39 protein-coding genes and 3 pseudogenes are annotated in these 48342 nt (G+C 71.6%); 22 read left to right on the plus strand and 20 right to left on the minus strand.

What is annotated here, in order from left to right; all coding sequences use genetic code 11:
• Nucleotides 1–14: 14 nt before the first annotated feature.
• The 5 genes from disA to FL583_RS36650 form a co-directional block, all read right to left on the minus strand.
• A complete protein-coding gene (disA, locus tag FL583_RS36630) occupies nucleotides 15–1127 on the minus strand; it encodes a DNA integrity scanning diadenylate cyclase DisA (protein WP_205752781.1) in 1113 nt (370 codons plus the stop codon).
• A gap of 102 nt (nucleotides 1128–1229) precedes the next feature.
• Complete coding sequence (gene radA, locus FL583_RS36635; RefSeq protein ID WP_142709507.1) at nucleotides 1230–2624, minus strand: DNA repair protein RadA; 1395 nt, start codon at nucleotides 2622–2624, stop codon at nucleotides 1230–1232.
• A gap of 71 nt (nucleotides 2625–2695) precedes the next feature.
• A complete protein-coding gene (locus FL583_RS36640; protein ID WP_142709508.1) occupies nucleotides 2696–3508 on the minus strand; it encodes a hypothetical protein in 813 nt (270 codons plus the stop codon).
• 127 nt (nucleotides 3509–3635) lie between these two features.
• Nucleotides 3636–4460 (minus strand): UbiA family prenyltransferase, encoded by an 825-nt coding sequence (locus FL583_RS36645; protein WP_142709509.1) that lies wholly within the window; start codon nucleotides 4458–4460, stop codon nucleotides 3636–3638.
• On the minus strand, nucleotides 4461–5198 hold the full coding sequence (locus FL583_RS36650; protein WP_142709510.1) for a hypothetical protein: 738 nt from the start codon (nucleotides 5196–5198) through the stop codon (nucleotides 4461–4463).
• A 463-nt stretch (nucleotides 5199–5661) separates the two neighbouring features.
• Between FL583_RS36650 and FL583_RS36655 the strand changes: the two genes are divergently transcribed.
• The 4 genes from FL583_RS36655 to FL583_RS36670 all read left to right on the plus strand — a co-directional run bounded on the left by FL583_RS36655 (nucleotide 5662) and on the right by FL583_RS36670 (nucleotide 8848).
• The gene (locus FL583_RS36655) at nucleotides 5662–6144 is read left to right on the plus strand and encodes a CarD family transcriptional regulator (protein WP_142709511.1); all 483 of its coding nucleotides are present in this window, start codon (nucleotides 5662–5664) and stop codon (nucleotides 6142–6144) included.
• A complete protein-coding gene (gene ispD, locus FL583_RS36660) occupies nucleotides 6134–6847 on the plus strand; it encodes a 2-C-methyl-D-erythritol 4-phosphate cytidylyltransferase (protein ID WP_142709512.1) in 714 nt (237 codons plus the stop codon). Before FL583_RS36655 ends, ispD begins: the two co-directional genes overlap by 11 nt.
• A 98-nt stretch (nucleotides 6848–6945) precedes the next feature.
• Nucleotides 6946–7452 (plus strand): 2-C-methyl-D-erythritol 2,4-cyclodiphosphate synthase, encoded by a 507-nt coding sequence (gene ispF / locus FL583_RS36665; RefSeq protein ID WP_170324065.1) that lies wholly within the window; start codon nucleotides 6946–6948, stop codon nucleotides 7450–7452.
• 112 nt (nucleotides 7453–7564) lie between these two features.
• The gene (locus FL583_RS36670; protein WP_142709513.1) at nucleotides 7565–8848 is read left to right on the plus strand and encodes an ATP-binding protein; all 1284 of its coding nucleotides are present in this window, start codon (nucleotides 7565–7567) and stop codon (nucleotides 8846–8848) included.
• Here FL583_RS36670 and FL583_RS36675 read toward each other — a convergent pair.
• Nucleotides 8823–10166 (minus strand): GH1 family beta-glucosidase, encoded by a 1344-nt coding sequence (locus FL583_RS36675; protein ID WP_142709514.1) that lies wholly within the window; start codon nucleotides 10164–10166, stop codon nucleotides 8823–8825. The genes FL583_RS36670 and FL583_RS36675 overlap by 26 nt on opposite strands.
• A gap of 155 nt (nucleotides 10167–10321) precedes the next feature.
• Here FL583_RS36675 and FL583_RS36680 point away from each other — a divergent pair, with 155 nt between their 5' ends.
• Nucleotides 10322–10537: a hypothetical protein gene (locus tag FL583_RS36680; RefSeq protein ID WP_142709515.1), complete on the plus strand. Its 216-nt coding sequence runs from the start codon at nucleotides 10322–10324 to the stop codon at nucleotides 10535–10537.
• 39 nt (nucleotides 10538–10576) lie between these two features.
• Here FL583_RS36680 and FL583_RS36685 read toward each other — a convergent pair whose 3' ends face one another.
• From FL583_RS36685 to FL583_RS36700, 4 genes are read right to left on the minus strand one after another with little or no spacing between them, the layout of a single operon-like run.
• Entirely contained in the window at nucleotides 10577–11860 is a 1284-nt protein-coding gene (locus tag FL583_RS36685; RefSeq protein WP_142709516.1) for an ABC transporter substrate-binding protein, read from the minus strand.
• Nucleotides 11860–14505, minus strand: coding sequence for an alpha-L-rhamnosidase (locus tag FL583_RS36690; RefSeq protein ID WP_205752778.1), 2646 nt, complete (start codon nucleotides 14503–14505; stop codon nucleotides 11860–11862). Before FL583_RS36690 ends, FL583_RS36685 begins: the two co-directional genes overlap by 1 nt.
• Before the next feature lie 2 nt (nucleotides 14506–14507).
• On the minus strand, nucleotides 14508–15329 hold the full coding sequence (locus FL583_RS36695; RefSeq protein WP_142709518.1) for a carbohydrate ABC transporter permease: 822 nt from the start codon (nucleotides 15327–15329) through the stop codon (nucleotides 14508–14510).
• The gene (locus FL583_RS36700; protein ID WP_142709519.1) at nucleotides 15326–16276 is read right to left on the minus strand and encodes a carbohydrate ABC transporter permease; all 951 of its coding nucleotides are present in this window, start codon (nucleotides 16274–16276) and stop codon (nucleotides 15326–15328) included. Before FL583_RS36700 ends, FL583_RS36695 begins: the two co-directional genes overlap by 4 nt.
• A 170-nt stretch (nucleotides 16277–16446) precedes the next feature.
• On the opposite strand from FL583_RS36700, the gene FL583_RS36705 reads away from it, so the two are divergent.
• The gene (locus FL583_RS36705) at nucleotides 16447–17379 is read left to right on the plus strand and encodes a helix-turn-helix domain-containing protein (RefSeq protein ID WP_142709520.1); all 933 of its coding nucleotides are present in this window, start codon (nucleotides 16447–16449) and stop codon (nucleotides 17377–17379) included.
• A 429-nt stretch (nucleotides 17380–17808) separates the two neighbouring features.
• Here FL583_RS36705 and FL583_RS42145 read toward each other — a convergent pair.
• Nucleotides 17809–18268 (minus strand): annotated as a pseudogene (locus FL583_RS42145) (IS3 family transposase); the annotation flags it as partial.
• 788 nt (nucleotides 18269–19056) lie between these two features.
• On the opposite strand from FL583_RS42145, the gene FL583_RS36715 reads away from it, so the two are divergent.
• Both FL583_RS36715 and FL583_RS36720 read left to right on the plus strand, forming a co-directional pair.
• A complete protein-coding gene (locus FL583_RS36715) occupies nucleotides 19057–22806 on the plus strand; it encodes an ABC transporter ATP-binding protein (RefSeq protein ID WP_142709522.1) in 3750 nt (1249 codons plus the stop codon).
• Between the two features lie 83 nt (nucleotides 22807–22889).
• A complete protein-coding gene (locus tag FL583_RS36720; protein ID WP_170324063.1) occupies nucleotides 22890–23987 on the plus strand; it encodes a M20 family metallopeptidase in 1098 nt (365 codons plus the stop codon).
• On the opposite strand, the gene hisC is transcribed toward FL583_RS36720, so the two are convergent.
• The 6 genes and pseudogenes from hisC to FL583_RS36745 all read right to left on the minus strand — a co-directional run bounded on the left by hisC (nucleotide 23955) and on the right by FL583_RS36745 (nucleotide 30130).
• A complete protein-coding gene (gene hisC / locus FL583_RS36725) occupies nucleotides 23955–25028 on the minus strand; it encodes a histidinol-phosphate transaminase (protein ID WP_142709524.1) in 1074 nt (357 codons plus the stop codon). The two genes, FL583_RS36720 and hisC, sit on opposite strands and share 33 nt — an antisense overlap.
• 3 nt (nucleotides 25029–25031) lie before the next feature.
• Nucleotides 25032–25619, minus strand: a complete 588-nt coding sequence (locus FL583_RS42150; RefSeq protein WP_240746939.1) for an RDD family protein — start codon at nucleotides 25617–25619, stop codon at nucleotides 25032–25034.
• Between the two features lie 444 nt (nucleotides 25620–26063).
• Nucleotides 26064–26162, minus strand: a pseudogene (locus FL583_RS43260) (DUF2510 domain-containing protein); the annotation flags it as partial.
• Between the two features lie 335 nt (nucleotides 26163–26497).
• Complete coding sequence (locus FL583_RS36735; protein ID WP_142709526.1) at nucleotides 26498–27910, minus strand: YlbE family protein; 1413 nt, start codon at nucleotides 27908–27910, stop codon at nucleotides 26498–26500.
• Nucleotides 27907–29412: an FdrA family protein gene (locus FL583_RS36740; protein ID WP_142709527.1), complete on the minus strand. Its 1506-nt coding sequence runs from the start codon at nucleotides 29410–29412 to the stop codon at nucleotides 27907–27909. Before FL583_RS36740 ends, FL583_RS36735 begins: the two co-directional genes overlap by 4 nt.
• Entirely contained in the window at nucleotides 29399–30130 is a 732-nt protein-coding gene (locus tag FL583_RS36745) for an oxamate carbamoyltransferase subunit AllH family protein (RefSeq protein WP_142709528.1), read from the minus strand. The genes FL583_RS36740 and FL583_RS36745 overlap by 14 nt, the downstream gene beginning before the upstream one ends.
• 120 nt (nucleotides 30131–30250) lie before the next feature.
• Between FL583_RS36745 and FL583_RS36750 the strand changes: the two genes are divergently transcribed.
• The 3 genes and pseudogenes from FL583_RS36750 (at nucleotide 30251) to FL583_RS42155 (ending at nucleotide 33736) form a co-directional block, all read left to right on the plus strand.
• Entirely contained in the window at nucleotides 30251–31852 is a 1602-nt protein-coding gene (locus FL583_RS36750) for a PucR family transcriptional regulator (RefSeq protein WP_205752779.1), read from the plus strand.
• 303 nt (nucleotides 31853–32155) lie between these two features.
• Nucleotides 32156–32356, plus strand: a pseudogene (locus tag FL583_RS43265) (helix-turn-helix domain-containing protein); the annotation flags it as partial.
• Between the two features lie 714 nt (nucleotides 32357–33070).
• Entirely contained in the window at nucleotides 33071–33736 is a 666-nt protein-coding gene (locus FL583_RS42155; protein ID WP_240746940.1) for a peptidoglycan-binding protein, read from the plus strand.
• Here the strand turns inward: FL583_RS42155 and FL583_RS36760 are convergent.
• Both FL583_RS36760 and FL583_RS36765 read right to left on the minus strand, forming a co-directional pair.
• On the minus strand, nucleotides 33733–34206 hold the full coding sequence (locus FL583_RS36760) for an OsmC family protein (protein WP_142709531.1): 474 nt from the start codon (nucleotides 34204–34206) through the stop codon (nucleotides 33733–33735). The two genes, FL583_RS42155 and FL583_RS36760, sit on opposite strands and share 4 nt — an antisense overlap.
• Nucleotides 34207–34229: 23 nt before the next feature.
• On the minus strand, nucleotides 34230–35153 hold the full coding sequence (locus tag FL583_RS36765; RefSeq protein WP_170324064.1) for a DMT family transporter: 924 nt from the start codon (nucleotides 35151–35153) through the stop codon (nucleotides 34230–34232).
• 286 nt (nucleotides 35154–35439) lie between these two features.
• On the opposite strand from FL583_RS36765, the gene FL583_RS36770 reads away from it, so the two are divergent.
• The 8 genes from FL583_RS36770 (at nucleotide 35440) to FL583_RS36805 (ending at nucleotide 44597) form a co-directional block, all read left to right on the plus strand.
• On the plus strand, nucleotides 35440–36906 hold the full coding sequence (locus FL583_RS36770) for a uracil-xanthine permease family protein (RefSeq protein WP_142709533.1): 1467 nt from the start codon (nucleotides 35440–35442) through the stop codon (nucleotides 36904–36906).
• Between the two features lie 74 nt (nucleotides 36907–36980).
• Nucleotides 36981–37865 carry an FAD binding domain-containing protein gene (locus FL583_RS36775; RefSeq protein WP_142709534.1) on the plus strand — a complete coding sequence of 295 codons (885 nt, stop codon included), beginning with the start codon at nucleotides 36981–36983 and terminating at the stop codon, nucleotides 37863–37865.
• On the plus strand, nucleotides 37862–38335 hold the full coding sequence (locus tag FL583_RS36780; RefSeq protein ID WP_142709535.1) for a (2Fe-2S)-binding protein: 474 nt from the start codon (nucleotides 37862–37864) through the stop codon (nucleotides 38333–38335). Before FL583_RS36775 ends, FL583_RS36780 begins: the two co-directional genes overlap by 4 nt.
• On the plus strand, nucleotides 38335–40728 hold the full coding sequence (gene cutA / locus FL583_RS36785) for an aerobic carbon-monoxide dehydrogenase large subunit (protein ID WP_142709536.1): 2394 nt from the start codon (nucleotides 38335–38337) through the stop codon (nucleotides 40726–40728). Before FL583_RS36780 ends, cutA begins: the two co-directional genes overlap by 1 nt.
• Nucleotides 40725–41537 carry an SRPBCC family protein gene (locus tag FL583_RS36790; RefSeq protein ID WP_142709537.1) on the plus strand — a complete coding sequence of 271 codons (813 nt, stop codon included), beginning with the start codon at nucleotides 40725–40727 and terminating at the stop codon, nucleotides 41535–41537. Before cutA ends, FL583_RS36790 begins: the two co-directional genes overlap by 4 nt.
• 69 nt (nucleotides 41538–41606) lie before the next feature.
• Entirely contained in the window at nucleotides 41607–42848 is a 1242-nt protein-coding gene (locus FL583_RS36795; protein ID WP_142709538.1) for an amidohydrolase family protein, read from the plus strand.
• A 280-nt stretch (nucleotides 42849–43128) separates the two neighbouring features.
• Nucleotides 43129–43959, plus strand: coding sequence for an NAD(P)H-binding protein (locus tag FL583_RS36800; RefSeq protein ID WP_205752780.1), 831 nt, complete (start codon nucleotides 43129–43131; stop codon nucleotides 43957–43959).
• The gene (locus FL583_RS36805) at nucleotides 43956–44597 is read left to right on the plus strand and encodes a TetR family transcriptional regulator (protein ID WP_142709539.1); all 642 of its coding nucleotides are present in this window, start codon (nucleotides 43956–43958) and stop codon (nucleotides 44595–44597) included. Before FL583_RS36800 ends, FL583_RS36805 begins: the two co-directional genes overlap by 4 nt.
• Before the next feature lie 5 nt (nucleotides 44598–44602).
• Here the strand turns inward: FL583_RS36805 and FL583_RS36810 are convergent, their stop codons facing one another.
• Entirely contained in the window at nucleotides 44603–45043 is a 441-nt protein-coding gene (locus FL583_RS36810) for a nitroreductase family deazaflavin-dependent oxidoreductase (protein ID WP_142709540.1), read from the minus strand.
• Nucleotides 45044–45151: 108 nt separating this feature from the next.
• Between FL583_RS36810 and FL583_RS36815 the strand changes: the two genes are divergently transcribed.
• From FL583_RS36815 to FL583_RS36825, 3 genes are all read left to right on the plus strand, one after another.
• Complete coding sequence (locus tag FL583_RS36815) at nucleotides 45152–45646, plus strand: RNA polymerase sigma factor (protein ID WP_142709541.1); 495 nt, start codon at nucleotides 45152–45154, stop codon at nucleotides 45644–45646.
• A complete protein-coding gene (locus tag FL583_RS41300; protein ID WP_142709542.1) occupies nucleotides 45639–46355 on the plus strand; it encodes a VOC family protein in 717 nt (238 codons plus the stop codon). Before FL583_RS36815 ends, FL583_RS41300 begins: the two co-directional genes overlap by 8 nt.
• Nucleotides 46356–47434: 1079 nt before the next feature.
• Complete coding sequence (locus tag FL583_RS36825; protein ID WP_240746941.1) at nucleotides 47435–48280, plus strand: NAD-dependent protein deacetylase; 846 nt, start codon at nucleotides 47435–47437, stop codon at nucleotides 48278–48280.
• Nucleotides 48281–48342: the final 62 nt, after the last annotated feature.

A 48342-nucleotide genomic window follows, 5' to 3' on the forward strand; every position in this document is an offset into this window, starting at 1 on the left:
CCGCTCAGCCCCTCCTACACATACCTCTCAAGGATCGAGCTCTCCGCCAACCTCGAAAGCCCCTCCCGAACCGACCGCGCCCGGGCGTCCCCGACCCCCTCGACCGCCCGCAAGTCATCCACGGTCGCCCCCAACAACTTCTGCAAGCCCCCGAAATGCTCCACCAGCCGGTCGATGACCGCCCCGGGCAGCCGCGGCACCTTCGCCAACAGCCGGTACCCCCTCGGACTCACCGCCCCCTCCAGCGCATCCGCCGTCGCGGGATACCCCACCCCGCGGGCGACCAGCGTCAGATCGAGCAACTCCGTCGCCGAGAGGCGGTCGAGATCTTCGAGCACGTCCTCCACCGACCGCGACCGGCGCCCGGCCGGCAGGTAGTCACGGATGACCAGCTCGCGATCAGCGTCCACACCCGCCATCAGCTCGTCGAGCTGGAGCTTGAGCAGGCGTCCGTCGGTGCCGAGCTCGATGACGTACCCCGCGATCTCGTCGGAGATCCGGCGCACCATCTCGAGCCGCTGGGTCACCGACATCGCGTCGCGAACTGTGACCAGGTCTTCGATCTCCAGCGCCGACAGCGTGCCCGACACCTCGTCGAGCCGGAGCTTGTAGCGCTCCAGCGTGGCCAGTGCCTGGTTGGCCTTGGAGAGGATCGAGGACGTCTCGTCGAGCACGTAGCGCAGGCCGTTGACGTACAGGCCGATGATGCGCATCGACTGGCTGACCGAGATCACCGGGAACCCGGTCTGCCGGGAGACGCGCTCGGCGGTACGGTGCCGGGTACCGGACTCGACGGCCGGGATCGACGCGTCGGGCATCAGGTGCACGGCGGCCCGGACGATACGGGAGCCGTCGTTGGACAGCACCAACGCACCGTCCATTTTCGCCAGCTCACGCAGCCCGGTGGGGGTGAACTCGACGTCGAGCGGGAAGCCGCCGGTGCAGATCGCGTCGACGGTCTTGTCGTGACCGAAGACGATCAGCGCCCCGGTGTTGCCGCGAAGGATGCGATCGAGCCCGTCCCGAAGCGTGGTCCCCGGCGCGATGCGGGCGAGCGTCTGCCGGAGCTGCTCCTCGCGCTCCGTCCCGACCACGGCTGTACCTCCAGGTATCTGATTCTCCGGCAGTCTACGGCGGCCACACCGCTCTTCGTGGTGTGGGCCAGCTGGCGGCACCGTGTCGGAGTGCCGACAGAAGCCAGGATGCCCACCGGGGGCAAGGGCAATACGTCAGGACAGGCTACGCATGGTTGCGCTGAACGCGTGCCCCAAAGCGGCGCGGATGTCGTCGACTTCGGTCACCCGGATGCCGGCCGGCTTGCGCTCGACCGAACCGGATGGCACCAGCGCCTGTTTGAACCCCAGCCGCGCGGCCTCGGCGAGCCGGCGCTCGACCCCGCCCACCCGCCGGACGTCGCCGGAGAGGCCGAGCTCGCCGATCGCCACCAGATCGGGCGGCAGCGCCTGATCGCTCGCCGCCGACGCCACCGCCAGCGCGATCGCCAGATCGCAGGCCGGTTCGGTGACCTTGGCGCCGCCGACGGTCGCCGTGTAGACGTCTTTCTCGGCCAGCCGGACCCGGCCGCGCCGATCGGTGACTGCGAGGATCATCGCCACCCGGGCCGAGTCGAGCCCGCTCACCGCCCGCCGGGGCGTCGGCAGCGGCGACGGTGCCACCAGCGCCTGCACCTCGGCCAGCATCGGCCGGACGCCCTCCACCAGCACCGAGACGCAGGTACCGGGCACGGCCTCGCTGTGCCGGGTGAGGAACAGCCCGGACGGGTCGGCCAGCCCGCGGATGCCCCGGTCGTGCATCTCGAAGCAGCCCACCTCGTCGGACGGGCCGTACCGGTTCTTCACCGCGCGGACGAGTCGGAGCGTCGAGTGCCGCTCGCCCTCGAAGTGCAGCACGACGTCGACCAGGTGCTCGAGCACGCGCGGGCCGGCCACGTTGCCGTCTTTCGTTACGTGGCCGACGAGGATCGTCGCCATGTTTCGGGCCTTGGCCGACGCGATGAGCGCCGCCGTCACCGCCCGGACCTGGGTGACGCTGCCGGGCGCGCTGTCGAGCGCGGGCGACGAGATCGTCTGCACGGAGTCGACGACCAGCAGGCCGGGGGAGACCGCCTCGACGTGGCCGAGCACGGCCGAGAGATCGGTCTCGGCGGCCAGGTAGAGCGCGTCGTGCAGCCGGTCGGTGCGATCGGCCCGCAGCCGGACCTGGGCCGCGGACTCCTCACCGGTGACCACCAGCGCCGGCGGCCCACCGGCGGCCGCGTACCGGTGCGCGACCTCGAGCAGCAGCGTGGACTTACCGACGCCGGGCTCACCGGCCAGCAGCAGCACCGCCCCCGGCACCAGGCCGCCGCCGAGCACGCGGTCGAGCTCCTCGACCCCGGTGGGACGCGCCTTGGCCGCCCGGACGTCGACCTCGCCGATCGGCCGCGCGGGCGACGTGACCGGGCCCGGCCCGACCTGCTTCAGCGCTACCGGCCCGGCGCCGACCTCGTCGATCGTGCCCCAGGCCTGACACTCGGGGCACCGCCCGACCCACTTGGGCACCGTGTTCCCGCACTCCGAGCAGCGGTACGCGGGCCGTTCACGAGCAGCGGTACGGGATGGCATGCGAGGAACCCTACGGCGCCGATACGACAAAAGGCCGGGGCCCACAAGGGCCCCGGCCTCCAGATCAGGACCTACTCTTCCGAACCCTCACCCGAATGCGTCAGCGACGTCCGCGGCAGCGGCGTGCCGGGCGGCGCGAACGGCAGCGTCAGCGAGACGTCGCCGGCCTTCTCGAACTTCAGCGTCACGGTGATCATCTGGTTGGCGTCGAGTCGGCTGCCGGTCGACACCATGACCAGCTGCGGGCCCGGCGCGTCGAGCGCGACGAACTTCCCGGCCGGGATCTCCAGCGGCAGCGTCGTACCCGGGCTCGCGGTCGGCACCGCCGAGACGACGACCGGCGACGGCGTGCCCCGCGACGGTGCCGGGCTGGGCTGGCCGTTGCTGAGCGTCGGGGTCGGCGTTCCGCCTTCGACCGCACCGGACGGGGTGTTGGTGGCTCCCGCGGGGGTCGTCTCACCGGCCGACGGCGAGGCGCTCTCGGACACCGCCGCGCTCGGCTCGGCCGACGGCGTCTCCACCGACTGGCCACCCTCCGGCACGACCTGCAACTGCACCGACTGCGTCAGGTCGGCCGACGCCGAGACCAGACGGTCGGCCGACGCGCCGTTGTTGACCAGACGCATCCGCAGCGGCACGTCGCTGCCCGCGGGCCAGGTGACGCCCTCGGCCGGGAACGCGATCAGCGCGTCCCGGACCGCGATGTCGCCGACGGTCGCGTCGATGCCCTGGATGGCCGGGACCTTCATCGCCGTCTCGGCGACCTGGCCGGCACTGCACCCGGTCAGGGCGGCCGCGCCGACGAGGCCAAGCGTGATCAGGGTCGCGGCTCGGCGGCCGCGCCGCCTCGGGACTCCGGCTGACCGAGTGGTCGAGCGGCTCACGGCGGCTTCCTCTCGTGTGCACACCTCGGGTATCTACGGTGTGTAGACCGGCCTTAGCGTAGTGTCTGGTCCGTTCAGCCCTGCGCATCGGGTCGGCGCGCCGCGCGCCGCCCCCCAAAACTGCAGCTCAGCGCAGCGACGCCCCGCTCAACAGCAGGAGGCAGACGTCGACCGCGGCCACCACCAGAACGGCCCGGAACAGGGCCCGTGACCCGGGCCGACGCCCGGCCACCGCCCCGGCCGCCAGCACCAGCGCACTCAGCGCCAGCAGGATCCAGGCCAGAGCCCGGGGCGGCCCGGAAGGCCCGAACACCAGGAGCACGCCCACCAGCCCCATCAAGAACGCGGAAACCACCTCCGACGCCCGCCGGCCCAGCCGGTGCGGCAGCCCGGCGATACCGGTCGCCGCGTCGTCCTCCAGGTCGCCGAGCACGTTGGCGAAGTGCGCCCCGACGCCCAGCGCCGCACCGGCCACCCACAACCACGCCGGCGGCCAGGAAGCGCCGGACCCCCCGAGCGTCACGAACGCCGGGGCGGCCGCGAACGCCAGCGCGTACGGCACGGCGGAGAACGGCGTCGCCTTCAGCCGGGCGTTGTAGGCCAGCGCGCACCCGACCGCGGCCAGGTGCACCAGCGCCGCCCGCCAACCGGACAGGAACGAGAGCGGGACGCAGAGCACGGCGGCGATCAGCGCGGCCCGCCCGACGAGCGACCGGGACACGGCTCCGGCGGCCACCGGCTTGTCGGTCCGCCCGACGGCGGCGTCGCGCTCGGCGTCCAGCCAGTCGTTGTGCCAGCCGGTCGTCAGCTGCCCGGTCAGGACGGCCGCGGCCACCGCCACCAGACCGGGGAGGGCCCGGCCCGAGGCGGCCGCCAGCGCGGTGACGCCCGCGGTCACGGCGAGCGCCGGTTCCGGATGGCAGGACCGGAGGAGTGCCGGGAGATCCCTCACTCAGCGGATCGTCAAGGCAGCCAGCTCCGGGCGCAACGTGGCCGGGTCGGTGACGTTCGGCACGATCCGCCGGATTCGGCCGTCGGTGCGGACCAGGACCGCGGTCGGTCCGGTCGCCGAGACGCCCGCTATCGCCGTTCTCGACATCGCCGACGGATCAGCCAGCGAAACCAGCCGACCGGCCGAGAGTCCCGGAATCCGTGTAATCGCCTGACTACTCTCGGTAATCCAGACGACGGTGAGCTGGGTTTCGTCGGTGGCGGTCACCAGTTGATTCCGAACTACGGAACACGTGGTGCACCCGGCCGGCGAGATGAGCAGTACGGCCGGACGGAACTCACGCAGCGACGAGGTCATCCCGCCGTCGCCCGACAGCGACAGCGACGGCACCAGCCCGCCGGCCACGCCGACGGCGACGCTCGGGCTGGCCAGCGGCTCGCGACGGGGCGGCCGGCTCGGTTTCGGCAGCACGATCACCATCAGGCTGCCGATCGCCGCGACCAGGAACAGGATCAGCGCGAACAGTGGCCCCGACAGCCCCGGGCGCAACCACCGACGCCGACGCCGAAGACGTCTCTGGGCTGCGATTTCGGCCTGGATCGAGGCGATCTCGTCGGACAGGTCACGAAGGTCGTCGGGGACGACGATCGTGCCCCACTCCGGCGGCAGGCCCCGGATCTCACCGTCGTGACCAGGACCGTCACTGGTCGGCTCGTCACTGTCAGATCGGCGGCTCATCGGCGCCTCCACCACGCTCTCGCCCTACTGTGACCGACCGATCGACCGTGCGCCACCTCAGTCCCAAATCAGGGGAGAAATCATTCGATCCGGGCCCGGAGCGCCTGCGTCGGGGCTGCGTCGGTCGACGGGGGATGATTCACGTTCTCGGGGCCCGCCACCTACGGAATCCGTAGTCAGGGGCCTCCCGTAGGGGTCTCACCTGAGCTGCGACCAGGCAATACACCCAGGTCGAAGGCGTTGCGGCCGATCTCACATCGTGGGCCTACCGGCTCGGCCCACCGTCCTTTGTGTGGGGCTCGGCGACCGACGATGACCAGCGGACCGATCAGAAACCACGCCCGCGTGTCAAGCTTCCAAGAGTTTTGTCACGTCCCCTGACCTGCGGTTTCAGTGGCATGGACCATGCCCGAACCCGGTGACGCCGTGTTATCCTTGACACAGCGAAAGGGGTTTCCGACTCATGACTTTCACCGTCGGCGAGACCGTTGTCTACCCCCACCACGGGGCCGCTCTCATTGAGGCCATCGAAACCCGGGTCATCAAGGGTGTCGAAAAGCAGTATCTCGTCCTGAAGGTCGCCCAGGGTGACCTCACTGTGCGCGTCCCGGCTGAGAACGCTGAGATCGTCGGCGTCCGTGAGGTGGTGGGCGAGGAGGGTCTGGACAGGGTCTTCCAGGTTCTCCGCGCTCCCCACACCGAGGAGCCGACCAACTGGTCCCGTCGCTACAAGGCCAACCTCGAGAAGCTCGCCTCCGGCGATGTGAACAAGGTGGCCGAGGTCGTCCGTGACCTTTGGCGGCGCGACAAGGAGCGCGGCCTCTCCGCTGGAGAGAAGCGCATGCTCGCGAAGGCCCGTGACATCCTCGTCGGCGAACTCGCCCTCGCCGAGGGAACCGGTAAGGACGACGCCGAGCAGCTGCTCGACAAGGTCCTTGCGTCCTAACTCCACACAGGACACCGTTGCGCTCGTCCCGGCCGCTGGCCGGGGCGAGCGTCTTGGTCCCGGGGCCCCGAAATCCCTGCGCCACCTCGGGGGCGAACCGCTGGTCGTGCACGCGGTCCGGCGGCTGGCCACGGCGAGCAGCGTGGCCGCGGTCGTCGTCGCCGCTCCGCCGGGCGCGTCCGAGACGGTCCGCGAGCTGCTCGCGCCGGTCGTGATGACCGCCGAGCTGATCGTCGTCGAGGGTGGCGACACGCGGCAGGCTTCGGTCGCTGCGGCGCTCGCTGCCGCGCCCGGGCACTGCGACATCGTGCTGGTCCACGACGCGGCCCGCGCGCTCGCTCCGCCGGAGCTCGCCGACGCGGTCGCCGCCGCGGTCCGCGACGGCCACCCCGCCGTCGTCCCGGTGCTGCCGGTCGTCGACACGGTCCGGCAGGTCACCGCGTCCGGTTCGTCGACGATCGACCGCGAGGCGCTCCGGCTCGTCCAGACCCCGCAGGGGTTCTCCCGGTCGGTCCTGGCCAAGGCCCACGCCGAGTGCGACGACGCTTTGACGGACGACGCCGGGCTGGTCGAACGACTCGGCCTCCCCGTGCACACCGTGCCGGGGCATCCGAACGCGCTGAAGGTCACGCGCCCGTTCGATCTGGTCGTGGCCTCGGCGGTGCTGGCCGCCGAGGGCGGCATGGCAGGCTCGCCGGTGTGACGACGACACCAGAGCCCCTTCCCGATCTCGACATCCCGGACGCGCTCGGCGCGCAACTGCCGGCGCCCGTGAGCCCGGCACCGGTCAGCCCGGCCCCGCTGGGTGCACCGCTGCTCGTCAGCGACCCGGCTCCGCGGTTGCCGCGGGTGGGCATCGGCACCGACGTGCACGCCTACGACGAGAGCCGGGAGTGCTGGGTCGCTGGCCTCCACTGGCTCGACCAGCCCGGCCTCAGCGGCCACTCCGACGGCGACGTCGCCGCCCACGCGGCCTGCGACGCATTGCTGTCGGCGGCCGGCCTGGGCGACCTGGGCAGCAATTACGGCACCGACCGTCCGGAATGGGCGGGAGCGTCCGGTGTCGCACTCCTCACCGAGACCGCGCGCCGCGTGCGTGAGGGCGGCTTCCTGATCGGCAACGTGGCGATCCAGCTCGTCGGGGTCTCGCCGCGGATCGGCGGCCGCCGCGAAGAGGCCGAGGGCACGCTGGGCACCGCGATCGGCGCCCCGGTCTCGATCTCCGCGACGACGACCGACGGCCTCGGCTTCACCGGCCAGGGCGAAGGCCTGGCCGCCATCGCGACCGCGCTCATCCTCGCCGGCTGACACACGAAACCTCGCCGGGTGACGCACGAAACCTCAGCCCTTCGGGTGGATTGTCGGTGAGGTGCGCGGCAGCATCGCGCGCGCGTGCGGCTACCCCGATACCCTGCGGAATGTGAACCGGTCGGAGGATGACCCGCTGCTGGCTAGTTTGCTCGCCGCAGTGTCGGCCGCGTCGAACGACGTTCCGCTGCGCCTGCACGTCGCCGGTCTCCTGCTCGACCGCGGCCGCGCCGCCGAGGCCCTCGAGCACTGCTCGACCGTGCTCCGCACCGACCCGGCCAACGAGGAGGCGATCGCGCTGCTGCGCCGCGCGTCGGCCGAGCTGGGCGCGGCCCGCCCGGGCAGCCGGGTGGCGGCCGACCGCCCCAGCGCCGACCCCGCGATGGTCGGCCGCTCCGGTTTCGATTGGGACGCCGCCGAGGCCCAGGTCCAGGACTTACCGCAGGCCGACCAGGTGCCCGACGGGCTGCCCGATCCGGTCGGCCCCGGTGACGTCGACGGCGTCGTCGTCACGGACCTGACGCTGGCCGACGTGGCCGGCGCGATCGACGCCAAGCAGCGGATCGAGCGCTCGATCGCCCCGGTGCGCAACCCGGCGTTCGCCCGCGCGTTCGGCATGCGGACGACCGGCGGCGTCCTGCTCTACGGGCCGCCCGGCTGCGGCAAGGCGTTCCTGGCCCGGGCGATCGCCGGAGAACTCCGCGCCAGCTACTACCGGGTCGGGCGGGAAGACGTCCTCGACCGGCCGACGACCACCGTCGCGGCGATGGCCTCCAGCTCGGCGGCCGAGCGGCGGCTCCGGGCCGTGTTCGCCACCGCGAGGCGGTCGGCCCCGTGCGTCCTGTTCCTCGACGACGTGGACGCGATCGGCCCGAAGCGGTCGCGGCTCCAGAACCCGAGCATGCTGCGGACGGTCGTCAACCAGCTGCTGTTCGAGTTCGACTCGCTGGCCCGCGGCGACAGCGGCGTGTTCGTCGTCGCGTCGACCACCCGCCCCTGGGACCTCGACCCGGCCCTGCGCCGGGCCGGTCGGCTCGACCGGATGGTGCTGGTCGGTCCGCCCGACGCCGCGGCCCGGAGCGTGATCCTGCGCTACCAGCTGCAGAATCGCCTGGTGGCCGACTTCGACCTGGGCGTCCTCGCCGAGGCGACCGAGGGGTACTCGGCCGCCGACCTGCAGCGGGTCGTGGAGTCAGCGGCCGACTCGGCACTCTCGGACTCGCTGCGACTCGGCCAGGCCCGCCCGATCGAGGAGAAAGACCTGGCCGCCGCGGCCCGGCGGGTGCGCCCGAGCGTCGGCGTCTGGCTCGACCTGGCCCGAGCCGCCGCCGGCCCCTCCGACGGCAGCTACGAAGACCTGCACGCCTACCTCAGGATCCATCGCCGGAAGCAATGACCGCCCGGTACCAGTCGTAGGACGCCTTCGGGGTCCGGCGCAGCGTGTCGTAGTCGACGCGAACCAGCCCGAATCGCTTGTCGTAGCCCTCCGACCACTCGAAGTTGTCGAGCAGCGACCAGCAGAAGTACCCCCGGACGTCGACCCCGGCGGCCATCGCCGCGTGAACGGCCCGGAGGTGGGCGTCCAGGTACGCGATCCGGTCGTCGTCCTGCACCCGGCCGTCGGGATCGGGACGGTCGTCGTACGCGGCGCCGTTCTCGGTGACGTAGATCGGCGGCAGTGCGCAGCCGTACTGGGTCACCAGGCCGGTCAGCAGCTCGGTGAACGCCTCCGGCACCACCGGCCAGCCCATCGCGGTCGTCGGAGCGCCCGGATACTCGACGATCTCGGTGCCGAGCTGCTCCGGACCGCCCGCGCGCACCCGGTGCGGGTTGTAGAAGTTCACACCGAGGAAGTCCAGCGGAGCGGAGATCAGCGAGAGGTCGCCGTCGCGGATCACGGAGAGATCCGCGCCCCGGTAGACCGCGGCCAGCTCGTCCGGGTACCGGCCGGTCAGCAGCGGATCGTTGTAAGTGCGGTTGTGTAGCAGATCCAGTACCCCGGCGGCCAACTCGTCCTCCGGGGACGACGACGCCGGATGCACCGGCGCGAGCGCGTTCGTGACCCCGACCCGGCCGGCCACGCCCCGCAGCGCCTGCACCGCCAGCCCGTGCCCCAGCAACTGGTGGTGCGCCACCGGGAACGCCCCCGCCAGCAGCCGGTGGCCGGGCGCGTGCGTGCCGAGCGCGTACCCGAACGCGGTGACGACGAACGGCTCGTTGAGCGTGATCCAGTACCCGACCCGGTCGCCCAGCCGGTCCGCGACCAGGGCGACGTACTCCGCGAACCGCTCCGGGATCTCCCGCTGCAGCCAGCCGCCCCGGTCTTCCAGCGCCTGGGGCAGGTCCCAGTGGTAGAGCGTGGCCGCCGGAGTGATCCCGCGGGCGAGCAGGCCGTCGACGAGCCGGTCGTAGAAGTCCAGACCGCGCTGGTTCGCCGGCCCGGACCCCGTCGGCTGGATCCGCGGCCAGGCGATCGAGAACCGGTAGGCGTCGACGCCCAGCCCGGCCATCAGGTCGAGGTCCTCGTCCGAGCGGTGGTAGTGGTCGTCGGCGACGTCGCCGGTGTCGCCGTTGTCGGTCCTTCCCGGCGTGTGGCTGAACGTGTCCCAGATCGACGGGCCGCGTCCGTCCTCGGTGACCGCGCCTTCGATCTGGTATGAAGCGGTCGCCACTCCCCAGACGAAATCAGCTGGGAACTGCGGGAATCCCGTCATGGCGGCAGCCTAGTCAACTAATTGGGTGCGATCGTCACGCGAGTTAAAGCCGTTGTTTCGGCCGGATAAGGTAGTAATAGCCTGAATTGTCCACCGGTTAGCGCCAGGTGTGTCGATAGTCATACAGTTGAGGTGGAAGGAAGGACGTGATTTAGATGTCGCTAGCTGTGGCGGCCGAGGCGCTGTTCGTCAGTCCGCTGCAACCCTCCGAGCACCCCAGCCCGGAGCAGGTGGAAGCCGCGATCGACGACAGCCTGCGTAGCTACGGTGGCCCGTCGGGTTGTGCCTGCTGGCTCGCGGCGGAGTACGGGGAACATCCAGAAATTGCTGCTGACCGGATGCGGTGGGCGCTAGAGCTCACCACCAACTAAGAACGGGGCGACCCTCTTCAGGGCCGCCCCGCCGCATGCTCACCCAGCTTTGTACGCCTCGTCCATTCGCGTCAGGACCTGGTCCGGTGAAGCCTTACCCGCGAACATGTCCTGGATCGCGGCGAAGTGCACGTTCTGGACCTTGGGGTTCGGCCAGAGCTGGTCCATGAACGGCACCGTCTTGCCCGCCTTCTGGGCGTCGAGCAGCGGCTGCAGTGCCGGGTCGACCTTGAACTGGTCGTTCGGAATACCCGGCAGGTTGCCGGTCGCGGTTGCGTACGCGTTGATCGCTTCCGGGGTCCCCAGGAAGTCGATGAATTCCAGCGCCAGCTTCTTGCTCTTGGTCTTCGCGTTCACCGCGTAGGAACCGCCGGCCGCACCGGGCAGCTGGGTGTCGCTCGCGTTGTCGGTGGCCGGCACCGCGAACATTCCGAATTCGGTTCCGCTCGGCGCTTCGGCCTGCAGCTGGTTCAGGCCCGACGTCACGTAGATCATGCCGACCGACTTACCGCCGGCGACCTGCGAGATCGCGTTCTCGACCGAGGTGCCGAGCGGGTTGGCCGAGAAGCAGCCGCGTTTGTTCATCTCGAGGTACTTGTCGAGCGTGGGCTTCCAGGCCGAGGACGCGAACGTCGCCTTGCCGTCCTTCATCTGCTGGGCGAAGTCCGGCGTCTTGCCGTAGACCAGCGTCGAGGCCAGTGCGTAGTCGGCGAGCTGGGTGACCCAGTTCGTCTGGTTGCCCAGCGCGAACAGCACCTTGCCCTTGGACTTCGCGGTGTCGCAGAGCGTCAGCATCTCGCTGTAGGTCGTCGGCTCTTTGCCGCCGATGTCGGCCAGCGCCTTCTTGTTGTAGAGCGCGCCGATGCCGGCGAACGTCTCCGGCACCACGTAGGTCTTGCCGTCGACCACGGTGACCGGCTTGATCCCGCTCGGGATGTCCTTCACCCACGGCCGGTCGGACAGGTCCAGCAGGTAGCCGCTGGGCGCCAGCACCTCGATCGCGCCCGGGTTGCCGTTGCCCGGCCAGGCGAAGAACACGTCCGGAGCGGTACCGCTGGCCAGCTGCGTGCGCAGCGTCCCCTGGTACTGGTCGGTGTCGGCGTAGGAGGTCGTGAAGTTCACGTCCGGGTGGTTCTTCTTGAACGCGGCGATCAGGGCCTCGGCGCCGGCCTTGTCGCTGGCCACCGACGCGAGCTTGAGCGTGCCGCCGCTGCTGTCGCCGCCGTTGTCGTTGGCCGCGTTCGTGCCGCCCGCGCAGGCCGCCGTCAGCGCAGTGAGCGCCGCAACCACAGCGGCGGTCAGGAACCGCTTTCTGATGGACATCAGTGTCCCTTCTTGGGGGTGGGGGGTTGAGCGGTGAAGCGGTAGGTCCCGGACTCCAGCCGGAGCTGCGCTCCGACGGCCTCGCCGTCGGCGTCCCGGACCGACGAGGGATCCGAGGTGGGAACGGTCAGCTCCGCGGTCGAACCCGGCGGAATCTCGACGTCGACGACGACCTCGCCGTCGGCCAGGCGCCAGCCCGAGGCGACCCGCCCGCGGACCGTCTCCTGCGAGGCCCGCGCGAACCCGAGGCGGCCGCCGATCGTCGGCCGGAGGACGAGCGACCGGTAACCGACCGAGTCGGGCGCCTGGTCGATGCCCGCCACGCCGCCGTAGAGCCAGTCGCCGATCGATCCCAGGCTGTAGTGGTTGAACGAGTTCATCTGGGCGGCCTGGAAGCCCCGGTCGGCCGTCCAGCCGTCCCAGCGCTCCCAGATCGTGGTCGCCCCGTGGACGATCGAGTACCCCCACGACGGGTACGTGTCCTGGTGCAGCAGCGCGTAGGCCAGGTCGGCCCGCCCGTGCGCGGCCAGCGTCGGACAGAGCAGCGCCACACCCACGAACCCGGTGGTGAGGTGGTGGTCCCGCTTCTCGACGTCAGCGGCGAGCCGCTCGAACGCGGGCTCGACCAGGTGCGAAGGCAGAAGGTCGAACGCGAGCGCGAGCAGGTAACCCGTCTGGGTGTCACCCACGACCCGTCCGTCGTCTTCGACGAACGCGTCGATGAACGCGTCCTTGATGCGCGCGTGCAGGTCCTCGTACGGTTGCGCGTCCTTTTTTATTACGCGTGCCGCGCTGGCAATCAGCGCCGCGCTCTGTGCGAAGTACGCGGTAGCCAGGAGAGCTCGCGGCGTGTCCGCGTCCACCTGCAACCAGTCCCCGTAGTTGTTGCCGGTCCGGTTCCGCCAGATCAGGTCGGGGTTGTGGCGGTGCACGTGATCGACCCAGGCAGCCATCGAGTCGTACGAGCGCTCGAGCGTCCGCACGTCGCCGTAGACCCGGTACAGCAGCCACGGGATGATCACGCCGCCGTCGCCCCAGGCGGGTGCCCCCTCGGTGAGCATGGCCACCCGGGGCGCGATGTCGGGGAACACCCCTTCGGGCGTGGTCGCCGCCCGCACGTCCGCGAGCCAGCGGGCGAAGAACGCCTGCACGTCGGCGTTGCGCATCGCGGTCGGGGCGAAGATCTGGGCGTCGGCGAGCCAGCCCAGCCGCTCGTCCCGCTGCGGGCAGTCGGTCGGCACCGAGACCCAGTTGCCCCGCTGCCCCCACCGGATGTTGCGGTGGAGCTGGTCGACCATCTCGTCATCGCACTCGAACGTCCCGGTGAACGGCGTGTCGCTGTGCAGCACGCGTCCGACGACGTCCTGCGCGTGCAGCAGCCCGGGGTAGCCGACGACCTCCACGTACCGGAAGCCGTGGAACGTGAACGTCGGCTCGAAGACCTCGACCGGCTGTCCCGCCGCGAGGTAGACGTCGGTCGCCTCGGCCGTGCGGAGGTTCTCCAGGTAGAGCTCGCCGTCCTCGAGCACCTCGGCGTGGCGCAGCCGGATCCGCTGCCCGGTCTTCGCTCCGCGGACCGTGAGACGGACCCGGCCGACCAGGTTCTGGCCGAAGTCCACCAGGTGCCGGCCGTCGCCGAGCGCGGTGACCGACACCGGGTGCAGCTCCTCGGTGACCCGGACCGGTTCGTCGGGCTCGGCGACCAGGTTCGCCGGATTCGGATCGACCACCCGGACCGGTAGCCAATCGTTTGCGTCGTAGCCGGGCGCGTCCCAGCCGGGCTGCGCCCGGGACGCGTCCTCGTACTGGCCCATCAGCAGGTCGGCGTAGCGGATCGCCCCCGGCCGCTCGACCCACTCGCCGTCGGTGTCGATCGTGCGGGTCGAGCCGTCGGCGAACTCCAGCACGAGCTGGGCCAGGAACTGCGGGGCGGCACCGTAGTGCTGGGCCTGGTGCCGGCTGTCGAAGCCGACGAACCCCGACCACCAGCCGTCGGCGACGACCGCCCCGAGCACGTTCTCGCTCGCGGTGACCAGGTCGGTGACGTCGTAGGTCTGGTAGAGGATCCGGGTGCCGTACTCGGTCCAGCCCGGCGCGAGCTCGTGGTCGCCGATCTTTCGGCCGTTGAGGCGGGCCTCGTAGACGCCTCGGGCGGTGGCGTAGAGGCGGGCCCGTACCGGGGCGTCGTCCAGAGTGAAGGAGCGGCGCAGGTGCGGCGGGGCCGGCAGGTGTCGGGTGCGGTCGGTGAGGTCGTCGACGACCGGCGGATCGAACGGCGGGTGCACGTGCGGGTTCCGGTCGATCCAGACCGCGGTCCACTCGTCCGGGTGCAGCAGCGCGGTCTCGAACCAGGAGTCGGCGGCGCCGGCCTCCTCACCGTCGGCATTCCAGACCGTGACAGTCCACTCATACCGGGCGCGGGAGCGCAGCACGGAACCGCCGTAGGCGATTCCGGAGTTCTCCGGAGACTCGACCCGGCCGGAGTCCCAGCGTTCGGTGCCACCCTCGGTGACGCGGATGCGGTAGGCGGTCTGAGCGTCGCCGTTGCGATCCGAGCGCAGGCGCCAGGACAGTAACGGCGACTTCTCGTCGATGCCCAGCGGCGTCGCGCGGCCGTCAGTACTCAGTGCGTACGGGGTCAGCATGGTCAACCCTTCAGCCCTCCGGCGAAGCCCTTGATGATGTGACGTTGCATGGCGAAGTAGACGAGCAGGATCGGCAGCGAACCGATCACCAGACCGGCGAAGACCAGCTCCCACTGCGAGACGTACTGGCCGAGGAAGCCGAAGATCGCGACCGGGATCGTCTGCTGGGTGCTGCCGCTCAGGTACAGCAGCGGGGTCAGGAAGTCGTTCCAGACCAGCACCGCGTTGAGGATCACGACCGTGCCGGTGATCGGGCGCAGCAGCGGGAACACGACGCTGCGGAACGCCTGGAACGGCGTGCAGCCGTCGAGCAGCGCGGCTTCCTCGTAGTCCCGGGGCAGCGCCCGCAGGAACCCGACGTAGAGGAACGTCGCGAACGGCACCTGCAGGCCGCTGTAGAACAGCACCAGCGCCCACGGCGTCCCGAGCAGGTGCAGGTCGCGGATCGTCTGGTAGAGCGGCAACAGCGCGAGCTGGAACGGCAGCAGCAGGCCGAGCATGATCAGCAGGAATGCTCCGCGCGACCAGGCCGCGGTCACCCGGGCCAGCGGGTACGCGGCCAGCGAGGAGACGATCACGATCACGACGACGCTGGCGATCGTCACCAGCGCGCTGTTCGCGATCGCGCCGCCGAGACCGGCCTGCTGCCAGGCGTCCGCATAGTTCTGGAGCGTGGGGGACGTGGTGAGGCTGGCCGCCGACGACGGGTCGTGCGGGTCGCGTAGCGACAGGTTGACCAGCACGTAGAGCGGGAACGCGAACGCGACCGTCACCGCGAGCATCAGCAGCTCGAGCAGGAAGCTGCGCCAGGTGTAGGACCTCATCGGGAGCTCTCCTCCTGGCGGCGGAGCAGCCAGTACTGGCCGCTGGAGATGATCGCGACGAAGACGGTCAGCACGATGGCGAGCGCGATGCTGTAGGCGAACTCGCCGAACTGGAACGCGTCCTTGTAGATCAGCGTGGAGAGCGTGTCGGTCGAGTGGCCGGGACCGCCGCCGGTCATCACCCAGACCTGGTCGAACAGCTTGAGGCCGCCGATGATCGACAGCATCAGGTTGATCGTCGTGGCCGGGGCGAGCAGCGGGAACACGACGTGCCGGAACCGGGTCCAGGGGCCGGCGCCGTCGACCTCGGCGGCCTCGTAGACGTCCTGGGGGATGCCCTGCAGGCCGGCCAGGAAGATCACCATCGAGTAGCCGGCGAACTGCCAGACGACGACCCCGACGATCGACCAGAGCGCGATGTTGGGGTCGCCGAGCCAGTCTTGTTTCAGTCCTCCGAGCCCGGTCGAATCGAGCGCCCAGTTGACCGCGCCGTCCGGGGCCAGCAGGTTCTTCCACAGCGCGCCGGTGACGACCGGCGTCATCACGGCCGGGGCGAACAGGAACACCCGCAGGACGTTCCGGCTCTTGATCCGGGTGTTGACCCCCAGCGCGAGCAGCAGCCCGACGCCGTTCTGGATGATCGTGATCGCGACCGCGATGAGCAGCGTCTGGCCGACCGCGGCGCGGGCGTCGGCGTCGTCGAGAATCGCGGTGAAGTTCTGCAGGCCGACCCAGGCCCGGTCGGGGCTCAGGCCGTCCCAGTCGGTGAACGCGAGGAGCGCGCCGCGGCCGCTCGGGACGAGCACGACGAACGCGTAGAGCGCGAGGGCCGGGAGCAGGAAGAGCCACATGGTGTTGCGGCGCTTCTTGCCCGTCGCGACCCGGGCCGTGGTGGCGGGCGGGGCCGGCGCCTCGGGCGCGGGGCGGGTGCGCGTGCGCGCAGGCATGAACTTCACCTCCGGGGCGGACAACGGTGTCGCCGGTCAGCCGATTGGAACGTTTCATCGGCCGTTCTTGGGGCAGAAGCATGCGCTACGTCACTGCCGTGTCGATAGCCCTGGATGCGCCGCCGGTAGCACGAAATTAACTTCGAGGTTTCGCGAGTATCGTGCTCCAGGTGCGCGAGAACCCGGTCGGTGAGTCCAAGTTAGGGCTCCTCTACCTGCGTGAAGGCATTCAGACGTATGCCGTGCGGTACCTGCACGCCACGATTCAGAAGACGCACACGCACAGCTTTTTCGAGCTGGCGTTCGTCCTGGGCGGGAAAGCCGCGCACGTCTCCCCGGCCGGGCGGGAGCCGATCTCCCGTGGCGACGTGCTGGTGCTGCGGCCGGGGGTGTGGCACGGATACGAGGAGTGCCGGGAGTTACGGGTCTACAACCTGTGCTTCGGTGTCGAGATCCTCAACCGGGAGCTCGCCTGGGCCCGGGAGGATCCCGGGCTGGGGTATTTGCTGTGGACCGGCCCGATGGCCGCCCAGCGTCGCGGAGTGCTGACGGCCGTGTTGCCGGACGCTCGCCTGGAAGACAGCCTGCAGCACCTGGACGCGCTGGCCGAGCTCGGGGCGGAGTCGGCGCTGACCCACCACGGGGACATGATCGCCCGGCTGACGCTGTCGCTGAGCGTCGTGGCGCGGGAGGCTGCGACGGCGAGGTCGGCGTCGGGGCCGGCGTCGGGGCCTGCGCATACCGCGGTGCTCGCGGCGATGCGGCTGCTCGAGGAGCGCCCGGAGTATCCGTGGACGCTGGCCGACCTGGCCGACGAGCTGCACCTGACGCCGGGGTATCTGGTGCGGTTGTTCAAGTCGTCTACCGGCTTGCCGCCGATGGCGTTCTTGGCCCGGCATCGGGTGGAGCGGGCGGCTGAGTTGTTGCTCGACACTGATCAGCCGGTGACGCAGATCGGGAGGTCGGTGGGGTGGCCTGATCAGAATTACTTCGCGCGGCGGTTCAAGGCGCATTTCGGGGTGACGGCGACGGCTTACCGGAAGGCGTTCGCTGAGAACAGGGCCCAGTTGAAGATCCGCCCGCGCGGCGAGCACGCGTTCTAGGGTCGGCTGCTTCTGGCGCGCGTGTCCGAGCGCTGGACGTCGTGACGTGTGACAGCGCATTCTGGCCCGACTCCGCTGCGGCCGAATCTGCCGCGGGCCGACCTTTGCCGCAGTCGGCTGCGGTGTGTCTGGAGGGGGCCGCGTCGGCATCGGCGCGAGGACTGCGGGTCGGCCGGGCATCAGCCGGCGCGCCCTCAACCCGAGATTTCCCTCGGTCGCACTGGCAGGTGATTCTGGCCGACAGGGCAAGCAGCGCTCTCTCGGCGGACCAGTCACATGGTGGACTGCCAACTCGGCTTCGAACCCCATGGCGCCCGCACCACCGATCCCTGCGTCCGCTCGCCCAGCGCCTCGGGGCTTGACCCCTGATTCTGGACATGGGCGTTGTCGGCGGAACTGCCGACGGTGCTCATCGACACGGCGACGCCGGCCGCGGGTCCGTTCGGCGGCCCGTAGAGCGTCGAGGACCAGTTCGGTGCGCCTGTGGTCGGCGATGGCCCACCCGGCCAGCCTGCGGGAACACAGGTCGATGACGGTGGTGATGTCACCGACGTAGCGCTGGTTCGGGGCCGGGGCGGTGAAGTCCCGGCCGATCAGATCGGGGGCCTTCGGCGCTGCCGGGGTCCGGGATCGTGGTGCGGGTCCGGCGGCGCAGCCGCAGCCTGCGGACACCGAGCCGGGTCATCACCCGCGCGACGCGCTTGTGGTTGACCGGGTCGCCCTGGTCGCGCAGTTCGGCGGCGATCCGGGGCGCCCCGTAGGTCGTGTCGTGCTCGGCGTGGATCTGCCGGATCCGCCCGGCTGGCAGCAGGTCGGCGGCGTCCCGGCGGGCCCGATCGGCGGCGGTGGTCTTCCAGTAGGAGAAACTCGACCGGTTGAGGCCGATGACCGCGCTGGTCTGCGACGCGGCACGTAGGAGGAGTTCCCGATTACGTGCGGGTCCGCGAGCGCCTCGTTCGGAGGACGCGAGCGAAGCTTCCACGCGGATTCGTGTCGGGTTCGGGGGTACTCGCACGCGGACGGCGGCACACCGAGCCGGAACGGCGAGAGGCACTATGCCGTCCGGTCGGCGTTCTCGCAGGTGGGGATCGGGCGGTCGCGGGCGAGACCGCCATCGAGCCAGCTGGTCGTCGGCGGTCGGCGCCGGGCCGGGCCGGGACGCCGACGGCGATCGGGTTGACCGAATGACGGGAGGACGGCTAGGGCCCCAGCCATCGCTGCACGATGCCCAGGTGCTCTGGACGGCGGGTCGGCCAGGGCTGGCCGCGGCGACCTCAGCCGCGGGAGACATGCGCGCGGCGACCTCAGACGCGGGAGAGATGCCCGCGGAGATCCGGCCGCGGGTGATAGGCGCGGGATCTGGCCGCGGAAAAGACACCCGCGGGGACCCGGCTGCGGCGGAGATGCCCGCGGGGACCCGGCCCCGGCAGAGATCCCCTCGGAAAGACCGGCCGCAGTAGACGCGCCCGCGGAGATCCGGCTGCGGAAGGGACGCGCGTCGCGGGGGAGGCGCCCGCGCAAGAGGTGGCCGCGGGGGAGGCCCGCCCGCGGGAGGCACGCCCTGGGTAGCCCCCGGAATCGCGGCGGACAAGGCGCGGGCTCGCAGGGCGCTGAGGCCCGGCCGGGGCCAGGTGCGCGGCTCGGCAGATTGTCGGGGGCGCGAAGTAATCTCGGAGAGTGCCGACATCGAAGTCTGGCGGATGGATCCGCCGCCTGTTTTCCGCGTGTTGGGCTCACCCAGGGCTGGTCGTCGGCGTACTCGTAGCTTCGTTCGGCGCGACCCTGCTGGAGGGCATCGCACCCCTGCTCACCCGAGCCGCCATCGACGATGCCGTCGGGGGGCGGGTCGACCGCGTCACGCTGATCGTCAGCATCCTGGCCGGGCTGGCCGTGCTCCGCTTCGCCGCGACGTTCTTCCGGCGGTACACGGCCGGCCGGCTCTCGCTCGACGTCCAGCACGATCTGCGCAACCGCGTCTTCACGACGCTCCAGCGGTTCGACGGACGGCGGCAGGACGCACTGCGCACCGGCCAGGTCGTCTCCCGCGCGATCTCCGACCTGCAGCTCGTGCAGGGCATCCTCGCGTTCATCCCGTTCTCGCTGGGCATGGTGCTGCTGTTCGTCATCGCGGTCGTCGCGATGTTCTCGCTCTCGGTGCCGCTGACGCTGGTCTCGCTGGCGGTCGCGCCCGCGGTGGCCTGGGCGGCCACCCGCAGTCGCAAGCGGTTGTTCCCGGCCACCTGGTCGGCTCAGCAGCGCGCCGGTGAGGTGGCCGAGCGCGTCGAGGAGGCGGTCACCGGCGTCCGGGTCGTGAAGGGCTTCGCCCAGGAGACCCGGGAGATCGTCGCGCTCGAGACCACCGCCCGCCGGCTGTTCGCCGATCGGATGCGGGCCGCCCGCATCAACGCGGTCCTCACGCCGACGCTGGCCGCGCTGCCGCAGCTGGGCCAGGTCGCGGTGCTGGCGCTCGGTGGCTGGCTGGCGCTCACCGACCGCATCACGATCGGCACGTTCGTCGCGTTCGCCGCCTACCTGGCGACGCTGGCCGGCGCGACCCGGGTGGTGTCCGGGCTGCTCACGATGGGCCAGCTGGCCCGGGCCGGGGTCGAGCGCGTCTACGACGTCATCGAGAGCGAACCGAGCGTCAAAGACCCCGCCGAGCCCCAGGAACTGCCGAAGACCCCGCTCGGCATTCGGTACGACGACGTGGAGTTCGGCTACACCCCCGACGACACCGTGCTCGACCGGCTCTCGCTGGACGTCCAGCCGGGCGAAACACTCGCCTTGGTCGGTCCGCCCGGCTCGGGCAAGTCGACGCTCGCGCTGCTGCTCACCCGGTTCTACGACGTCCGGGGCGGTTCGGTGGCGCTGGGCGGCGTCGACGTGCGCAACCTGCGCCTGGCCGACCTGCGGGGCGCGATCGGCGTCGTCTTCGAAGAAGCGTTCCTGTTCTCCGCCTCGGTACGGGCGAACATCGCCTACGGGCGGCCGGACGCGACCGAGGCCGAGGTCGAGGCGGTCGCCCGGGCGGTCGAGGCCGACGGCTTCATCCGCGCGCTGCCCGATGGGTACGACACGCTGGTCGGCGAGCGCGGGCTGACGCTCTCCGGCGGCCAACGCCAGCGGATCGCGCTGGCCAGGGCCCTGCTCACCGACCCGCGGGTGCTGCTGCTCGACGACGCCACGTCCGCGGTCGACAACGTCACCGAGGCGGCCATCCACGCGACGCTGCGCCAGGTCACGGCCGACCGCACGACGATCCTGATCGCGCACCGGCGCTCGACGCTCGCGCTCGCCGACCGGGTCGCGGTGCTCGACGGCGGCCGCGTGGTCGACGTCGGCACCCAGGCCGAGCTGGCCGACCGCTCGCCGCTGTTTCGCGCCCTGCTCGCCGGCCCCGACGACGCGGCCGAGGAAGACCCGGTCGGCACTCAGGGCTCGGTGCCGGTGCCGAACGCCGACGCGGTGACGCCGGCGCTCTGGCCGGAGGTCGAGGAAACCGACGATCCGCTGATCAACGCCCCGGTCCGCGCCGGCGGCGGCCACTTCGACCAGGGCGGCACGCCGGCCACACCCGAGTTGCTGGCCGCGGTGCGCGCGCTGCCCCCGGCGACCGAGGAACCGACGCTCCCGGGCATCGACCCGCGCGCGCCCGACCCGCAGTTCCGGCTCGGCCGCCTGCTCGGCCCGGTGCGCTGGCTCCTCTGGGCGACGATCGCGCTCATCGCGCTGGACGCGGCGGCCACGGTCGCGTTCCCGCTGCTGGCCCAGCACGCGATCGACGCCGGCGTCGTCGGCGGCTCGGAGCGCGCGCTGCTGGTCACCGCCGTGCTCGGCGTGCTGGTGGTGGCCGTCGACTGGCTGGCCGTCCGTACCCAGACCGTCACCGCGTCGCAGGCCGGCGAGAAGGTCCTGTACCTGCTGCGGATCCGCAGCTTCTCGCACCTGCAGCGGCTCGGGCTCGACTACTACGAGCGCGAGCTGGCCGGCCGCATCATGACCCGGATGACGACCGACGTCGACGCGCTCTCGACGTTCCTGCAGACCGGCCTGGCCACGGCCGTGGTCAGCGTGCTGACGATCGTCGGGGTCACGGCCGCGCTGCTGCTCACCGACGCCGGGCTGGCCGTGATCGCGCTCTCGGTGCTGCCGCTGGTCATCCTGGGCACGCTGGTGTTCCGGAAACTGTCGGCGGTCGCGTACGAGCAGGCCCGCGAGCGGGTCAGCATCGTCAACGCCGACTTTCAGGAGAACGTCTCCGGCATGCGGGTCGCGCAGGCCTACGTCCGGGAGTCCCGGTCGGCGGCCGACTTCGCCCGGCGCAGCGACGCCTACCGCCGGTCCCGGATGCGGGCCCAGACCTACATCGCGACGTTCTTCCCGTTCGTCGGGGTGCTCTCCGACCTGGGGCAGGCCGCGGTGCTCGCGGTCGGCGCGCACCGCATCGCCAGCGGCGGGGTCACGCCCGGCATCCTGACCGCGTTCCTGCTCTACCTCGGGTTGTTCTTCCAGCCGATCCAGCAGCTCTCCCAGGTCTTCGACGGCTACCAGCAGGCCCGCATCGGCCTCGGCCGCATCGGTGACCTGCTGCGGACGCCGACGTCGGTCGTCGACGCGACCGAGCCGATCGCGATCCCGCAGCGGCTCGACGGCCGGGTCGAGCTGCGCGACGCCCGGTTCCGGTACGCGGGTGCCGACACCGAGGCGCTGCGGGGCGTCTCGCTGGCGATCGAGCCGGGGGAGACCGTCGCGCTGGTCGGCGAGACCGGGGCGGGCAAGTCGACCGTGCTCAAGCTGCTCGCCCGGTTCTACGACGTCACCGGCGGGGCGGTGCTGATCGACGGCGTCGACGTGCGCAAATACCGGCTGGCCGACTATCGCGGCCGGCTCGGCGTCGTCCCGCAGGAGCCGCACCTGTTCACCGGCGATGTCGCATCGAACATCAGCTACGGGCGCCCGGAGAGCCCGCCGGCCGTGGTCGAGGGCGCGGCCCGGGCGGTCGGCGCGATCGGGATGGTCGGGTCGATCCAGGGCGGGTTCCGGCACCCGGTGTCCGAGCGCGGCGGCGGTCTGTCGGCCGGGCAGCGGCAGCTCGTCTCGCTGGCCCGGGCCGAGGTCGTCGACCCCGACCTGCTGCTGCTCGACGAGGCGACCGCGGCGCTCGACCCGGCCAGCGAGGCCGTGGTGCTGGCGGCCGGAGACGCGCTGTCCCGTCGCCGGACGACGGTCGTCATCGCACACCGGCTGGCCACCGCGGCCCGGGCCGACCGCATCATCGTGATGGAGAACGGCGAGATCGCCGAACAGGGCACGCACGCCGACCTGGTCGCGGCCGACGGGGTCTACGCGCGGCTGTGGGCCGAAGACGGCGCGGCGGCGCTCGAAGCCGAGTTGTTCGAGCGGGGCGAGGTCGACCCGGTGGGTTAGAAGCCGGACGTCCGGGGATGCGACGATCGGGGCGACTAGACGATCGCGCGATCAACAGGGGTTTTGTGCTCAGCGGTACGGAAGTGACAGGCGGGAAGATCCTGCTGCCGATGCTGGAGCGCCTGGTGGCGCTGCCCACGGTGTCCGGCAACCTCTCCGCCTCGGAGGAGGGACTCGACGTCATCGGCGAGTTCCTCGCCGAGCGCGGAATGCACGTCCGCCGGTTCGATCAGGACGGCTTCGGCGCGCTGGTGGCGACCGTGCGTCCGACGCTCACCCCGGCGGTCATGCTCACCGCCCATTTGGACGTCGTCCCCGGCCCCGAGCACCTGTTCACGTTGAAGCGCGACGGTGACCGGGTCATCGGCCGGGGCGTGTTCGACATGAAGGGCGCGATCGCCGCCTACCTGGCGCTGATCGACGAGCTCGGGCCCGAGCTCCCCGGCTACGACCTCGGCGTCATGATCACGACCGACGAGGAGACCCGCGACCTCGGCGTCAAGATGCTGCTCGAGGGCGACGGGTACCGGCCGCGGGTCGCGGTACTGCCCGACGGCGGCGACAACTGGCAGCTCGAAGAGGTCGCGAAGGGCGCCTGGCGGGTGCGGGTGAGCACGTACGGGGTCGCGGTGCACGGCTCGCGGCCCTGGTCGGGGGAGAGCGCCTCACTCAAGCTGCTCGACCTGCTGGCCGACATCCGGGCCCGTTTCCCGGTCGAGGAACCGCACGTCGACACGCTCAACGTCAGCTTCCTGCGGGCTGGCACCGCGCCGAACCAGCTGCCCGACCAGGCCGAGGCCGTGCTCGACGTCCGGGTGATGGGCCCCGACGAGTTGGCCGCGGTCGAGCGGGACGTCGCCGAGATCTGCCGCAGGCACGGCGCCGACCTCGAGCTGCTCGTGCTGTTCCCGCCGGTCAAGCACGACCTGAGCGACCCGCTGCTGACCGAGTTCGCGCGCAGCATCGAGAAGGTCGTCGGGACGAGCTGTGGCGGGTGCCTCTCGTTCGGTTCCAGCGACGCCGCCCAGTACGCGGCGGTCGGGGTCCCGTGCGCGGTGACGCGTCCCCGCGGTGGTGGCCACCACGGGGACGACGAGTGGGTCGACGTGGATTCGCTGGCCCTGCTCGTCCCGGTGCTGCGGGACTACCTAGAGAAGGTCGCCCGCCGCCCGCAGGAATAGGTCGTTCTCGGCCGGCGTCCCGATCGTGACGCGGACGCCGTCGCCGGCGAACGGGCGGACGATCACCCCGCGCTTCTCGCACCCGGCCGCGAACTCGGCCGCGTCGTCGCCCAGCGGGAGCCAGAGGAAGTTCGCCTGGGTGTCGGGGACGTCGGTTCGCAGCTCGCGCACCGCGTTCACGACCCGGGTGCGCTCGTCGACGACCAGGTCGACCCGGCGGTTCATCTCGTCCTCGGCGTCCAGCGCGGCGAGGGCGGCGGCCTGGGCGACGTGGTTGACCGAGAACGGCGTCACGACCTTGCGGATCGCGTCGGCCACCGACGGGTCGGCGGCCAGCCAGCCGACCCGGATGCCGGCCAGGCCCCAGGCCTTGGAGAGCGTCCGGAGCACGACGACGTTCGGCCGGCCCTTCGCCGCGGCCAGCCCGTCCGGCACCTCCGGGTCGCGGACGAACTCGCGGTAGGCCTCGTCGATCACGACCAGCACGTCCGGGCCGACCCGGTCGAGGAACCGCTCGAGATCGTCGGCGTGCACGGCGGTGCCGGTCGGGTTGTTCGGCGTGCAGACGAACGCGACCTTGGTGCGCTCGGTGACCGCGTCGGCCATCGCGTCCAGGTCGTGGGCGTGCGCGCCGGTGTTCGGCACCTGGACGCTGGTCGCGCCGCAGGACGTCGTGATGATCGGGTAGGCCTCGAACGAGCGCCAGGAGTACACGACCTCGTCGCCGGGCAGCACTGCCGCTCGGACGATGTGCTCGGCCAGCGCGACCGACCCGCAGCCGGACACGATCCGGTCGGGAGCGACGTCGTAACGCTCGCCGAGCCGGTTCCGCAGCGCGACGACGGCCGGGTCAGGGTAGCGGTGGGTGTTCGACACCGCGTCCGCGACCGCTTCGACGACGCCCGGCAGCGGGCCGTAGGGAACCTCGTTGCTGGCGAGCTTCACCGCCTCGGCGACGCCGGACTCGCGGGCCACGTCGCTGGGGTTCTTGCCGGCGACGTAGCGCGGGATCGTGTCCAGGTCGGGACGAGTGAGCGGCATCGCTTACTCCTTGTCGGTCGGCTGCGAGGGGGCGATCGGCACGGCGCTCGACCGGACGACGATCGACGTCACGGCCTTGTCGTGCAGGCACTGCCGTCCGGGGCGGTCCCACGTGCACCAGAGCAGGTCGGCGAGCTGCAGGGGGACGCCGCAGGGGAAGCTCGTCGCCGGGCTCGGCAAGGCCAGGATCAGCCAGCGGCGGATCGACTGCCCGAACGTGAGCGTCTGGTCGTCGACGACCCGGACCACGCGGATGCCGACCAGGCGTTTGCCGAGCGTCTGGCCGCTGTTCGCGGTGGCCGGGACCTCGTAGGCGAACCAGAGGCCGATCGTGAGGAGGATGATGATCCAGTTCAGGCGGGTCGCTTCGGAGGAGAGGGCCTCCTTGCCGAGCAGGACGTCGTTGACGACCGGGGCGACTTCCTGGGCGAACTGGTAGTAGAAGTAGCCGTTGACGACGATGCAGAGCAGGAACACCGCGAAGAGGTCGATGAGGCGGGCCACGACCCGGAGGCCCAGCGGGGCCAGTTTGGTCGTGTCGAGGGGCATCGTGGCGGTGGAGCCGGGGACGCGGATGTGTCCCGGTGGCACCGGCGGGAGCATCTGCGGGCCTTGCCCGCCCGGGCCGCCCGGTCCGCCGGACCCGGGCCGGCCGGGGCCGGGCTGGCCCCAGCGCCGCCCCGGCAGACTGGGCCGTCCCGGCGCATCCGGCCCGCCAGGCGCGCCTGGGCCGCCGGGAGCCCCCGGGGCGCCAGGAGCTCCAGCGTCGGGCCATCCCGGGCCGCCGGAATAGCCGGGCGCCTGAGGCGCACCGCCCACGCCAGGCGCACCGCCGGTCCCGGGCGCGCCGCCCACGCCAGGCGCACCGCCGGCGCCGGGTGCACCGCCCACGCCAGGCGCACCGCCGGTCCCGGACGCGCCACCCGTGCCGGGGCCGCCCGGGCCGGGGGGCGTCCAGTTCGGGGTCCAGCCCGCGGCGGCCGGCGACGGAGCGGCGGCGGGTTCGGCGGGCGGGGGGCCCGGCGGGGGCACGGCACCGACCGGCAGCGGGGCGCCGAGCCACTGCTCGCCGTCCCAATAACGCTGCGTGTCCGGATCCGCCGGGTCGGGATACCAACCGGGGATCGGGGTCACCGGATCACCTCACACCTACTCTGCCGATTCGTTGCGCGTCTGGATGCCATCCTGCCGTACGGCCGGAACAGGCAGCCCACCCGCACAACGCAGAGCCGCCGCTCCGCGTGCCTGCGGGGGTCGTGGCACACGGAACGGCGGCGTCGTGGCTCGGGGGCCGCGGGGGGTGGCCGCGCCGAGCCGACCGGCCAGGACCACGGGGGGAGGTCCGAGCCGGAGCTAGATGCGAGAGTCGCCCGTGGGGGTCCGCTCACCTGCGGTGCGGGGGGTCCGTAGGTGCGGGGGCGACCCTCGCAACAGCGACATCGGCCCGCCCCGCCCCACCCACAGACAAATCAGACGCTGCCACCGCCCTGCACCACATCAGCACCCGCACCGAGCGCCTCCAGCGCCCCGACGAAGCACTCCATCGGCGGCGTCACCAGCCCCGCACCGACCTGCCCGACCCCGGCGACCCGGCCCGCCATACCGGTGTTGATCTGCGGCAACACCCCGGACCGCACGACCTTCGTGACGTCGATCCCGGTCGCCGCGCCCCGGAAATCGAGGATCGGCAGCCCGTAGGCCGGGTTCTCCCCGGTCGTGATCCCGTACATCTCCCGACTGGTCTTCAGCGCGTCCGCGACCGTCCCCCCGACGAACCGGACGATCGCCGGCGCGCTCGCCATCGCGAACCCCCCGATGCCCGCGGTCTCGGTGATCGCCGAGTCCCCGATGTCGGGGTTGGCGTCGTCCGGCCCGTACGAGCCGAGGAACAACCCCCGCGGAGTCAGCGCCGGCCCGGTGAACCACTGCTCCCCGGTGCCCGACACCTGGATCCCGAAATCCGTCCCGTTCCGGGCCATCGTCGTCACGACCGTCGACCCGGGGATCCCGGCGGCGGCCGCGGTCTGCAGCTTGCAGGCCGGCATGACCAGGTTCAGGAAGAAGTGGTCGTTACCGCCCACGAACCGGGCCACCGAGGCCACCTCCGACGAGGCCACCCCGGCGTCGATCATCGCCGGGAGCAGGTCCCGGAGCAGCATGAGCGTCCCGGCCCGGTTCCGGTTGTGACCCTCGTCGCCCATCTGGACCATCTGCGCGATGATCCCCTTGATGTCGACCGGACCGTGCTGGCGCACCGCGGCCTGCAGCGACGGCCCGAGCACGGCCGACATCCAGCGCAGCCGCTCGATCACCTCGGGCCCGTACGCGCCGTAGCGCAGCACCTTGCCCAGGCCCTCGTTGAGCGAGCACCACGACGTGCGGTCGTGGGCCTCGTCCCGCAGGACGAACACCCACATCGACGGCGACACCACCCCGGCCATCGGCCCGACCCCGCCGTCGGAGTGGCACGGCGCCCATTCGACGCCCCCGCCCGCGAGCAGTCGTTCGGCCGATTCGACGTCGGACGCGAGCCCTTCGAACAGGGCCGCGCCGATCAGAGCGCCCCGGAGAGGCCCGGAGGCCCGCTCCCAGGTGATCGGTGGTCCCGCGTGCCGGAACTGACCCGCGGTCAGACCCACCACTTCCGACGCCGGGCGGACGTCCACCAGCGATGCACCGGCGGCCAGCATCCGCTCGAGCGCGGTGGCGTTGGCCGCGAGCCGGCGCGGATCGGCCATCACTCGGGCCAGCGCGTCGGCCGAGCCCACCGGCGGCTGCCAGGCGACCTGCGACACCGGGGCGGCCTGGGCGGTGAGCGCCTCGGCGAAGAGCTCGGCCCCGGCGGTGACGACCGTCGGTTCTCCGGACAGCAAGCTGGTCATTCCGTCACCTCGTCGGGCTTCAGGATCGCGACGGCCTCGCGGGCCGCCTCGGCGTTGGACGAGAACACCCGAGCGCCCACGCCTTGGAGCTCGGTTGCCTGGCGTGAGGCCCCCTGCGGATCGCCGGCGCTGCCGACCAGCGCGATCACCACGTCGAACGGGCGATCCGCCGCCCCCAACGCCGCGGCGATCGCGGGCGCCAGCTCGGACGCCGGGTCGGGGTGCGCGCCGTGGCCGAGAACGACGTCCATCAGCACGACCCGGGTATCCGGATCAGCGGCCTCCGACGCCAGCCGGGCCAGCCGCAGTGTCCCGTCGATCATCGGGTGCGGACGCCCGGCGGTCAGCGCGTCGTCGCCGAAGTCGAGCATCGCGTGCCCGTCGGCCTTCAGGTCGGCGCCGATCGTCCAGGCCGGGTCCAGCGGGATGTTCGACACGATCGGCCCGAGCGCGGCCGACGCGATCACCATCGCCTCGTCGCAGAGAGTTCCGCCGCTGTAGATCCCGCGCAGGTTGCCGGTGCCGAACGAGAACGGCGCGACCAGGTCCGGCCCTTCGTCCGACGGCAGCCAGCGGGGCCACGGCGACGGCGCCGTCTTCCCGAGAACGCCCAGGACCTCGGTCACGACCGCGGTCAGGTCCGGCCGGCCGCCGCCGAGCAGCCCGAACACCACCGGCTTGGAGAGCCCGGCGGCGTGCTCGCGCACCGCGTCGGCCACCGCGGGCGCCGGGGGCTTCGAGATGACCAGGATCACCTCGGTCGCCGGGTCGGCGCCCAGCGCGTCGAGCGCGGCCAGCGTCGAGCGGCCCGCGACCGCGGCCGACAGGTCGCGCCCGCCGACGCCGAGGCAGTGCGAGATACCGACGCCGGCCGCGTCGAGCAGCGTGAGTACCTGCTGGGCACCGGTGCCGGACGCGGCGACGATCCCGACCGGGCCCGGCCGCACGACGTTCGCGAAGCCCAGGCCGAGGCCGCCGACGACCGCGGTACCGCAGTCCGGGCCCATCACCAGCAGGCCGCGCTCGGCCGCCCGGTCCTTGAGCGCGATCTCCTGCTCGACCGGCACGTTGTCGCTGAACACGAGCACGTTCGCGCCCGCGTCGAGGGCGTCCATCGCGTCGGCGAACGCGTAACGGCCCGGGGTCGAGATCAGCGCCAGGTTCGCGTCGGCGGCCCGCACGGCGGCGCCGACCGTGCGCGGAGGTGGCAGCGTGCTGTCGCCGGTGGCCGGCGGCGCCTTCGCGGCCAGGGCCGACTCGAGCGCGGCGACGGCCGCGTCCCGGGTCGGCTCGTCCGCCGTCGCGATCGCGACGACCATGTCGCCGGCCGTCGCGTCGGCCGGCGGCTCGAACCCCATGCCCGCGATCAGCTCGAGGTTCAGCTCGGTGCCCATCGCGACCATCGCGCCGGTCACCCCGGGTAGGCCGCTGACGGCCTGACTCACCTGCAGGAGCTGCACCGAGTCGCGGTAGGTCCCGCGCCTGACTTCAACGTGACGCACTTGCCCTCCCTTCCGTCAGAACTTCCAAGCCCATGCGGACGCCGTGTAGCAGGCCTTTTCCCGAGGTATGCCCGATCGCGAGCAGGGCGTCGATGGCGGGATCGAGGCGGTCGGCCGGGTCGGTGAGGACGGCGGCCAGTTCGGGGATGCATTCGCCCTGGGTGGCGTGGCGCAGGAGGAGGGCGGAGACCGGGGTGGTCGCCGTCTCCGGGTGGGCTGCCAGCTCCCGGGTGACCATCGAGCCCAGTACCTCGCCGTGCGGGTGGGCGGCGGCGACCAGGGTGACCAGGGCGCCGGCGAGGATGTCGTCGCCCAGTGGGGTCAGCCCGTCACCCCGACCGAGCAGTGTTCCCACGTTCAACTCGGTTGCGCCGATGCCCACGGGCCGAATTGCTCGCTGCCGGGCGTAGGGATCGTCGTGGAGGACGGGGCGGGAGGGCTGCCACCAGCGGGTGACCGCGACCGTCAGTCCCGGCAGGTGGACCTGCCCGTCGCCGACCTCGGCGGTGCTCCCGACGGTCGCGGACGGGACCGGGACGCCGGGGCCCAGGACCAGCGCGCACGGGACGCGGACGGCCTCGGCCGACGTGACGCAGAACGGGCCGACGTAGAGCGCGGCCGAGAGCGAGGCGATGACCGGCAGGGGCTGCACCGGACCGGTCAGAATCGGGGCAACCGAGACGGACGCGGCGCACGGCAGCGTCGTGTGCACGTCCATCCCACCCCCTTTCACCGAGCAGACCGTAAATCCGCGTCTACGGTGGTCGGCATGGGAAGAATTGCCAAGGATGGCCGGGTACCTTCGGCCAATTTGACGGCATCTCCGGTCGGGTTGCCAGTGCGTGACGTGCTCGAGGCGAGCTCGTTGACCGGGGCCCGCGTGCTGGCCGGCGACACCGGGCTGGACCGGGTGGTGCAGCGGCTGAACGTGATGGAGGTGCCCGACATTCTTCCCTGGGTGAAGCCGCACGAGCTGCTGCTCACGACCGGGTATCCGCTGCGTCACTATCCCTCTTCGCTCGTTGATCTCGTGCGGGATCTGGACGAGCGGGGGCTGGCCGCGCTGGCCGTGAAGCCGCACCGGTACCTGGACGGGCTGCCGGCCGACGTGCTGGCCGAGGCCGACCGCCGGGGTTTTCCGATCATCGAGGTCACGGCCGAGATCGGGTTCGACGACATCCTCAACGACGTGCTGAGCGCGCTGCTGCACCGGCAGGCCTCGGTGCTGGCCCGCTCGGACGAGGTGCACCGCGCGCTGGTCGGCGTCGTTCTGGAGGGCGGGGACCTGTCCGACCTGGCCGCCGAGCTGACCCGGATCTTCGGCGGACCGGTCGTCGTGACGACGCCCGACGGGCGGGTCATCGCCGGCGCGGACGCGCTCCCCGACCTGCAGAGCACCGGCTGCTTCGACCCGACCGGGCGCTTCCGGGTGGACGAGGAACCGACCGGCGTCCGTCCGCATTCGGGTGGCTTCCACACGACGGTTCCGGTGGTCGCCGGGCGGATCGACCACGGGCGGATCGTCGCGTTCTCGGCTTCGCCGCTGGACGCCGCCGACGTGTACTCGCTGGAGCGGGCGGCGACGGTGGCCGCGCTCGCGGTCACCAAGCAGCTGGCGATCGACGCGGTCGAGGGCAAGTACCGGGCCGACTTCCTACGTGACCTGCTGACCGGACGGGTCGAGGACGTGCCGACCGCGGTCGCGCACGCCCGGACGCTGGGCTGGGACGTCGAGCGGCCGCTGGTCGCGGTGGTCGCCGAGCTGGACCCGGCGCACGAGACCGGGACGGTGCCCGAACTCCGGCCGGTGCAGGAGCGGTTCGCGACGGCCTGGCAGTCGGTGGTGCGCTGGCGGGACGCTCGGGCGCCGGTCGTGAACTTCAACCAGGAGGTCGTGGTTCTGCTCGGGTTGCCCGGCCCTCATGCGTCGGCGGACATGATCGAACGGGCGGTCAACGACCTGGTACGGCAGGTCGTCGGCGACGGCGGGGGCGGGCGGCGGTCGTTCTCGCTCGGGATCTCCCGGCCCGCGCTGACGGCCCAGGAGCTGCCCCGGGCCTACGAGCAGGCCCGCAAGGCGGTGCGGATCGGGCGGCGGCTGCACGGCGACGGGGCCCGGGCCAGCTTCGATCGGCTGGGGGTGCATCGGCTGCTGTCGTTGATCCCGGACACGTCGGAGCTGCGGGGGTTCGTCGAAGAGGTGCTGGGGGAGCTGGCGGCGGACACTCCGGAGAACGCGGATCTGCGCCGGACGCTGGCCGTGCTGCTGGAGACGAACTGCACGGTGGCGGAGGCGGCGCGGCGGCTGCATTTCCACTACAACACGCTGCGGTACCGGATCACGAAGCTGGAGAAGCTGGTCGGCCCGTTCACCGACGACGCGGCGCTGAGGTTGGACCTGGCGCTGGCGCTGCGGGTGCTGGAGATCCGAGGTCTGTAGGAGACGTCCCTCGTCCCGGGACATCCCGTCCCAGCTCGGTTCCGTTGTGGGCCGGGTGGCCTACCTGCACTTCACCAACGGCACCACGCGGTGCCTCGGCACCAACAGTTTTCTGTGGGCGCAGCAGTACGGAACGGTGGACAAGATCCGGATTTCGTCGGCTTCGACCTGCTGAGCGGGTGAATTGACGAGCGTGCCTCTCGGTCTTTGTGGCCGAGGGGCGCGTTTTTCGTCTCAGTATCCTATTAGGTCCGGGTTGATCACATAGGAAAGAATCTCCTTGCTTCGAGGCGGGGAGTGCACATGGGATCAGTCGCGGAAGCGGCCGAAGTAGCGGTTTATCTACGAGGGCTGAAGGCTCGGTCGAACCTGAGTTACAAGGCGCTGGCGCGCCGGGCCGGAGTGGGGAGCTCGACGCTCCATCGGTATTGCTCGGGGGAACAGTTCCCGGCGGATTTCCGGGTCGTGCAGGCGTTTGCGACGGCTTGCGGAGCGACGGCGGAGGAGGTCGGTCGGCTGCAGCAGGTCTGGGCCACGGACCCGCGGAACCCGGCGTTGGCCGCGGTAGTGTTTCCCGGCTCTGGTGAGGTGGGGGGAGCGGTCCCGTCGTTCGGCGCGTCCGCCGGGCTGCCGATCGCTTCCGCGGAGGCCGGGGTCGGCGACTCGACGGCTGGGCCGGGCCGGCCTGCCGCGCCGTTGTCCCCTGAGGCGCTCGCGATGCCGGTCGGGGAAGAGACCCCCGCCGCGAGGAACGCGATGGCGGCCTCAGCCGCGCCGATTGCCGCTACGGGGGCCGCGACCGGTGCGCCCGCCGCGACCGCTCCACCTGCCGGCGTGGTGAGGCCTGCCGGGGTGGGGACCGCTGGGGTGGTGGCGCCTGCCGCGATCGCAACGACGGCTGAGGAGGCGGCGGTGGCTGCCGCATTCGCCGGGACTGCCGTACCTGCTGGGACGGGCACGTTCGCTGCGGCCGCCCCGCCTGCGGGATGGGGTGGACCTGCGGGGACGGTCGCGCCCGGTGCAACCGTTAGGCCCGCCGGGACCGCCGCGCCTGCCGGAATGGCCGCCGAAGCGCCACCCGCCGTACAGGCAACACCCGCCGCGCCGGCCACGTCGGCGGCGGCAGGGCCTCGGGAAGGGGACGGATCGGTCGGGGCCGAAGAAGCCGGGGAACTGGTCGGAACCGGGTGGGTCGGCAGCGCGCGGCGATGGGTGTGGGTGTTAGCGGCGGCCGTCGTCGTCGCGGTGCTGGCAGCAGCCACCTACCTCGTCCGCACCACCAACGAACCCGACCGCGCGGCCGCGCCCCGAGACACCGGCCTCCTCTTCTCCCAAGCCTGCCAAGGCCCGATCAGCATGGGCCAGCACGACAGCTGCGTCGAAGAGGTCCAGCGACTGCTCGCCAAGACCGGCACCAAGATCGGCATCGACGCCGACTTCGGGCCGGAGACGCTCCGCCGGGTCACGGCGTTCCAGGTCCTCGCCGGGCTCCCGGTCAAGGGCGTCGTCGACGACGACACCAAGCGCGCGCTCTATCAGGGCGGCGTCTCGATGCGCAGCTGGACCCCGGCCCAGGTCGAGAAACACATCCGCGAAGTCTTCCCCGAAGAGCCCGACCGCGCGGTCGCGATCGCGAAATGCCAGTCCACCCTCGACCCGTTCTGGGTGCTCCCGAACGTCGACACGAGCCGCAACTGGGGCATCTTCCAGATCTCCGACCGCCGGCTCCGAGAACTCGACGGCACCCCGCGCCGCGCCTTCGATCCCGACTGGAACATCTGGGCCGCCCGCGAACTCTGGCGAATGCACCACGGCTTCCGGGACGACTGGCCGTACTGCGACCAATCCTTCCCCCGCCCTCCGGCCCCGAAAGCGACGAGCTAAGACTCCACCACCACGACCGGCTCGTGCCGTACCGGAAAATTCACCGACGACGCGATGAAACACCGCTCACTGGCGTCCGCATGAAGGCGAGTCGCGAGGTCGACGTTCCCACCTCGGGCCACCGTCACCCGGGGGTGCAGCACGACCTCGGTGAACCGTCCGCCCCCGCCGGGGGTCTGCGTCATCGCTCCGGTCGGAGCGTCCGAATAAGCAGTGACGACGACCCCCGCTTCGACGCAGACGTGCAGGTAGGACATGAGGTGGCAGCCCGACAGGGCGGCCACCAGTAGGAGCTCGGGGTTCCACCGGTCGGTCTCCCCGCGGAACGCGGGGTCGGCCGACCCCAGGAGCGCGGGACGACCGGGGGCGGTCACCTCGTGCGACCGGCCGTACGCCCGGTAGGCGCTGGTCCCGGTGCCCTGGTTTCCCGTCCAGACCAGCGCGAGTTCGTAATTGTGGACCGCAACCACCTGCTGCTCGTCTCCTCGAAATGTCAAGTATCGGCGGGAATCCGCCGCCGGTCCTCGGTCGCCGGGCGCTTCGCCCGGGTCAGTCCGACGCCGACCAGTACGACGGCCGTGCCGACGACCGTGCCCGCCGTGATGTGTTCGTCCAGCACCAGCCAGCCCAGCACCGCGGCGACCACGGGCAACAAGTACAGCACCACCGACGCCGCCTGCCCCACCTCGGCGATCTGCCGGATGTTCAGCACCGTGGCCAAACCGGTGCAGAACGCCCCGAGCGTGATCGTCGCCAGGACGACCGCGGGCGTGAGCCGGACGCCGTCCAGCGAGTGCGCGCCGGTCACCGGCAACGTCAGCAGCGCCAGCACGGTTCCCGCGACCAGCTGCCCGGCCGCCAGCGCGACCGGTGGCCGGTCGATCTTCGACATGTACCGGTCGATGTAGACGTAACTCGCGCCGTAGCTCGCGGCGGCCAGCAGCCCGAGCATCGTCGGCACCGCGGGTAGTCCCTCACCCGGCGGCCAGGTGCCGATCACCAGCAGCGTGCCGACCAGGCCGGCCAGCAGCCCGGCGACGTAGCGTCCGCGAATCCGCCCGGTCGCCCCGGTGCAGATGCCGATGGCCAGCGTCCAGAGCGGAGTGGTCGCGTTCAGCATGCCGCCGACGTGCGAGTCGATCGACCGGACCGCGTACGCGAACAGCAGCAGCGGGATCACGTTGCCGATCGCCGCGACGACGGCCAGGTGCGTCCAGACGCGCGGTTCGGCGGGGATCCGGATGCCGCGCAAGCGGCAGAAACCCAGCAGCAGAGCCGATCCGAGGGCGAGCCGGACCACGGTGAGGACGCCCGGCGGGAGTCCCTTCAGAGCGACGGCGGCCCAGAGAAAACTCGACCCCCACAGCCCTGCCAGCACCACCAGCCGGACGAGAGGCGCACGTCCGGTAATCCCCATAGTGTTACGAACGGTAAGTGCCAGCAGAGGTTCAGCTGATACCGCTGTGACTCGGCTCGAATCCGCGGTGCGTCGCTCACGCAGGTGTCGGTCAGGTTGCGGTTCCGTCACGCGGGCGACATTTACTGACGGATCGACCAGGCCCTCGGCAGCTCTCGCCAACGGAGTGCCGCCGAGTCGGTGCTGTCTTGACCATGAGACGCAGGTCACCCGGGCCGGATATTCGTCGTCATCCTGAGGGTGGCACCGGACCGCCCTCTTCGCGGGGCAGGGAAAAGGGGTCGCCATGTTTGGCTGGACTGTCGTACACGGAGGCAAGGCGCCACCGCCGGGCGAGGTAGTTCGGCCGGACGAGCGGCTGTCCTGGCCGCGGACGATCGGCCTCGGCGCCCAGCACGTCGTCGCGATGTTCGGGGCGACGTTCGTCTTCCCGCTGATCATGGGCCTGAACCCGCAGCTCGCGATCATGATGAGCGGTATCGCGACGATCATCTTCCTGTTGATCGTGAGCGGTCGCGTGCCTTCGTACTTGGGGACGTCGGCGTCGTTCGTCGGTGGGGTCGCGGCGATCCGGGCTCAGGGCGGTGACTCGGCCGAGGTCACCGGGGCGATCCTGGTCGCCGGCGTGGTGCTGGCGCTGGTCGGCGTGCTGATCCACTTCGTCGGCTCGCGGGCGATCTACACGGTCTTACCGCCGGTCGTCACCGGCGCGGTCGTGATGCTGATCGGCTTCAACCTGGCCCCGGTCGTGGCCGGCACGTACTGGCCGCAGGATCAGTGGATCGCGCTGCTCACGATGCTGTTCGTCATCGTGGTGGCGGTCGGGGTTCGCGGGTTCCTGGGCCGCATCGCGATCTTCCTCGCGCTGGTGTTCGGGTACGTCCTGTCGTGGATCTTCGACCGGATCTTCGGCCAGATCACCTCGTACAGTGCGGCCGCCGCCAAGGAGACCACCCACTTCCGGGTCGACTGGTCCGGGGTGAAAGCCGCGGATTGGCTCGGCTTCCCGCCACACACCGAAGGCGACGTCGTCGGCTGGCACGCGCCGAGTTTCTCGGTCGCGGCGATCCTGCTCGTGCTCCCGGCCGTGATCGCGCTGATCGCGGAGAACGCCGGTCACGTGAAGGCCGTCGCCGAGATGACCGGCGACGACCTCGACCCGGTGATGGGCCGCGCGATCGCCGCCGACGGTGTCGGCACCGTGATCGCGTCCGCGGTCGGTGGCTCGCCGACCACGACGTACGCCGAGAACATCGGCGTCATGGCGGCCACCCGCGTCTACTCGACGGCCGCCTACTACGTGGCCGCGATCGTCGCGATCCTGTTCGGGTTCTCGCCGAAGTTCGGCGCGGTCGTCTCGGCGACCCCGGGCGGTGTGCTGGGCGGCATCACGGTCGTGCTCTACGGCATGATCGGCCTGCTCGGCGCGAAGATCTGGCGGGAGAACCGGGTCGACTTCTCGAACCCGATCAACCTGGTTCCGGCGGCCGCGGGCATCATCATCGGCATCGGCGGCGTCAGCCTGGTCTTCACCGACGACTTCTCGCTGTCCGGCATCGCGCTCGGCACGATCGTCACCGTGCTCGGCTTCCACTTGGCCAAGGCGATCGCCCCGCCGCACCTGAAGGAGCTGTGGGCCGCGGAGCGGACCGCGCCCGACGCGACCTCGGCGGCCGCGGAGACCGCGGCCGGGAAGGACGCGGGCGGAGCGGTGCTCGTCGTCGACGAGCCCGGCGCCTATAAGGAGCCGTAAGAGTCGAGGCCCCTTTGCGAAGGCTCGGCCTTCGCAAAGGGGCGCCCGCAACCGCATTGAGGGACTATCGCGGCATGAAACCATCGGCCTTCGAGTACAACCGGCCGGAAACGCTGACCGAGGCGCTCGACGTCCTCGCCGAGCTCGGACCCGACGGAAAGGTGCTGGCCGGAGGCCAGAGCCTGGTCCCGCTGCTCAACATGCGCCTGGCGGCGCCGGCCCACCTGGTCGACGTCAACCGGCTCGCCGAGCTCTCCCGCGTCGAGGTGACTCCGGACGCGGTGACGGTCGGCGCGATCGCCCGCCACGCCGAGATCGAACACCATGCCGACGCTTCGCGGGCGCTGCCGCTGCTCCGCCAGGCGCTGACTCACGTGGCGCACCCGACGATCCGGAACCGGGGCACCACGGTCGGGAGCATCGTCCACGCCGACCCGGCCGGTGAGATGCCGTCGGTGCTGGTGCTGCTGGGTGGATCGGTGCAGCTGGCCTCGTCCTCGGGGAGTCGCACGGTCGCGGCGGAGGACTTCTTCCTGGCTCCGCTGGAGTCGGCGACCGAGGCCGGTGAGCTGGCCACCAGCGTCACGTTCCCGATCCCGGCCGGGCACACCGGCACCGCCTGGCTCGAAGTTTCGCGGCGGCACGGCGACTACGCGATGTGCGGGCTCGGTGCCCTGGTCACGCTGGACGAGGACCTGCGGGTCGCGTCCGCTCGGGCCACCTACGTGTCCATGGGCCCGACGCCGGTGAGCGTCGACTTCACGGGTTCTGTCGTAGGCCGTTCCTACGATTCGGCCGATTGGAGCGATGCTGCCCGGCTCGCCGTCGAGTCGGTCGAACCCGAGGAAGACATCCACGCGACCGCCGAGTACCGCCGCCACCTGGCCGGCGTGCTCACCGGGCGGGCGTTGAAGGCCGCCGCCGCGCACGCGGTGGCTCGGACGGAGGTACCGGCGTGAAGGTGACGCTGACGGTCAACGGTGTTCCCCGGACCGCGGACGTGGAGCCCCGGCGGTTGCTGGCCGACGCGCTGCGGCACGATCTCGGCCTCACCGGCACCCACCTGGGCTGCGAGCACGGCGTCTGCGGGTCCTGCACGGTCCTGGTCGACGGGCGGCCGATGCGGTCCTGCCTGATGTTCGCGGTCAGCGCCGAGGGCGCCGAGATCACGACCGTGGAGGGCTGCCGTTCGCCCGACGGCGGCCTCGGGCACGTCCAGCAGGCGTTCGTCGACTGTCACGGCCTCCAGTGCGGCTTCTGCACGCCGGGGTTCGTCACGACGATCACCGCGTACCTTCGCGAGAACCCGGACCCGACCGAGGAGGAGGCCCGGGAGGCGATCGGCGGCAACCTCTGCCGGTGCACCGGCTACCAGAACATCGTGAAGTCGGTCCTCCGGGCGGCCGAGCTGCAGCGGGGGGCGGTCTGATGGTGACCCGTGCGTTCGGCGTCCCGATGACCCGCCGGGAAGACCCCCGTCTGGTGTCCGGCAACGGTCGCTATCTGGACGATCTGGGAGAAGGCGCTCTCGCGGTGGCGTTCGTCCGCTCCCCGCACGCCCACGCCCGCATTCTCGACGTCGACGTCACCGAGGCGCTCGACGTCGAGGGCCTGGTCGCGATCTACACCTACGAGGACCTGGCCGACGACCCGAACCCGCGGGTGTCCGAGCCGCTCCCGCTGCTGATCCCGCACCCGGCCCTGCACGCACCCCGGGTCAACACCCCGCTGGCCAACGGGGTGGCCCGGCACGTCGGCGAGGCCGTCGTGATGGTGGTGGCGACCGACCGGTACATCGCCGAAGACGCGGCCGAGCGGATCGTCGTTGAGTACGAGACGCTGCCGGCCGTCGTCGGTATCCCGGCCGCTCGCGACGCGGTTCACCAGGTGCACGCCGACGTGCTCGACAACGTGTCGGCCCACCTGGTGCAGGAGGTGGGGGACGCCCCGGCGGCGATCGCGGCCGCCCCGCACACGCTCAGCCTCGACCTGGACATCGAGCGGTCGGCCTCGATGCCGATGGAGGGCAAGGGCGTCTACGCCCGCTGGGATTCCGACGACCGGTCGCTGCGCGTCTACACGTCGACGCAGGCCTCGACGTCGGTGCGGTTCGCGCTGGCCGCCAAGCTCGATCTGCCGGTCGACCGCATCGACGTGATCGCGCCCGACGTCGGCGGCGGGTTCGGCGTCAAGATCGTGCACCCGTGGCCGGAGGAGGTGCTGATCCCGTGGGCCGCGGTGAAGCTGAACCGCGAGGTCAAGTGGGTCGAAGACCGCCGCGAGCACTTCATCAGCTCGACGCACGAGCGCGGGCAGCTGCAGAAGGTGACGGTCGGGTTCGACGACGAGGGGCACGTGCTCGGGCTCGACGTCGAGTTCTGGCACGACAACGGCGCCTACACGCCGTACGGCATCATCGTCCCGATCGTGACGTCGACGCAGCTGCTCGGGCCGTACAAGCCGGGGGCGTACCGGGTCGAGTTCCGGTCGATGTACACGAACACCGTGACCGTGACGCCGTACCGCGGGGCCGGGCGTCCGCAGGGCGTGTTCGCGATGGAACGCACGATGGACGCGATCGCTGCGTATCTGGGGCTGGATCGCGCGCTCGTGCGGTCGCGGAACTTCATCCAGCCCGAGGACATGCCGTACGACCACCACCTGACGTTCCAGGACGGGCGGCCGCTGATCTACGACTCGGGTGATTACCCGACGTCGCTGGAGAAGATCAAGGCGCTGGTGGGGTGGGATTCGTTCGTGGCTCTTCGCGATTCCGCCCGGGCCGAGGGGCGGCGGGTCGGGATCGGGCTGGCCTGCTACGTCGAAGGCACCGGGCCGGGGCCGTACGAGGGCGCGTTCGTGCGGGTGGAGACCACCGGGAAGGTCGTCGTGGCGACCGGGCTCACGACCCAGGGCCAGGGGCACGAGACCGTGTTCGCGCAGATCGCGGCCGAGGAGCTCGGGGTACCGGTCGACGACGTCTCGGTGACCACCGGCGACACGCGGCGGTTCAAGTACGCGGTCGGCACGTTCGCGTCCCGGGCCGCGGTGATGAGCGGCAACGCGGTCGCGCTGACCGCCCGGAAGGTGCGGGCCAAGGCGCTGCGCATCGCCGGGGACGCGCTCGAGGTCGACCCCAAGGACCTCGAGATCGTCGACGGGATGGTGCAGGTCAAGGGCGTGCCCGACGGTGGGATCCCGCTGCGCACGGTCGCGGTGCTGTCGAACCCGCTGCGGTACGCGTTCGACGAGGAGGCGAAGCGGGCGACCCAGTTCGCCGGCACCGCCGACCTGAACAAGCCGCCGATCGACGAGGACGACGAACCGGGGCTGGAGGCGACCGACTACTACTCGCCGATCCGGTCGACGTTCGCCAGCGGCATGCACGCGGCCGTCGTCGAGACCGATCCGGAGACCGCGGAGATCAAGATCCTGCGCTACTGCGTCGTGCACGACTGCGGGACGCTGATCAACCCGCGGATCGTCGAGGGGCAGATCCACGGCGGGGTGGCGCAGGGCGTCGGCGGCGCGCTGTACGAGCGGATCGTCTACGACGAGAACGGGCAGCCGCAGAACGCGTCGTACATGGACTTCCTGATTCCGTACGCGTCCGAAGTGCCGACGATCGAGACCGACCACCTCGAGACGCCGTCCCCGCTCAATCCGCTCGGGGTGAAGGGGGCAGGCGAGGCCGGGGTCATCCCGTCGGCGGCGCTGTTCGCGTCGGCGATCTCCGACGCGGAGGGCTTCTTCATCACCCGGATGCCGATTTCTCCGTCCGAGTTGTGGGCGTTGCGCGAGTTGGAGGGAACCAAGAAGTGAAGGTCAACGGCAAGGCCACGCTGAACGCGCCGGTGGAGCGGGTGTACGCGGCGCTGAACGATCCGTCGGTGCTGGTGCGGACGATTCCCGGGTGTCAGCAGCTGGAGCAGGTCGGCGACGACGCGTACCGGATGACCGTGACCGCGGGGGTGGCGTCGATCAAGGGGTCGTACGTGGGGGACGTGCGGCTGACCGATCAGCAGGCGCCGACGTCGTTCGTGCTGCGGGCGAAGGGGGCGGGGGCGCCCGGGACGGTGTCGGCGGACGTGCTGGTGACGCTCGAGGACGGCTCGGACGGGACGACGTTGCTGTCGTACGCGGCGGACGCGGTAGTGGGGGGTGCGGTTGGCGGGGTCGGTCAGCGGGTGTTGTCCGGGGTCGCGAAGAAGATCGCCGGGGAGTTCTTCGCGGCGGTTGATTCGTTGCTGAACGCGGCCGAGTCGGCCGCCGCGGGCGGCGAGGGCGCGGTCGGCGGCGGCGCGGTCGGCGCGGGCGACCGAGGCGTGGGCGGCGGAGGGGCCGTGGGTGCGGGTTCCGGGGCCGCGGGTGGGTTGGCCGGCGGTGCGCCTGCCGGGGCGGCCGTGGGTTCGGGTGCGCCGGGTTCGTCCGCGGTGGCTGCGGGGGCGGGATCTGGCGGTACGGGATCGGGCGGTGCGGGCGCGGGGCCTCGGGTGTTCACGGCGCCGCCGAAGGCGGCGGCCGGGGGCGACATCATGGCTGGCGGCTTCTTCCAGGGCGCGATCTTCGGGGCCGGGATCGCGCTGATCGGCGTGGTGGTCGGTGGGCTCCTGGGGCGTCGCCGGAGTTGACGACTTATCGGGGTCTCCCGGCGCGTGAGAACCCCGACAACGCGTCAATTCGCGCGCGGAGGGGGCGGCATGGAGCTGGTGGTCACGGACGCGCGACTGCGTGACGGACGCGTCGTCGACCTCGCGGTCGAGGACGGCCGCGTGCAAATTGGTCCGCGCGGCACGCTCGTCGAGGCGAGCGCGGGGGCGCGCGTGCTCGCCGCGGAGGGGCGGCTGGTGACCGAGTCGGCCGTGGACAACCACCTGCACCTCGACAAGGTGCACACGCTCGACCGGGTCGGCGACGCGGCGCTCTCCGCCTACACCGACGACGGGATGGCCGGCGCGATGACGTCGATCGAGCTGGCCAGCGCGGTCAAGACCGGTTACCGGCGCGAGGACGCACTGCCGCACGTCCGGCGCGCGCTCACCGAGGCCGTCCGGCACGGCACGCTGCACCTGCAGGCGTTCGTGGACGTCGACACCGCGGCCGGCCTGGAGGGGTTCGCCGCCGTCGACACGGTCCGGCGCGAATTCGCCGGCGTCCTCGACGTCCGGATCGTGGCTTTTCCGCAGGATGGGGTGGTGCGCGATCCGGGCGCGGCCGAGCTCTGCGAGGAGGCGCTGCGCCTCGGAGCCGACGTAGTCGGCGGGATCCCCTGGATCGAGCACACCGACACGGACGCGCGGAAGCACGTCGAGTGGGCGTGTGCGCTCGCCGCCCGCGAGGGCAAGCGGGTCGCGATGCTCACCGACGACGCCGGCGATCCGGCGCTGCGCACGACCGAGATGCTGGCGACCGCGATGCTGGAGCACGGGCTGGTCGGGCGGGGAGTCGCGTGCCACGCGCGGGCCCTGGCGCTCTACCCGCGGCCGTCGCTGCTCCGGCTGGGCGGGCTCGCGGCGCGGGCGGGCCTCGGGTTCGTGAGCGATCCGCAGACCGGGCCGCTGCACCTGCCGGTGGGGCTGTTCCGCGAACTGGGGCTCCCGGTTGCGCTCGGACAGGACGACATCGAGGACGCGTACTACCCGTTCGGGCGCGCGAACCTCTGGGAGGTCGCGTTCCTGGCCGCGCACCTGCTGGAATTCCGCACCGCGCGGGCGCGACAGGATCTGCTCGACCTGGTCACGGTCGACGCGGCCCGCGTACTGGGCCTGGACGGACACCGACTCGCCGACGGCGCGCCCGCGAACTTCGTCGTGCACGACGCGGAACGAGTCGTCGACGTGCTGAGGCGCCACGGACCACCGCGCTGGGTGGTGGCGACGGGCGCCGTCGTAGCCGAGACCACGAGCGTCAGCTCGGTGTATCCGGGGCTACCGGCCCGCTGAGCGCCCCCGGCGCCGGCGTCGACGACCCACTCCGGAGGCGGTGGTGGGCCTGAATGTCGAGCCGGGCGTCGGCGGCGCCGATCGTGAGATCTCAAATGTCGCGCACCGGCGCGAGCAGGCCCCCGCGGATCGCTGCGCTCTCGGACCTGCCCGGCCGCACCGCTGAGGCCGCGCGATCACCGCCAGCTGCCGAAACGTCCGAATCAATAAACAGCTCAGCCACGACGGACCGAAACCCGATACTGTAACTCAGTAACAAATTTAACCGAGGGAGGCTTTCATGACCGTGCTCATCACCGGAGCAACCGGCCGAATCGGCGAACTCGTAGTCGACCACCTCACCAAAGCCGGCACCCCCACCCGCGCCCTGGTCCACCGCTCGACCCCAACCCCCCACTCCCTGGAAACCGTCACCGGCGACCTGACCGTCCCCGACTCCCTGAACCCCGCCCTCCACGACATCGACACCGTCTTCCTCGTCTGGACCGCCCCACCCCAGACAGTCCCCGCCGTGATCGACCGCATCGCCCACCACGCCCGCCGAATCGTGTTCCTCTCCTCCCCCCACCAGACCCCCCACCCCTTCTTCCAACAGCCCAACCCCACAGCCGCGCTCCACGCCGAGATCGAGCGCCGAATCGCCGACTCCACCCTCGAATCGACGATCCTCCGCCCGGGGATGTTCGCGTCCAACGCGTTCGCCTGGTGGGAGCCCGCGATCCGGTCCGGCCGGCCCGTCCGCTGGCCCTACGCCACCGCCGAGACCGCACCGGTCGCGGACCGGGACGTGGCCGCGGTCGCCGCGCGGGCCCTGCTCGGCGACGTGACCGGCGACTCCGTCCTGACCGGCCCGGAATCACTGACCCAGGCCGAGCAGGTGGCGATCATCGCCGAGGCGCTGGGCCGCGAGGTCACGTTCGAGGAGCTCTCGCCCGACGAATTCCGTCGCGAGACCGCCGGATCGTGGCCGGCGCCGGTCGTCGAAATGCTGCTCGCCGCCTGGGAAGCCACGCTCGGCCGGCCGGCCTTCCTCTCCTCCGGGGTGTCCGACGTGCTCGGCACGGCGCCGCGATCGTTCCGCCGGAGCATCGGGGAAACTGTGGAGCCATGAGCGGGCTGCGGGAGCGGAAGCGTCAGCGCACGCACGACACGATCTCGGCGACCGCGATCCGGTTGTTCCTGGAGCGCGGGTTCGACGCCGTGTCGGTGGCCGACGTCGCGGACGCGGCCGAGGTGTCGAAGCCGACCCTGTTCCGGTACTTCCCGACGAAAGAGGATCTGGTGCTGCACCGGATCGGTGATCACCTCGGAGAGCCGGCCCGGGTGGTGGCGGCGGCGGCCGGCGATCCGGTGGCGGCTCTGCACAAGCACTTTCTCGACGGATTGGCGCAGCGAGATCCGGTGACCGGCTTGAACGACGTCCCCGAAGTTCTGGCGTTTCACCGGCTGGTGTTCGAGACGCCGGCGCTGGCGGCCCGGCGGGCCGGTTTCATCGACGAGGACGAAGCGGCGCTGGCAAGCGCCCTGGAAGCGGCCACCGGCGAGCCGGAGTTGATGGCCAAGCTGGTCGCGGCGCAAGTGCTGGCCGTGCAGCGCGTGCTGGCCCGGGAGAACTGGCGCCGGATCATGACGGGCACGTCCGCCGACGAGCTGTACCCGGCCGCCGTCGACGCCGCCGACGCGGCCTTCGCCCTACTCCGCCCTGACACGGCGACGGCCCGGCGCGAGCGCGCCGGGCCGTCGAAATAGAAAGCTCAGCCCTCGATCGGGGTGAGGACGAACAGCGGGATCTTCCGGTCGGTCTTCTTCTGGTACTCGGCGTAGTCGGGCCAGACGGCGACCGACCGCTTCCACCAGGTCTCGTACTCGTCGCCCTCGACCTGACGGGCCTGGTAGTCCTTGTTCACCGCGCCGTCGCGCAGCTCGACGTGCGGGTTCTTCGTCAGGTTGTGGAACCAGACCGGGTGCTCCGGCGCCCCACCCTTCGACGCGACGACCGCGTACTCGCCCTCGTGCTCGACCCGCATCAGCGGCGTCTTGCGCAGCTTCCCGCTGCGGGCGCCGACCGAGGTCAGCAGGATGATCGGAACGCCGCGCAGCTCGTTGGCCTCGGCGCCGTTGCTCGCCTCGAACTTTTCGGCCTGCTTGCGCGCCCACTCGGACGTGCTCGGCTCGTATTCACCGGTCAGTGGCATGACTCTCCCAACTCCTGACCCGAAGTCCACTATTCCGGAGACTAGGCACGCGCCCGCGAGCTGAAACTCCGACCGTCGGAGATCGGGCGTCCCGAGCGATGGAGAGGTATGAGCAGCGACCCGGAGCGCAGCGTCGATCTGCTGGCGTTGTACGACCGCGCGCTCCCGGACGTCTACGGATACCTCCGCGCGCGGTGCGGCAGCACCGCGCTGGCCGAGGACCTCACCGGGGAGACCTTCCTCGCCGCGGTGGCCGCGGTCCGTCAGGGCCGCGACCCCACGGTTGCCTGGTTGATCACCGTCGCGCGGAACAAGCTCGTGGACCACTGGCGCCGCGAGGCGCGCGAGCAACGCTCGCTCCAGGTCGTGGAGCCCGCCGAGGACCCCTGGGACGTTCAGCTCGACGTTGTGCGAGCTCGCGACGTGCTGCAGCGGCTCGGTCCGCAGCACCGCCTCGCGCTCACCTTGCGATATGTCGACGATCTACCAGTGCCGGAAGTTGCCCGCCTGCTGGGGCGGACCAGGCACGCCACCGAGGCGCTGATCGTGCGGGCGAGAGCCGCGTTCCGCGCCGCGTACGAGGAGGGGAGCAGCGATGACTGATCCGCTGGACGCCCTTCGTCACCCGCCGTCGGCCGAGGCGCCGGATCCGATCTTCGCCGCGGCCCTGAGGTTGCGTCTGCAGCAGGCGCTGGAGAGGCCTGCACCGGTCGCGTTCGACGAACTCCGTCGCGTCACCGGGCGCTCCGACTACCTCGATCCGGACGAACTCACCGCGGACGAGCAGCAGCGACTGTCCGAGACCGCCGAGTTCCCGGTGGCCATCGGCCCGGATTCGCCGCGAGAGATCCGGCAGCCCATCGGACGACCAGCTTTCGACGACGATCTGGAGGCCCGGATGACGATTCCGATCCGCATCAACCAGCTGAGCCCGTACCTGGCGGTAGCCGACGGGCGCCGCGCGATCGACTTCTACGTCGCGGCGTTCGGTGCCACCCTCGGGGGCGACCCGATCTACATGGCGGGCGGCAAGCTGGGACACGCGACGCTGCTGATCGGCCCGGTTCGGGTCTTTCTGGCCGAGGAGTTCCCGGAGATGGGCCTGATCGCTCCGGGGCGAGCGGGCGGGGTGAGCGTGACGCTGCATCTGTCGCTGGCCAGCGCGGACGAAGTGGATGTGGCGGCGAGCCGAGCCGTAGAGGCCGGAGCGACGCTGGAACGCGCGGTCGCCGACGGCCCGTACGGCCGGGCGGGCGTGGTGGTAGACCCAGCCGGCCACCGCTGGTTCCTACTGTTCGAACCCCCGGCGTAACTCTGCTGTCTCCCGGCTCCGCGCCCACCCGGACGATCGCCAGCCGCGCAGACTGCGGCCACCGCGACGCCGTGACCTGCTCGCGGTAGATGCGGCCGCCCCGCAGCGGAGGCGCCGCCCCACGACGGAGGCGCCCCGCCCGCGGCGGAGGCGACGCGTTCGCGGCGGAGGCGTCGCGTTCGCGGCGGAGGCGTCGCGTTTGCGGCGGAGGCGTCGCGTTTGCGGCGGAGGCGTCGCGTTTGCGGCGGAGGCGCCCGCTAGCTGGCGGCGGAGGTGCCTGCCCGCGGCGGAGGTGCTGCCCCACGACGGAGGTGGGTCGCCCGCGCGGAGCCGGCTTGCCCGCGCAGGAGTGGGCGGGCCGCGATGAGGTGGCCTGCCTGCGGTGGGCGTGGCAGCACGTTGCGGGCGGCAGCCTGCACGGCGGGGACGGAGCGCCCGGTAGCGATGCGGCCGACACGGCCAAGACGGTCCGCCGCATGGGGTGGCCTGCCGCCGAAGGGGTGGCCCGTCGGCAGCGAGTGTCCGCCGGGGGCGAGGTGGCGCGCTGCGATGTAGCTGGCCTCGGGTGTCGGCGGTGGCCCGCTCGCGGAGGAGTTTGCCTGCGCTGCGGGCGGCCCACCACGGCCGAGACGGCCCCGCAAGCGATGAGATGACCGCCCGGCCGCGCAAGGGGCTCGGCCGCGCGGAGCCGGCTCGCCGGCGGAGACACCCCCACGGCGGAGACACCCCCACGGCGGAGACACCCCCACGGCGGAGACACCCCCACGGCGGAGACATCCCCCGGCGGAGACATCCCCCGGCAGAGGCGCCCCCCGCAGAGGCGGCCCCCCGCATAGACGGCCCCCTGCGACGGACACCTGCCCACGGCGAAGGCCCCCGCGCCCGAGGCGGCCGCCCGCACGGTCCCGTCCCAGCGCACCAGGTGGCTACCCGGGGCGGAGGCGCCCCACGCCCAGAAGCAACCCCCCGCACGGATGCGGCCCCACGCCCGGAGGTGCCCGCACGGCGGCGGCCCGGCCGTAGCGGGGGGCGAACCCCGCGTGGCGGCGGTCGCGGCGCGGCTGAGGCACGATGAAAGCGTGACCCTCACGCTCCCCGAGGCCGCCCTCGCCGACCTGGCAAGCCTCGTCCGCCGCGGTAACGTTGCCGTGCTCAGCGGCGCCGGCATCTCCACCGAGTCCGGAATCCCCGACTATCGCGGTCCCTCCGGAGCGTTCCAGCGCAACCACACGCCGATGACCTACCAGGCCTTCACTCGCGATCAGACCGCCCGGCGGCGGTACTGGGCCCGCAGCTTTCTGGGCTGGCGGATGATGAGCCGGGCCAACCCCAACGACGGGCACCGGGCGGTGGCCCAGCTGCAGCAGAACGGCCTGGTTCGGGGCATCATCACCCAGAACGTCGACGGGCTGCACCAGGCCGGGGGAGCCGCCGACGTCATCGAGTTGCACGGGTCGCTCGACCGCGTGATCTGCCTCGACTGCGGCGACCTGACCACGCGCATCGAGCTCGACGACCGCCTCCGTGGTGCCAACCCCGACTTCCGGCACGACACCGATCCCGACACGGTCAATCCCGACGGCGACGTCGACCTGGCCGAAGAGCTCCTCGACGGTTTCGCGGTCGTCGACTGCGTCGACTGCGGTGGCGTCCTCAAGCCCGACGTCGTTTTCTTCGGGGAGAGCGTGCCGAAGGACCGGGTGGCCGACTGCCACGCCAGCGTCGACCGGGCCGAGTCCCTGCTCGTGCTGGGCAGCTCGCTGACCGTGTACTCGGGCCGTCGGTTCGTGATGCAGGCGACCAAGCTCGGCATCCCGGTCGCGATAGTCAACCAGGGGCCGACCCGCAGCGACGACTGCGCCGCGGTCCGCCTCGACGCCCCGCTCGGTCCCACCCTCACCGCCCTGGCCGCGGCCACCGCGTAAACCCCGTCCACCCCGGCCGGCCCCCGGGCCGCGCCCCCGCGCCCACCGCGCCCGCTGCCCCG

The organism is Cryptosporangium phraense (assembly GCF_006912135.1).
GTDB classification, from domain to species: domain Bacteria; phylum Actinomycetota; class Actinomycetes; order Mycobacteriales; family Cryptosporangiaceae; genus Cryptosporangium; species Cryptosporangium phraense.

What these genes read in the sequence shown, in the direction of transcription:
- radA (WP_142709507.1), bottom strand. Translation starts at nt 2,624, where the DNA reads ATGCCATCCCGTACCGCTGCTCGTGAACGGCCCGCGTACCGCTGCTCG.
- FL583_RS36650 (WP_142709510.1), bottom strand. Translation starts at nt 5,198, where the DNA reads ATGAGCCGCCGATCTGACAGTGACGAGCCGACCAGTGACGGTCCTGGT.
- FL583_RS36655 (WP_142709511.1), top strand. Translation starts at nt 5,662, where the DNA reads ATGACTTTCACCGTCGGCGAGACCGTTGTCTACCCCCACCACGGGGCC.
- FL583_RS36675 (WP_142709514.1), bottom strand. Translation starts at nt 10,166, where the DNA reads ATGACGGGATTCCCGCAGTTCCCAGCTGATTTCGTCTGGGGAGTGGCG.
- FL583_RS36680 (WP_142709515.1), top strand. Translation starts at nt 10,322, where the DNA reads ATGTCGCTAGCTGTGGCGGCCGAGGCGCTGTTCGTCAGTCCGCTGCAA.
- FL583_RS36685 (WP_142709516.1), bottom strand. Translation starts at nt 11,860, where the DNA reads ATGTCCATCAGAAAGCGGTTCCTGACCGCCGCTGTGGTTGCGGCGCTC.
- FL583_RS36690 (WP_205752778.1), bottom strand. Translation starts at nt 14,505, where the DNA reads ATGCTGACCCCGTACGCACTGAGTACTGACGGCCGCGCGACGCCGCTG.
- FL583_RS36695 (WP_142709518.1), bottom strand. Translation starts at nt 15,329, where the DNA reads ATGAGGTCCTACACCTGGCGCAGCTTCCTGCTCGAGCTGCTGATGCTC.
- FL583_RS36700 (WP_142709519.1), bottom strand. Translation starts at nt 16,276, where the DNA reads ATGCCTGCGCGCACGCGCACCCGCCCCGCGCCCGAGGCGCCGGCCCCG.
- hisC (WP_142709524.1), bottom strand. Translation starts at nt 25,028, where the DNA reads ATGCCGCTCACTCGTCCCGACCTGGACACGATCCCGCGCTACGTCGCC.
- FL583_RS36735 (WP_142709526.1), bottom strand. Translation starts at nt 27,910, where the DNA reads ATGACCAGCTTGCTGTCCGGAGAACCGACGGTCGTCACCGCCGGGGCC.
- FL583_RS36745 (WP_142709528.1), bottom strand. Translation starts at nt 30,130, where the DNA reads ATGGACGTGCACACGACGCTGCCGTGCGCCGCGTCCGTCTCGGTTGCC.
- FL583_RS36765 (WP_170324064.1), bottom strand. Translation starts at nt 35,153, where the DNA reads ATGGGGATTACCGGACGTGCGCCTCTCGTCCGGCTGGTGGTGCTGGCA.
- FL583_RS36770 (WP_142709533.1), top strand. Translation starts at nt 35,440, where the DNA reads ATGTTTGGCTGGACTGTCGTACACGGAGGCAAGGCGCCACCGCCGGGC.
- FL583_RS36775 (WP_142709534.1), top strand. Translation starts at nt 36,981, where the DNA reads ATGAAACCATCGGCCTTCGAGTACAACCGGCCGGAAACGCTGACCGAG.
- cutA (WP_142709536.1), top strand. Translation starts at nt 38,335, where the DNA reads ATGGTGACCCGTGCGTTCGGCGTCCCGATGACCCGCCGGGAAGACCCC.
- FL583_RS36795 (WP_142709538.1), top strand. Translation starts at nt 41,607, where the DNA reads ATGGAGCTGGTGGTCACGGACGCGCGACTGCGTGACGGACGCGTCGTC.
- FL583_RS36800 (WP_205752780.1), top strand. Translation starts at nt 43,129, where the DNA reads ATGACCGTGCTCATCACCGGAGCAACCGGCCGAATCGGCGAACTCGTA.
- FL583_RS36805 (WP_142709539.1), top strand. Translation starts at nt 43,956, where the DNA reads ATGAGCGGGCTGCGGGAGCGGAAGCGTCAGCGCACGCACGACACGATC.
- FL583_RS36810 (WP_142709540.1), bottom strand. Translation starts at nt 45,043, where the DNA reads ATGCCACTGACCGGTGAATACGAGCCGAGCACGTCCGAGTGGGCGCGC.
- FL583_RS36815 (WP_142709541.1), top strand. Translation starts at nt 45,152, where the DNA reads ATGAGCAGCGACCCGGAGCGCAGCGTCGATCTGCTGGCGTTGTACGAC.
- FL583_RS41300 (WP_142709542.1), top strand. Translation starts at nt 45,639, where the DNA reads ATGACTGATCCGCTGGACGCCCTTCGTCACCCGCCGTCGGCCGAGGCG.